58 protein-coding genes, 1 tRNA gene and 1 riboswitch (1 of these 60 only partly in view) are annotated in these 54,897 nt (G+C 64.1%); of the genes, 35 read left to right on the top strand and 24 right to left on the bottom strand.

Translation table 11 applies throughout. The features are described from left to right. Positions 1-1,183, bottom strand: the 5' portion of a protein-coding gene (locus BSY18_RS06725; protein ID WP_069051757.1) for a S10 family peptidase. It extends 341 nt beyond the left edge of the window; 1,183 of the gene's 1,524 nt are visible here — the first part of the coding sequence; the start codon lies at positions 1,181-1,183; the stop codon falls past the left edge of the window. Between the two features lie 96 nt (positions 1,184-1,279). Beyond that, positions 1,280-2,779 carry a hypothetical protein gene (locus BSY18_RS06720; RefSeq protein WP_150126225.1) on the bottom strand — a complete coding sequence of 500 codons (1,500 nt, stop codon included), beginning with the start codon at positions 2,777-2,779 and terminating at the stop codon, positions 1,280-1,282. Positions 2,780-2,922: 143 nt separating this feature from the next. Between BSY18_RS06720 and queF the strand changes: the two genes are divergently transcribed. Further along, positions 2,923-3,381, top strand: coding sequence for a preQ(1) synthase (gene queF / locus BSY18_RS06715; protein ID WP_069051756.1), 459 nt, complete (start codon positions 2,923-2,925; stop codon positions 3,379-3,381). Here queF and BSY18_RS06710 read toward each other — a convergent pair. After that, positions 3,378-4,457 (bottom strand): phytase, encoded by a 1,080-nt coding sequence (locus tag BSY18_RS06710; protein ID WP_069050071.1) that lies wholly within the window; start codon positions 4,455-4,457, stop codon positions 3,378-3,380. The genes queF and BSY18_RS06710 overlap by 4 nt on opposite strands. A 191-nt stretch (positions 4,458-4,648) precedes the next feature. Here BSY18_RS06710 and BSY18_RS06705 point away from each other — a divergent pair, with 191 nt between their 5' ends. Then, positions 4,649-7,012 carry a TonB-dependent receptor plug domain-containing protein gene (locus BSY18_RS06705; protein WP_083231346.1) on the top strand — a complete coding sequence of 788 codons (2,364 nt, stop codon included), beginning with the start codon at positions 4,649-4,651 and terminating at the stop codon, positions 7,010-7,012. Between the two features lie 100 nt (positions 7,013-7,112). Further along, positions 7,113-7,517: an acyl-CoA thioesterase gene (locus BSY18_RS06700; protein ID WP_033924864.1), complete on the top strand. Its 405-nt coding sequence runs from the start codon at positions 7,113-7,115 to the stop codon at positions 7,515-7,517. Between the two features lie 3 nt (positions 7,518-7,520). On the opposite strand, the gene BSY18_RS06695 is transcribed toward BSY18_RS06700, so the two are convergent. Then, positions 7,521-8,666, bottom strand: coding sequence for a DUF3667 domain-containing protein (locus BSY18_RS06695; protein ID WP_069050070.1), 1,146 nt, complete (start codon positions 8,664-8,666; stop codon positions 7,521-7,523). Positions 8,667-8,807: 141 nt separating this feature from the next. Here BSY18_RS06695 and BSY18_RS06690 point away from each other — a divergent pair, with 141 nt between their 5' ends. Continuing rightward, entirely contained in the window at positions 8,808-10,091 is a 1,284-nt protein-coding gene (locus tag BSY18_RS06690; RefSeq protein WP_236823465.1) for an enoyl-CoA hydratase-related protein, read from the top strand. Between the two features lie 532 nt (positions 10,092-10,623). Here BSY18_RS06690 and BSY18_RS06685 read toward each other — a convergent pair. After that, positions 10,624-11,814: a penicillin-binding protein activator gene (locus BSY18_RS06685; RefSeq protein WP_054135347.1), complete on the bottom strand. Its 1,191-nt coding sequence runs from the start codon at positions 11,812-11,814 to the stop codon at positions 10,624-10,626. A 27-nt stretch (positions 11,815-11,841) separates the two neighbouring features. Between BSY18_RS06685 and rsmI the strand changes: the two genes are divergently transcribed. From rsmI to BSY18_RS06665, 4 genes are read left to right on the top strand one after another with little or no spacing between them, the layout of a single operon-like run. Beyond that, positions 11,842-12,699: a 16S rRNA (cytidine(1402)-2'-O)-methyltransferase gene (gene rsmI, locus BSY18_RS06680; RefSeq protein ID WP_054135346.1), complete on the top strand. Its 858-nt coding sequence runs from the start codon at positions 11,842-11,844 to the stop codon at positions 12,697-12,699. Further along, positions 12,662-13,054, top strand: coding sequence for a YraN family protein (locus tag BSY18_RS06675; protein WP_236823464.1), 393 nt, complete (start codon positions 12,662-12,664; stop codon positions 13,052-13,054). The genes rsmI and BSY18_RS06675 overlap by 38 nt, the downstream gene beginning before the upstream one ends. Before the next feature lie 60 nt (positions 13,055-13,114). After that, entirely contained in the window at positions 13,115-14,059 is a 945-nt protein-coding gene (gene gshB / locus BSY18_RS06670; RefSeq protein WP_069050069.1) for a glutathione synthase, read from the top strand. A gap of 2 nt (positions 14,060-14,061) precedes the next feature. Continuing rightward, a complete protein-coding gene (locus BSY18_RS06665) occupies positions 14,062-14,679 on the top strand; it encodes a DedA family protein (protein ID WP_054135343.1) in 618 nt (205 codons plus the stop codon). A gap of 9 nt (positions 14,680-14,688) precedes the next feature. Here BSY18_RS06665 and BSY18_RS06660 read toward each other — a convergent pair whose 3' ends face one another. From BSY18_RS06660 to rph, 4 genes are read right to left on the bottom strand one after another with little or no spacing between them, the layout of a single operon-like run. Next, a complete protein-coding gene (locus BSY18_RS06660) occupies positions 14,689-15,597 on the bottom strand; it encodes a tyrosine recombinase XerC (protein ID WP_069050068.1) in 909 nt (302 codons plus the stop codon). Positions 15,598-15,610: 13 nt separating this feature from the next. After that, complete coding sequence (gene hemW / locus BSY18_RS06655) at positions 15,611-16,813, bottom strand: radical SAM family heme chaperone HemW (protein ID WP_054135341.1); 1,203 nt, start codon at positions 16,811-16,813, stop codon at positions 15,611-15,613. Beyond that, positions 16,810-17,436 carry an RdgB/HAM1 family non-canonical purine NTP pyrophosphatase gene (rdgB, locus tag BSY18_RS06650; RefSeq protein ID WP_054135340.1) on the bottom strand — a complete coding sequence of 209 codons (627 nt, stop codon included), beginning with the start codon at positions 17,434-17,436 and terminating at the stop codon, positions 16,810-16,812. Before rdgB ends, hemW begins: the two co-directional genes overlap by 4 nt. A 4-nt stretch (positions 17,437-17,440) precedes the next feature. Beyond that, on the bottom strand, positions 17,441-18,154 hold the full coding sequence (rph, locus tag BSY18_RS06645; RefSeq protein ID WP_054135339.1) for a ribonuclease PH: 714 nt from the start codon (positions 18,152-18,154) through the stop codon (positions 17,441-17,443). A 125-nt stretch (positions 18,155-18,279) separates the two neighbouring features. Here rph and BSY18_RS06640 point away from each other — a divergent pair. Then, a tRNA-Val gene (locus BSY18_RS06640) sits at positions 18,280-18,355 on the top strand. Positions 18,356-18,470: 115 nt separating this feature from the next. Continuing rightward, positions 18,471-18,668 carry a hypothetical protein gene (locus BSY18_RS06635; RefSeq protein WP_150126224.1) on the top strand — a complete coding sequence of 66 codons (198 nt, stop codon included), beginning with the start codon at positions 18,471-18,473 and terminating at the stop codon, positions 18,666-18,668. Positions 18,669-18,681: 13 nt separating this feature from the next. On the opposite strand, the gene BSY18_RS06630 is transcribed toward BSY18_RS06635, so the two are convergent. Next, entirely contained in the window at positions 18,682-19,287 is a 606-nt protein-coding gene (locus BSY18_RS06630; RefSeq protein WP_236823463.1) for a TlpA family protein disulfide reductase, read from the bottom strand. A gap of 19 nt (positions 19,288-19,306) precedes the next feature. On the opposite strand from BSY18_RS06630, the gene argH reads away from it, so the two are divergent. From argH to BSY18_RS06610, 4 genes are read left to right on the top strand one after another with little or no spacing between them, the layout of a single operon-like run. Continuing rightward, positions 19,307-20,680, top strand: a complete 1,374-nt coding sequence (gene argH, locus BSY18_RS06625; protein ID WP_069050065.1) for an argininosuccinate lyase — start codon at positions 19,307-19,309, stop codon at positions 20,678-20,680. A gap of 2 nt (positions 20,681-20,682) precedes the next feature. Further along, complete coding sequence (locus BSY18_RS06620; protein ID WP_069050064.1) at positions 20,683-20,931, top strand: hypothetical protein; 249 nt, start codon at positions 20,683-20,685, stop codon at positions 20,929-20,931. A 22-nt stretch (positions 20,932-20,953) separates the two neighbouring features. Beyond that, positions 20,954-22,210 carry a diaminopimelate decarboxylase gene (gene lysA / locus BSY18_RS06615; protein WP_069050063.1) on the top strand — a complete coding sequence of 419 codons (1,257 nt, stop codon included), beginning with the start codon at positions 20,954-20,956 and terminating at the stop codon, positions 22,208-22,210. Beyond that, positions 22,207-22,992, top strand: a complete 786-nt coding sequence (locus BSY18_RS06610) for a precorrin-2 dehydrogenase/sirohydrochlorin ferrochelatase family protein (protein ID WP_069050062.1) — start codon at positions 22,207-22,209, stop codon at positions 22,990-22,992. The genes lysA and BSY18_RS06610 overlap by 4 nt, the downstream gene beginning before the upstream one ends. Here the strand turns inward: BSY18_RS06610 and BSY18_RS06605 are convergent. Together BSY18_RS06605 and BSY18_RS06600 are read right to left on the bottom strand one after the other, a co-directional pair. Beyond that, positions 22,961-23,383: a PaaI family thioesterase gene (locus BSY18_RS06605; protein ID WP_083231344.1), complete on the bottom strand. Its 423-nt coding sequence runs from the start codon at positions 23,381-23,383 to the stop codon at positions 22,961-22,963. The genes BSY18_RS06610 and BSY18_RS06605 overlap by 32 nt on opposite strands. A 3-nt stretch (positions 23,384-23,386) precedes the next feature. After that, entirely contained in the window at positions 23,387-23,854 is a 468-nt protein-coding gene (locus BSY18_RS06600) for a PaaI family thioesterase (protein WP_069050061.1), read from the bottom strand. A 114-nt stretch (positions 23,855-23,968) separates the two neighbouring features. On the opposite strand from BSY18_RS06600, the gene BSY18_RS21240 reads away from it, so the two are divergent. The 4 genes from BSY18_RS21240 to BSY18_RS06585 are packed head-to-tail and all read left to right on the top strand — an operon-like array spanning position 23,969 to position 26,431. After that, on the top strand, positions 23,969-24,127 hold the full coding sequence (locus BSY18_RS21240; RefSeq protein ID WP_156318100.1) for a hypothetical protein: 159 nt from the start codon (positions 23,969-23,971) through the stop codon (positions 24,125-24,127). A 31-nt stretch (positions 24,128-24,158) separates the two neighbouring features. Beyond that, positions 24,159-25,010, top strand: coding sequence for a hypothetical protein (locus tag BSY18_RS06595; RefSeq protein WP_069050060.1), 852 nt, complete (start codon positions 24,159-24,161; stop codon positions 25,008-25,010). Positions 25,011-25,019: 9 nt separating this feature from the next. Then, positions 25,020-25,907 (top strand): hypothetical protein, encoded by an 888-nt coding sequence (locus tag BSY18_RS06590; RefSeq protein ID WP_069050059.1) that lies wholly within the window; start codon positions 25,020-25,022, stop codon positions 25,905-25,907. Positions 25,908-25,966: 59 nt separating this feature from the next. Continuing rightward, complete coding sequence (locus BSY18_RS06585) at positions 25,967-26,431, top strand: DUF2721 domain-containing protein (RefSeq protein ID WP_054135268.1); 465 nt, start codon at positions 25,967-25,969, stop codon at positions 26,429-26,431. 78 nt (positions 26,432-26,509) lie between these two features. Here the strand turns inward: BSY18_RS06585 and BSY18_RS06580 are convergent, their stop codons facing one another. Then, positions 26,510-27,160 (bottom strand): c-type cytochrome, encoded by a 651-nt coding sequence (locus BSY18_RS06580; RefSeq protein WP_069050058.1) that lies wholly within the window; start codon positions 27,158-27,160, stop codon positions 26,510-26,512. A gap of 236 nt (positions 27,161-27,396) precedes the next feature. Here BSY18_RS06580 and BSY18_RS06575 point away from each other — a divergent pair, with 236 nt between their 5' ends. Next, positions 27,397-28,287 (top strand): prephenate dehydratase, encoded by an 891-nt coding sequence (locus tag BSY18_RS06575; protein WP_069050057.1) that lies wholly within the window; start codon positions 27,397-27,399, stop codon positions 28,285-28,287. A gap of 22 nt (positions 28,288-28,309) precedes the next feature. On the opposite strand, the gene BSY18_RS06570 is transcribed toward BSY18_RS06575, so the two are convergent. Both BSY18_RS06570 and polA read right to left on the bottom strand, forming a co-directional pair. Continuing rightward, positions 28,310-29,638 carry a cation:proton antiporter gene (locus BSY18_RS06570; protein WP_082382331.1) on the bottom strand — a complete coding sequence of 443 codons (1,329 nt, stop codon included), beginning with the start codon at positions 29,636-29,638 and terminating at the stop codon, positions 28,310-28,312. Then, positions 29,638-32,442, bottom strand: coding sequence for a DNA polymerase I (gene polA, locus BSY18_RS06565; protein WP_069050056.1), 2,805 nt, complete (start codon positions 32,440-32,442; stop codon positions 29,638-29,640). The genes BSY18_RS06570 and polA overlap by 1 nt, the downstream gene beginning before the upstream one ends. A 124-nt stretch (positions 32,443-32,566) precedes the next feature. Here polA and BSY18_RS06560 point away from each other — a divergent pair, with 124 nt between their 5' ends. Then, a complete protein-coding gene (locus BSY18_RS06560; RefSeq protein WP_069050055.1) occupies positions 32,567-32,851 on the top strand; it encodes a hypothetical protein in 285 nt (94 codons plus the stop codon). Positions 32,852-32,859: 8 nt separating this feature from the next. On the opposite strand, the gene BSY18_RS06555 is transcribed toward BSY18_RS06560, so the two are convergent. After that, positions 32,860-33,930 (bottom strand): MBL fold metallo-hydrolase, encoded by a 1,071-nt coding sequence (locus BSY18_RS06555; protein ID WP_069050054.1) that lies wholly within the window; start codon positions 33,928-33,930, stop codon positions 32,860-32,862. Between the two features lie 197 nt (positions 33,931-34,127). Next, a riboswitch (ZMP/ZTP riboswitch) is annotated at positions 34,128-34,212 on the top strand. A 19-nt stretch (positions 34,213-34,231) separates the two neighbouring features. Between BSY18_RS06555 and BSY18_RS06550 the strand changes: the two genes are divergently transcribed. Then, positions 34,232-34,918: a DJ-1/PfpI family protein gene (locus tag BSY18_RS06550; RefSeq protein ID WP_069050053.1), complete on the top strand. Its 687-nt coding sequence runs from the start codon at positions 34,232-34,234 to the stop codon at positions 34,916-34,918. 75 nt (positions 34,919-34,993) lie between these two features. Here the strand turns inward: BSY18_RS06550 and groL are convergent, their stop codons facing one another. Both groL and groES read right to left on the bottom strand, forming a co-directional pair. Then, complete coding sequence (gene groL, locus BSY18_RS06545) at positions 34,994-36,646, bottom strand: chaperonin GroEL (protein ID WP_054135261.1); 1,653 nt, start codon at positions 36,644-36,646, stop codon at positions 34,994-34,996. 49 nt (positions 36,647-36,695) lie between these two features. Beyond that, positions 36,696-36,983, bottom strand: a complete 288-nt coding sequence (gene groES / locus BSY18_RS06540; protein WP_054135260.1) for a co-chaperone GroES — start codon at positions 36,981-36,983, stop codon at positions 36,696-36,698. Between the two features lie 303 nt (positions 36,984-37,286). Here groES and BSY18_RS06535 point away from each other — a divergent pair, with 303 nt between their 5' ends. The 14 genes from BSY18_RS06535 (at position 37,287) to BSY18_RS06470 (ending at position 47,701) form a co-directional block, all read left to right on the top strand. Next, entirely contained in the window at positions 37,287-37,574 is a 288-nt protein-coding gene (locus BSY18_RS06535) for a BufA1 family periplasmic bufferin-type metallophore (protein ID WP_054135259.1), read from the top strand. A gap of 9 nt (positions 37,575-37,583) precedes the next feature. Beyond that, positions 37,584-38,459 (top strand): MNIO family bufferin maturase, encoded by an 876-nt coding sequence (gene bufB / locus BSY18_RS06530; RefSeq protein ID WP_069050052.1) that lies wholly within the window; start codon positions 37,584-37,586, stop codon positions 38,457-38,459. 4 nt (positions 38,460-38,463) lie between these two features. Further along, the gene (locus BSY18_RS06525; RefSeq protein WP_162892626.1) at positions 38,464-39,198 is read left to right on the top strand and encodes an HvfC/BufC family peptide modification chaperone; all 735 of its coding nucleotides are present in this window, start codon (positions 38,464-38,466) and stop codon (positions 39,196-39,198) included. Between the two features lie 119 nt (positions 39,199-39,317). Then, positions 39,318-39,776, top strand: a complete 459-nt coding sequence (locus BSY18_RS06520) for a DoxX family protein (RefSeq protein WP_083231620.1) — start codon at positions 39,318-39,320, stop codon at positions 39,774-39,776. A 42-nt stretch (positions 39,777-39,818) separates the two neighbouring features. Continuing rightward, positions 39,819-40,343: a sigma-70 family RNA polymerase sigma factor gene (locus tag BSY18_RS06515; protein ID WP_069050050.1), complete on the top strand. Its 525-nt coding sequence runs from the start codon at positions 39,819-39,821 to the stop codon at positions 40,341-40,343. Between the two features lie 110 nt (positions 40,344-40,453). Continuing rightward, the gene (locus BSY18_RS06510) at positions 40,454-41,137 is read left to right on the top strand and encodes an NrsF family protein (RefSeq protein WP_171900185.1); all 684 of its coding nucleotides are present in this window, start codon (positions 40,454-40,456) and stop codon (positions 41,135-41,137) included. A gap of 125 nt (positions 41,138-41,262) precedes the next feature. Further along, positions 41,263-43,143, top strand: a complete 1,881-nt coding sequence (sppA, locus tag BSY18_RS06505) for a signal peptide peptidase SppA (RefSeq protein ID WP_069050048.1) — start codon at positions 41,263-41,265, stop codon at positions 43,141-43,143. 58 nt (positions 43,144-43,201) lie between these two features. Further along, positions 43,202-43,432, top strand: coding sequence for a hypothetical protein (locus BSY18_RS06500; RefSeq protein WP_069050047.1), 231 nt, complete (start codon positions 43,202-43,204; stop codon positions 43,430-43,432). Between the two features lie 97 nt (positions 43,433-43,529). Continuing rightward, a complete protein-coding gene (locus tag BSY18_RS06495; RefSeq protein ID WP_069050046.1) occupies positions 43,530-43,922 on the top strand; it encodes a fluoride efflux transporter FluC in 393 nt (130 codons plus the stop codon). 56 nt (positions 43,923-43,978) lie between these two features. Next, a complete protein-coding gene (locus BSY18_RS06490) occupies positions 43,979-45,226 on the top strand; it encodes an RluA family pseudouridine synthase (protein WP_069051751.1) in 1,248 nt (415 codons plus the stop codon). Continuing rightward, positions 45,223-45,891, top strand: coding sequence for an HAD-IA family hydrolase (locus tag BSY18_RS06485; RefSeq protein ID WP_069050045.1), 669 nt, complete (start codon positions 45,223-45,225; stop codon positions 45,889-45,891). The genes BSY18_RS06490 and BSY18_RS06485 overlap by 4 nt, the downstream gene beginning before the upstream one ends. Next, positions 45,888-46,109: a hypothetical protein gene (locus BSY18_RS06480; protein WP_069050044.1), complete on the top strand. Its 222-nt coding sequence runs from the start codon at positions 45,888-45,890 to the stop codon at positions 46,107-46,109. The genes BSY18_RS06485 and BSY18_RS06480 overlap by 4 nt, the downstream gene beginning before the upstream one ends. Before the next feature lie 10 nt (positions 46,110-46,119). Further along, positions 46,120-46,830, top strand: coding sequence for an ATP12 family chaperone protein (locus BSY18_RS06475; RefSeq protein ID WP_069050043.1), 711 nt, complete (start codon positions 46,120-46,122; stop codon positions 46,828-46,830). A gap of 124 nt (positions 46,831-46,954) precedes the next feature. Further along, positions 46,955-47,701 carry a hypothetical protein gene (locus BSY18_RS06470; RefSeq protein WP_150126223.1) on the top strand — a complete coding sequence of 249 codons (747 nt, stop codon included), beginning with the start codon at positions 46,955-46,957 and terminating at the stop codon, positions 47,699-47,701. 57 nt (positions 47,702-47,758) lie between these two features. Here the strand turns inward: BSY18_RS06470 and BSY18_RS06465 are convergent, their stop codons facing one another. Genes BSY18_RS06465 through BSY18_RS06440 form a run of 6 tightly spaced genes read right to left on the bottom strand, consistent with a single transcriptional unit; the run spans position 47,759 to position 54,836 of the window. Continuing rightward, positions 47,759-49,786: a 3-hydroxyacyl-CoA dehydrogenase NAD-binding domain-containing protein gene (locus BSY18_RS06465; protein ID WP_069050042.1), complete on the bottom strand. Its 2,028-nt coding sequence runs from the start codon at positions 49,784-49,786 to the stop codon at positions 47,759-47,761. An 18-nt stretch (positions 49,787-49,804) separates the two neighbouring features. Beyond that, a complete protein-coding gene (locus BSY18_RS06460; protein ID WP_069050041.1) occupies positions 49,805-51,025 on the bottom strand; it encodes a serine hydrolase domain-containing protein in 1,221 nt (406 codons plus the stop codon). A 35-nt stretch (positions 51,026-51,060) separates the two neighbouring features. Then, positions 51,061-51,852, bottom strand: coding sequence for an SDR family NAD(P)-dependent oxidoreductase (locus BSY18_RS06455; RefSeq protein ID WP_054135245.1), 792 nt, complete (start codon positions 51,850-51,852; stop codon positions 51,061-51,063). A gap of 26 nt (positions 51,853-51,878) precedes the next feature. Continuing rightward, complete coding sequence (locus BSY18_RS06450) at positions 51,879-52,655, bottom strand: SDR family NAD(P)-dependent oxidoreductase (RefSeq protein WP_069051749.1); 777 nt, start codon at positions 52,653-52,655, stop codon at positions 51,879-51,881. Positions 52,656-52,657: 2 nt separating this feature from the next. Further along, positions 52,658-53,731 (bottom strand): phosphotransferase family protein, encoded by a 1,074-nt coding sequence (locus BSY18_RS06445; RefSeq protein ID WP_054135244.1) that lies wholly within the window; start codon positions 53,729-53,731, stop codon positions 52,658-52,660. Between the two features lie 22 nt (positions 53,732-53,753). After that, a complete protein-coding gene (locus BSY18_RS06440; RefSeq protein WP_069050040.1) occupies positions 53,754-54,836 on the bottom strand; it encodes a Zn-dependent alcohol dehydrogenase in 1,083 nt (360 codons plus the stop codon). Positions 54,837-54,897: the final 61 nt, after the last annotated feature.

Raw genomic sequence — 54,897 nt, 5'->3', positions numbered from 1 at the left:
GCTCCTGCCGGACATAGGCGTTGAAGGCCGCGGTATAGCTGCCGTCGATGCCATAGAAGCTGGGATCGTTGTCGGGGGTTTCGCCGGCATTGTCGAAGTCCTTGCCGGTGTAGCGCGCATCGAGCCGCCCGACGACCAGTCCGCGATCGCGCAGCAGCTCCTTGTAAAACCGGCTGGGGGTGACGCGCAGGTCGGCGCTTTCAAGATACTGTTCGGTCAGCCCGGTATAGCGCGAAAGCTTCGCACGGATCGCGGCGCGTTCCTCGCCCACCAGCGCAGAGCCCTTCATCAAGGCGGGCAGATATTCGTTGGTCGCAAACACCTTGGCCTCGGCGGCGAGCGCGGCAGGGCCGGCACCCGAAGCCGCCGGCGTTGTCTTTCCGTGGTAGAGCGCGGTCACCGCCATGCTGGGGACCATCAGCACATAGGGCATTTCATTGCCCGGGACCTCGGCCTGCGCGCCGAAATCGAGGATGGTGGAGATCAGCAGCAGTCCGTTGAACGCGACGTCGTTGTACGTGCCTTCGAGCTCGTTCACCACCGCAGCGGTGCGGGTGGTGCCATAGCTTTCTCCGCCCAGATATTTGGGCGCGTTCCAGCGGTTGTTCTCCGAAAGCCAGGTACGGATGAACTGCGCAATCGACTTGGCGTCCTTGGTGACGCCCCAGAATTCCTTGGGATCGGTATCGCCCAGCGCGGTGGAAAAGGCCGTGCCGACCGGATCGATGAACACGATGTCGGTGACATCGAGCAGGCTGTCGGGGTTGTCGACGATGCGATAGGGCGGGGCACCGTCGTCGCGGCCATCGTTGGGAATGGCGACGCGCTTGGGCCCGAACGCGCCCATATGCAGCCACAGCGATCCCGATCCCGGGCCGCCGTTGAACAGGAACGTCACCGGGCGGTTGGTGTCGGCACCATCCTTGACATAGCTGACTGAAAAGATCCGCGCCCGCGGGTTGCCCTTGTCGTCCTTGAGGAAGGTGTCGCTGGCGGTGGCTGTATAGGCGATCCGCTGGCCGCCGAAGGTGCCCGAATGCCGGGTCACCGATACCATCGGCTCGGCCCGCGCGGGCGCTGCCTTTTCGCTGTCTTTGCTGCCGCCCTTAGCCGCATCCTGTGCCAGCAGCGGCGCCGATGCCAGGCAAAGCGCGATCGCCGCAGAACCAATCCAGCTGCGCATCATGTCATCCTTTTAGTGCAGAAAATCCGTATACAATCTGCAACTTGGCACGGCAGGCCGCTGCTTGGCAAGACGCCAGCGGCGGAGCGATGACGATCAGGCGGGCTGCAGCGGACGCTGGCCCAGCTCGGTGAACCGGCGCGGGCCAAGGTCAAGCCGCAACGGGCCGACGCGCGGGCCAGGGGGCGAGCTTTCCTCGCCGATCACGAACGACTGGGTCACGGCGTAGCGCGTGCCATCGGGGCCGGTATAGCCGATCCAGATGTGTACGACGGGGACGAACAGCAGCCGACCCTGCATCTCGATCGGCTCGATCTGCTCGAGCGGCAGCCGGATCTGCCCCTCGCAACGGCGGGTCGCATCGGCCGCGATATCGTCGAGCGTCTGCAGCTTCGGCAGCAGGACATCCCCGCGCAGCGGGTCAATCGTTGGCGGCATGCCGCGCCGCGCCTGCACCACAGCGCCGTGAAGCACGACCTCGCTGACGGTGATATCGGACATGTTGGTGATGCCCAGGTGATACCTGGCGATGGCGTTGACCAGCGTCACGTCGACACCCAGCGTGGTGAAATCGAGCAGCAGCCTGGGCGGCTGGGCTACCGACGCGGCAACGCTTGACGTCTCGGGGGCAGGTTCCGGCGAGGCGTGCGGCGCAGGCGCGGGTGGCTTGGAAGGTTCGGCTGCGACTGGTCGTGCAGGTGCGGGAGCAGGCGCAGGTGCCGGGCTGGCTCCGAAAGCAAAGCCGCCGCCTTGCAGCGTGCCGAAAGGCGCCGATGCCGGGAGCGCAGCGGGGCGCGGTGCAGGCTGCGGGACCGGCTGGCCAGAGGACTGTCCAGAAGGCTGAGGAGCGGGCCGGGAAAAGGCTTGTGCAGCAGGCTGGGCGCTCGGCTGCGGCACCGGCGGAGGGGTGCGCAGGGGCGGGGTCGGGACCGTCGCGGTGGGCACAGCCGGAGCTGGCGGAACCGCTGCCTCGGCGCGAGCAGACGACCGCTGGCGCAGCGCCATTGCGATCAGGCTGACCAGCGCGATCAGCCCTGTGCCCAGCCACCACCAGATCGATCCGTCGGCGGGGGCGTTGTCCGTATCCAGCTCAGGCACGGCACCAGGTTGCGTGTCATCGGGAATTGCCGGAGTCGGTAGCGGCAGCGTTGCAGGCGCATCCACAGGAATGTCGGTCGCACTGTCCTGGGACTGCTCACCAGAGTCTTGCGGTGTTGCGGGCTCGGCTTGAATAGGGGCAGGGGCAGTCTGGCGCTGATCGCGCTGGGTCCGCGGCGTGTCCGCCCGCTGACTGGCGGCGTCGCGCTGGCGCTGCTGCGGGGTGGGCACGGGCACCGGGGCGATGCTGGGCAGCGACGGGCTGGTGGTGCTTGGCGCGGGTTCGTCGGTACGGCGCGGCGGCGACGATTCGGCATCGACCGGGCCCTGCACGTCGCTTGGCGGCTGTTGCTGCGGCGGCGCACCTGCCGGAAGCGAGAACCCGCCCGAAGGTGTATCCTGCGCAGACACAGCTTCCGCACCCGCAAATGGCAGCGCCAGCGCGAGCGCCAGGACCACCGGCACGATCTTGCGATACCCTGTCTGCGTTGCGTCCATGCTCTTGATCTTCCCCATCGTACCCCGAACGGCCCTGTTTTCCTGCGACACAAGGTCTTTCTGCAACGCCGGTGGCGCGCTTAATCCGCGCTGAATGCATTGCAGGAGATGACATCGGCCGTGTGCCGCATTAGATGAGGCGCATGTCCGATCAACCCCAAACACGCTTTCTGGGCAAAGACAGCCCAATGCCGACATCGCCCGAGACCGCGGTGCTGGATTATGTCCCCAACCCGCGTCCCGGCAAACCGTATCTGGTGCGCTTTGCCGTGCCCGAGTTCACCTCTTTGTGCCCGGTGACCGGGCAGCCCGATTTCGCGCACCTCGTGATCGACTACGCACCCGACAAGGTGATGGTCGAATCCAAGTCGCTCAAGCTGTTCCTGGGCAGCTTCCGAAACCATCAGGCGTTTCACGAGGACTGCACCGTGGGAATCGGCGAGCGGTTGTTCGACGAGATGCAGCCGCACTGGCTGCGCATCGGCGGTTACTGGTATCCGCGCGGCGGCATCCCGATCGACGTGTTCTGGCAATCGGGCGAACCACCTGCGGGGCTTTGGCTGCCGCCGCAGGAGGTTCCGGGCTATCGCGGGCGGGGCTAGAGCCCCAGGGTTGCCAGGATCGCCGCCCAGCTCACCAGCTTGAAGTTCTGTGTGCCGCCGCCGTTGTCGCCATCCTGCGCGATGAACACGCCCTGCTCGAAGCCGGGGCCGAAATTGCCCGTTGCCAGCTCGATCCCGTCGGTTTCGGACGTGCCGTCAAGCATTCCGCCGTTGATGCGGAAGCGGCCCAGCAGTCTGCCCGTGGTGGTATCGAACACCGCATAGGCATTGTCGCCCTGGCTCGAGGCGACGAGCCAGCTGCTGGCGCCATCGCGCGCGGCAATCGCCATACCTTCGACGTCGGCGACCAGCGCCTTGCCATCGGCTGCGGCAAACAGCACGGGCGCAGCATCGGGACGCGCGACATCGATCTTCCAGATGCCGACATCTTCCTCGCCGACGAACAGCGATCCAGTCGCAGGGTCGATCACGCAGCCTTCGATCTGGGTCGCCAGCTTCCAGCTCGCGCCCATCTGGTGTTCGACTCGGCCCTGCTTGTGGTTGATGCGAATCTGGCGGACGCTGCCGTCCTTGATCGCGGCATAGACTGTCATCGCATCAGCCGCGCCCACCATGGCGGTGCGCGGGGCGGGGGCGACGCACACGCCATAGCCTTCGCCCGGGCCGCTGGGCACGCTGGCGAGCGGGGAGAGTGCTGCTGTGACCGGATCGAGCAGGAACAGCGCCAGCTTGGAATTGACCGGATCGGTGCGGTCGCTGGCGATCACCACGATACCGTGCTCGCCCGCCTGCAGCGCGACGTTGTTGTAGCGCCCCGTCAGCGACGATCCGCGCACCTTGCCATCCATGCCATAGACGTAAAGCCCCGCCTTCTTGTCGGTGCCGACGATCAGGCTGGCGGCTGGGTTGTCCGGGTTGCGCCAGATTGCCGGATCGTCCGCTGCATCGGCATTCGCCGTGCCCACCGGATCGGTTTCGCGCGCCGCGGCGACATCGGTTGCGGGCAGTGCGTTGGCGATGCGGGTTGCAAGCGGAACCTCCCTGGACGCGCATCCCGTCGCGACAAGGGCCAGCAAGCTGCAGCCCAGCAGGGCGATGCGAGGAAAAGCGATCATGAGCAGATGTTCCTTTGAACGAGCGGACGAAGTGACCCGGCGCCGCTGCCACGGGGATGCGACGCGTTCATGACAGTTTTGCGCACAAACTGACGCAAATCCGCAATCCTGGCGTCATCCATCCGTCGCCGAGCGCTGTTAGCGGCGCTGCGACAGCGGACTTGCCGCTGATTGATTCGGGGGTTTTCGATATGACGAAATTTCAGGGCTTCGGCCTGCGCGCGCGCCGCGTGATGCTTGCGGGTATTGCCGGACTTGCGATGGTTCCGAGCCTTGCCGCCGCACAAGAGACGGTAGCGGACGATCAGCAGCGCCCCGATGGCGATCAGGCGATCGTGACCTCGCAGGACATCGTGGTGCAGGGGCAGATCGGCTATCGAAACCGCATCGATGGCGCCGAGCCGGTGCTGGAATACGGAACCGAATATTTTCAGCGCTTCGAACCGCTGACCGCTGGCGACGCACTCAAGCGCGTTCCTTCGGTCACCTTCCTGTCCGATGTCATCGAAAGCGATGGCCCCCGGCTGCGCGGCCTGCCTCCCGGCTATACCCAGATCCTGATCAACGGCGAGCGCGTGCCCGGCGGCCAGGCCGACCGCTCGTTCTTCCTCGATCGCATTCCCGCCGAGCTGATTTCGCGGGTCGAGATCGTCCGTTCCAACTCCGCACGCCGCACCGGGGATGCCGTCGCAGGATCGCTCAACATCGTGCTGCGCGATGGCTATCAGCTTGATGGCGGCTATGTCCGCGGCGGAGCGCTCTATTATGACGATGAGGAGTTCGAGCCCAGCTTCGGCGCGGTGTTCGGCGGCAAGGTTGGCCCGGGTCGTCTGCTGATCGGCGGCAACTTCCAGGGTCGCCACAACCCCAAGCTCAAGTCGAGCCTGCGCTTCAGCGATTCGCCAGAGAACAACCCCAGCTTTGCCACGCAGGATTTCGACAATCGCGAGGATCAGACCGATACCCGTGACGGCAAGGATTACTCGGTCAACGCCACTTACGAAATCGACGGCGCGGACACCAATTTCCAGCTGCGCGGTTTCTATGTCCGCACCGACCGCACCGAAGATGAGCGCAGTTTCGAATACAACGATCCCACCGCAATTAACGGTCCAGTCCGCAATGGTGCCGCCAGCGGCAATTTGCTCACCGACAACGCCAATGTGAACGAGATCGATCAGGAGAACTTCACGATCGACGGCAAGCTGTCGCATCAGTGGTCTGCGGGCAAGACGACGCTTCGGATCGGCTATGCCAATTTTGACGACAAGCAGCGCGAGACCGAGTTCGAGGTCGATTTCGACCGCCTCACCCCGCGCTTTACCGGCGATTTCACGACGCTCGATGTGAGCGATAGCGAATTCACCGTGAAGCTCGAACATGCGGTGGACCTGACCGACGAGGTCAAGCTGGTGTTCGGCGGTTATTATCAGGACAAGGACCGCGACACCGCCATCCTGACCGTGCGGAACCGCTTTAATGTTGCGGCCGCCCGCAACTGGAACCAGTTCGAACGCAACCCGACTGAACTCAACACCGCTTTCGCCGCGCCCGCCTTCACGCCCGGGAGCATCAATTCCATCGAGGAACGCCGCATCGACGGCTTCGCCTTGGTCGAGGGTCGCAATGGCGGGTTTTCTTGGGAAGCGGGCGTTCGCTACGAGACGACCGACCTGACGATCATCGACGCCACCGGTGCGGCCGCCGGCGCGCTGGGCAATGACTATTCCAAGCTGCTGCCCTCGGCCTCGTTCAAGTACGACATCACCGATCAGGACCGCATCATCGGATCGGTGGCCCGCACCAACCGCAGGCCCGAATTCAATTTCCTGTCACCCGCGCTGCTCGAGGCCGAACTGGGCGACAACGATCTGTTGGGTAACCCGGCGCTCGATCCCGAAACTGCCTGGGGCTTTGATCTTGGCTATGAGCGGCGCATCGGGCGGGGCGGCATCGTCGGCATCAACTTCTTCTACCGCGACGTCCAGAACCTGATCGAACTGACCAACACCGGCGTTGTCGGTTCGGAAGGCGCCGGAACTTTCGTCTTCCAGCCGCTCAATATCGGCGACGGCAAGGTCTATGGTGTCGAGTTCGACCTTTCGACCGACCTTGGCTTCCTCGGCCTTCCGGACACCGGCATCTTCGGCAACGTTTCCTATCTGGACAGCGAAATCACCGATGTCTTCGGCAAGCGCCGGTTCAACGACCAGTCCAAATATGTTTACAACTTTGGCGCCATCCAGGACGTCAAGTCAATCGGCATGGCGTTTGGCGCGACCTATCGCAAACAGGGCAACGCCTTTGGCCGGGTGATCGGGGAGGAAGTGACGACCAGCTATGGCGCCGATCTCGAGATCTTCATCGAGAAGCGTTTTGGCAACAGCCTGACCATCCGTGCGGTGGGGTCCAACCTGCTGAACGGCAAGAAGCGCGAAGTGTTCAACAAGTTCACCACCGTCGAAGACCAGACCGATCGCAGCTTCGACGAGTATGAACTCGAAGCGGAGGAAGCCGGACCGGTGTTCCAGGTGATCGCCCGTTACGCGTTCTGAACCGCGGCTGACCTGCCGATCCTTGCAATGCCGCGAGCCTGTCCGGGCTCACGGCATTTCCGCTTCCGTAAACTGCTGACTCCAGCTACATTCGTGCCCGATGACAAACCCCACAGCCATAAGCCACGATCACCCGATTTCCGTCGATGCTTCCGAGATCGATTTCATGGGGCACGTCAACAATGCCCATTATCTCAAATGGGTGCAGGATGCGGTGGTTGCGCACTGGCAGAACATCGCCCCGCCCCAGGCGGTGGCCGAGCATCTGTGGGTCGCGCTCAAGCACGAGATCACCTATCGCAAGCCTGCTTTTCTTGACGATCAGGTGATCGCCACCGTGGTGCTCGAGAAGGTTCACGGCGCGCGCGCCTTCTACGAGACGATCATCCGCCGCGGCGAGGATGTGTTGGCCGAAGTCAAATCGAGCTGGTGCTGCCTCGATGCTGAAACGCTGCGCCCCGCGCGGCTGGCCGAGGATATCAAGCGCCGCTTTTTCGGCAGCTGATCCTCACCCCACCAGTCCCAGGTTGACCAGGATCGTCAGGAACAGCGTCACGACGATCGTCGTGCAGGTGAGCAGCAGCGCCAGCCGGAACATGCCTCCGATCCGCGACGTGCCATACGCATGGCGGAGTTGCCGGTACATGTGGAAGGGCGCGTAGAACAACGCTGCCGGGATCACGATGCCAGGTACGATGCTGAACTTCACCGACAGCGTGACGACGATGAACAACAGCGACATGAACGCGATCGAATAGGTCGTGAACACTGCGTGGTCGTAGAACCGGTGCCCGCGCTTGCCGAGCGTGGCCAGCCAAACGAACGGGATCGACAGCGGTATCAGCAGCCAGGCGAATTTATAGCCGTTGGACTGGATCTTGTAGAGCAGCAGCTCGGGGTTCTTCTTGGCCTTGCTTGCCAGCTTGTTGATCCAGGCATCGAACGCCTTGAAACCGGTATCGACTTCCGAGTTGAAGTTGAACATGTCGGCCATGTTCTCCCCGCCTGGCCCCAAGGCTTCGGGATAGCGCGCCTTGCCCTCGGTCGCATAGGTCAAACCGTTGACCTCGCGCTTCAAGTCGGTGATCTTTTCGGTCAGCGCGGCGCGGCCCGGATCGTCGGCGGAAAGCTTATCAAGCTCGCTGGTGCTGGCGGCGATCTTCGGCTCGATCTGCGCGATTTCCTTGCGCATCTCCTCGCGCCAGTCGCTCACCCCGATGACCCTGGTGCCCTCCTTGTTCCTGATGGTCGAATCCCCGGTGAAATTGGGCGAGCCGACATAGGAGAAGATCGCGAACATCATGAAGATGGAAAACAGGAACAGCGCCATCGGGCTGATGAACTTGGCGCGTTCGCCATGGATGTAGCGCCGCGTTAAATGCCCGGGCTGCCAGGCAAGCAGCGGCAGCGTATTCCAGAACTTGCCGTCGAAATGCAGCACCCCGTGCAGGATGTCGTGCCAGAAGGCCGAGATCGAGCGGTGGACGTGCGCCGCCTGGCCGCACTGGTGGCAATGCGGGCCGGTAAGCACGGTTCTGCAATTGAGGCACTTGCCGTGCCCGTCCGCAGTGCTCTCGCCGGCGTTCGGCTCGGCCGCGCGGGCCCACATGCCGCCATCGGCAATCGTGCCAACTGCTTCGAATTCGCCGCTCATGCCTGTTGCCGCCCCGCACCCGTTCCATCGCCCCCTCCTGTCTAGCTTTAGCCTTGCAGGTGGCCAAGCAATTTGTCGGCGCGTCCACGCCACCGGTATTAGCCATTGCCTTTGATCTGCGCGTGCGGTTAATCGCCGGGCATGGCCCATTTCGATCCCAAGACCTATCGCAACGCGCTCGGACAGTTCGCCACAGGCGTGACGATCGTCACCACCCGCGACAGCGAAGGCAATGCGATTGGCGTCACCGCCAACAGCTTCAATTCAGTCTCGCTCGATCCGCCGCTGGTGCTGTGGTCGCTGGCGCGTTCGGCGCGATCAATGGCAGCCTTCGAACAGGCTGGCGACTTTGCCGTGCACATCCTGGCCAGCGATCAGGACCATCTCGCCAATCTGTTCGCCTCGCGGGTCGACGACAAGTTTGCGGGCATGGACATTCTGGGCGACGGGCCGCCGCGAATCGACGGTTGCTCGGCGCGACTGGTGTGCACCACGCGTCATCTGTACGAGGGCGGCGACCATGTGATCATGGTCGGCGAGGTCATCGACTACGAGAGCGAAGGCAAGCCACCTTTGCTGTTCCACAGCGGCGGCTATGCCGATCGCATCGCCCGCGAGGCACGCTCGGGCCCGCCGCCGGTGCTCTACACTGTCGAGGACCGCATCGCGACGATCACGCTCAATCGCCCCGACACGCGCAACGCGCTGGCTGAAGAGGTCATCGGCGCGCTGGTATCGGCGCTCGAAGCGGCCGACGCGGATCCGGAAATCGACTGCGTGATCCTGACCGGCGAGGGGCCCAGCTTCTGTTCGGGTGGCAACATCAAGCAGATCAAGGCGCTGACATCGGAGCAGCATATGAGCCCGTTGGAGCTGGAAAACTGGTACAAGACCCAGATCCAGCGCATCCCGCTGACCATGGATCGCATGTCGGTGCCGGTCATCGCCGCGGTGCGGGGACATGCGATCGGCGCAGGGTGTGATCTGGCGTGCATGGCGGATATCCGCATTGCCGCCGAGGATGCGGTTTTTGCCGAGAGCTTCCTGCGGGTCGGCATCATCCCGGGCGATGGCGGAGCATGGCTGCTGCCTCGGATCATCGGCCTCGCCAAGGCCAGCCAGATGATGCTGACCGGCGAATTCATCGATGCCCACAAGGCCGAGCGTTATGGTCTGGTGTCGGAAGTGGTGCCGGTCTTTGCGCTCGCCGAGCGGGCGATGGCGCTGGCGCGGATGGTCGCGCAATTCCCGCCTTCGGCGATCCGCAAGACCAAGCGGCTGATCAAGGACGCGCGCGATGTATCGCTGGCGGAGCATCTCGATCAGGCGGCCATCTGGCAGGGCGTGCTGCAGCAGATGGACGATCACCGCGAGGCGATCGACGCCATTCTCGAGAAACGAGCCCCCCGGTTTCAGGGCAAGTAACGGCGCATTATGCTGCGCGACACGTGACTGAGCCGCGCGCAAGTATTAACCATTAGCGCGGCTATTCGTTAACCTTTTCGAATCAGTTCTATTCGGAATGCCCAGCTCGTCGGGTGCGACTGGCAAGGTCAAAGTCGCGCAGCGACGACGGTGAAAGCGCACAAAAAAATGACCCCGGCTTTTTGGCCGGGGTCAAATGCTTGAAAAGCCGAGCTATCAGCTCAGTTCCAGCCGCCGCCCAGGACCCAGTCCCAGAACCCGCGGACAGGCTTCTTGGTACGCTTTGCCATTTTTAGCACTCCTTATTTGGGCGCGAAATACGATCCACGCCCAATTTCGAAGGTTAACAGAATGTAAATTGGTCAACAAGACGTTAACGATATGCCACGGCAAGATTGCCGCGCAAGCCAGGCGCGCGAAAGGGTTATCGCCCGCGCGGCGCGGGAAACGGGGATTTCAGAAAGTTTTCGCGCAGCCCTATGCGCCCGGCGGCACGTCCGCCGCCAGGGCAAGCAGGTCGCTGCTGACAGTTTCAGTCGGCGAAGGACTTGGGCGCTGGCGATGCGATCGTCATTTGGCCTGCACCCACCTGCTGCACTTCCAGCAGACGCTCTGCAACGCCGCTGCGGCCAAACCGGAAGGCGCCGTCCAGACCGATAAAGCCGCCCGCGTCGCGCAACCGGTCCATCGGGAAGGGCGTTCCGGGTTTCCAGTCACGCGCAATGCGGGTGGTCAGCAGCACGCTGTCATAGCCGAGGGTCGAAAGGCGGAACGGATCTGTGCCGAACTGCGCGCGGTATTTGGTGGCGTACTGACGATACAGGCCATCGGACACGCTGGCGAACCAGGCACCGCGCACCGCGGGCGAGGTGGCGAGCGCGCGTTCGGTGTTCCACAATTCGGTGCCCAGGATGCGCGCGTCGGTGCCCCCATTGGCGCGGATCAGCGGTACGATGCGGATGGCGGCTGCACCGCTGTCGGCGATCAGGATCGCCTCATAAGCGCTCTCTTGCTGCATCTTCCTGAGCGCCGTGGTCACCGCCGCGTTGCCCGACCCATAGCTCTGCATCGATACCACGGTGCCGCCTGCGGCCTTGACCGACGCCAGTATCGCCGACGAGGCGCGCTGGCCGTAGGTCCCGGCGGGGACCAGAGCGGCAAAGCGGGTGATGCCCTGTGCGCGGGCGTGGCGGACGACACGGTCGATCGACTGGGCAGGGACATAGCCCATGATGAAGACGTTGTTGCCGGCAATGCCGACATCGTTGGAATAGCTGATGATCGGGACATTGGCGGCCTTGGCGGTGGCGGCCATGGCGACCACGTCATCGCCCAGCAGCGGCCCCAGGATCAGCCGGTTGCCATCGGCGATCGCGCGCTGCGCTGCGGGCAGCGCGCCACGGGCGGTATCATAGCTGGTGATGCGGATATTGCTGGCCTTAGTGTCCATCAGCGCCAGCGTGGTTGCATTGGCGATCGACTGGCCGACCGCGGCGTCCTTGCCGGAGAGCGGCAGCAGCAGCGCAATACGGTGCCGCGAAGCGTCGCTGGGCAGCGCACCGGTGATCGGGCCGTCGTCGGGACGGGCGGTGGGCTGGTCGGGCTGCTGGCTGGGGGTGGAAGGCGGCGCGGTCTTGGGAACCATGGTTTGGCACGCAGCCAGGAACATGGTGCCCAGCACCAGCATGAGGATGGCCTGCCATTTTCGATAGAGGTGTTTCACAGCTTGTCGCTCCCGCCCTGCCGGTCCATGAACATCCGCGTGACTCATGATCCCGAACCCGGCCTGTATATCGTTGCGACACCAATCGGCAACCTTGGTGATCTGTCCACGCGCGCCCGACAGGTGCTGGAACAGGCTGATCTGATCGCCTGCGAGGACAGCCGCGTCACAGGCGGCCTGCTGCACCATCTCGGCTTCAAGCGGCCTCTCGTCCGCTATGACGACCATGCCCGGCCCGCCGACCGCGAACGGCTGATTGCTGCGGCCTTGCTAGGTCCGGTGGCGCTGGTGAGCGATGCCGGGACGCCGCTGATCTCCGATCCCGGCTACCGGCTGGTGCGCGAGGCACGCGAGGCGGGTGTCGCGATCCATTCGGTCCCGGGGCCATCGGCGGTGATCGTGGCGCTGACCCTGGCGGGTCTGCCGACGGACAGATTTTACTTCCACGGCTTCCTGCCCAACAAGGCCGGCGCGCGTGACAGGGAGATCGCAGGCCTTGCCGCAATCCCCGCGACACTGGTCTTTTATGAAAGCGCCAAGCGGATCGCCGCCTGCCTCGCCGCTTTGCACGCCATCCTCGGCGATCGCGAGGCGGCGGTGGTGCGCGAGATCAGCAAGAAGTTCGAGGAAACCCGCACCGGCACCCTGTCGGAACTGTCCGGATACTATTCCGATGTCACGCCCAAGGGTGAAATCGTGCTGGTCGTCGGGCCGCCCCTGGCCGACACCGGCGAGGCAGACGAGGATGTGGTTGAGGCGGCGCTGACCGAGGCGCTTGCGAGCATGCCGCCGGGCAAGGCCGCAGGCGAGGTGGCACGGCGCTTCGGGCTCGACCGCAAGGCGCTATATGCGCGAATCATGGCCGAGCGCGAAAGCGATGGCTGAAGCGCGCCGTAAGCAGGCCGAGACCGCCGGACGCCGCGCCGAAACGCTAGCGGCATGGTGGCTGCGACTCAAGGGCTGGCGCATCCTCGCCAAGCGCGTGCGCACACCGCTGGGCGAGGTCGATCTGGTGGCGAGGCGCGGGCGGATGGTGGCGTTCGTCGAGGTCAAGCACCGGGCCACTGCGCAGGAACTCGACCAGGCCATCGATCATCACCGCCTGCGCCGCGTGGCCGCGGCTGCCGAAGCGCTGATGCCACGTTTCGTCCGGGCACACGATGATGCACGGATCGACGTGATCCTGCTTGCACCGGGCCGCTTGCCACGCCATCTGACGCACGTCTGGCAGGGCGACTGATCGCCCGGCACCAATCCCGATATCCGCCAATCCTGATACCCCAAAGCAAAAGGCCATTCCATGAAGATCGCGGTACAGATGGACCCGATGCCCGGCATCAACATCAAGGGCGACAGCAGCTTTGCGCTGATGCTGTCGGCGCAGGCGCGCGGCTATACGCTCTATCATTACGATGTCGAGACGCTGACTTATGAGGCGGGGCAGGTGACGTGCCATGCCCACCCGGTGACGGTGCGCGCCGTGCAGGGCGACCATTTCACTTTCGGCGATCCGGTACGGCTCGATCTGGGCGAGGATGTCGATGTCGTGCTGATGCGGCAGGACCCACCGTTCGACGTCGGCTACATCACCGCGACGCATATCCTCGAACGGCTCAAGGGGCGCACGCTGGTGGTCAACGACCCCGCATCGGTCCGCAACGCGCCCGAAAAGGTCTATGTGCTCGATTTCGAGCGCTTCATGCCGCCGACACTGGTCACCCGCTCGCTCGACGAGGTCAGGCGCTTCCAGACAAAGCACGGCGCGATCGTGGTCAAGCCGCTGCACGGCAATGGCGGCAAGGCGGTGTTTCTGGTTGGCGAGGATGGCGCCAATCTCTCTGCCCTGGTCGAGCTTTTCGGCCAGATCTGGCGCGAGCCGTTCATGGTGCAGCCGTTCCTTCCCGAGGTCGCGCAAGGCGACAAGCGAATCGTTCTGGTCGATGGCAAGGTGGCAGGCGCAATCAACCGCAAGCCGGGCGAGGGCGAGTTCCGCTCAAACCTCGCAGTGGGGGGCTACGCCGAATCCGCCACGCTGACCGAGCGCGAGCAGGAGATCTGCGACGCGATGGGCCCCGAGCTCAAGGAACGCGGACTGCTGTTCGTGGGTATTGATGTGATCGGAGGCAAATGGCTGACCGAGATCAACGTCACATCGCCCACCGGCATCGTCGCGATCAGCGCTTTTAACAACAGCGACGTCGCCGCGATGATCTGGGATGCGATCGAGGCCCGCTTGAAGACATAGTCATGAACGATTTTATCCTCAATCTGGTAGCCAGCGGCGGATATTGGGGCGTTGCCCTGCTGATGGCGCTGGAAAACGTGTTTCCGCCTATCCCGTCCGAGCTGATCATGGGGCTGGCGGGAATCGAGGCGGGCAAGGGCCACATCAACCTGTGGGCCGTGATCCTGGCAGGCACGGTCGGATCGGTCGCAGGCAACTATTTCTGGTACGCCATCGGTCGAACGTTCGGGCTCAAGCGTCTCGATCATTTCGTCGCCCGCTGGGGCCGCTGGTTCACGCTCGACCACCGCGAAATATCCCGCTTCAACAATCTGTTCCACCGCCACGGCGCCTCGACCATCTTCTTTGCGCGGATGATCCCCACGGTCCGGACACTGATCTCGCTTCCCGCGGGGATCTTCCAGATGAGCCGCACCAAGTTTCTCGTCTGGACCTTTGCAGGAGCAGGACTGTGGAATGTGGTGTTCGCCGGGATCGGCTTTCAGCTGGGCTCGCGGATCGAGGAGATCGATCGCTATACCGGACCGATATCGACCGGGGTGATCGTGCTGATCATCGGCGCCTATCTGGTGCGGGTGATCTTCTGGCGGCCCGAGGCAGGCAACAAGACCGAAAGCTGAGCTCGCGGCTCAGGCCCGTGGGTGCGCGTTTTCGTAAACGTCCAGCAGTTGTGCGGCGTCGACCTGGGTATAGATCTGGGTCGACGACAGGCTGGCATGGCCCAGCAGCTCCTGCAACGACCGCAGGTCCGCGCCGCCCGCCAGCAGGTGGGTCGCAAAGCTGTGGCGGAGCGCGTGTGGCGTGGCGTCCTCGGCCAGTCCGAGCAGCCGGCGCGCGTTCATCATCGAACGCCGCACCAGCGCAGGCGACAGCGGACCGCCACGCGTCCCCCTGAACAGGGGCGTATCGACGGAAAAATCAAACGGAGCGAGCGCGACGTACTGGCTGATCGCGTCGCGCAACTGGGGCAGCACGGGCACGACCCGCTGCTTGTTGCCCTTGCCGGTGATCCGCAGCGTCTCGCCCAGCGGCAGCACCGCGGCGGTCAAACCCATCGCCTCGCTGATGCGCAGCCCCGCGCCATAAAGCAGCAGCAGCACCGCCCAATCGCGGGCCTGCACCCATCCGGGCGCATCGCGCGAAGCCATGACGTCGCCCAGCGCCATGATGTCGTCGGGTGCGATCGGGCGCGGCAGGCTGCGCTTGATCCGCGGGCCCTTGATGCGCGGGGCGCTGCCGTCCGAGCCGCTGTGTTCGCCAGCAAACGCCAGGAACGCGCGGATCGCCGACAGTTCGCGTGCGGTGCTACGGTTGGCGAGCCCATCCCCGCGCCGCGCCGCAAGAAAGGCGCGCAGATCGGCCTGGGTCACGTCGCCCAGCCGCCTGGCATCGGGTCGCTCGCCCCAGTGATCGGCGAGGAACTCGGTCAGTCGTTCGGCGGTCGCGACATAGGCGCGCACGGTATGCTGCGATCGGCGGCGGTTGTCCGCCAGATGCGCGCGCCACAGGCTGATCAGGGGAGGGGCCGGGTCTGCCATGTGCGGCAGGGTATCAGGCGACGGCGGCGGGCTCAATCGCCACCACCTCGGCGAGGATGGCATCGAGCAGCGGCATGCCCTGTGGCGTGACAGTGATCTGCAGGCCTTCGCGCTGGACAAGGCCCAGCCCAATCAGACGATCGGTTGCCACGTCATTGATCAACGCCGATTGTGCGACGCCCGAGCGCGCCGCCACCCGCTCCAGATCGAGCCCCTCGGCAAGCCGCAAGCCCATCAGCAGCGCTTCCATCGCCTGCGTTTCAGGATCGAGCGGGCGTTCGACCGACAGGCCGTTGCCGTTGCGGATGATTGCGGAGAGATAATTCTCCGGCTTTCGGTGGCGCTCGGTCGCCATGTTCCCGCGCCTGCCATGCGCGCCCGGGCCAATCCCGGCATAATCGCCATAGCGCCAGTAAGTGAGGTTGTGGCGGCTCTGCTCGCCGATCCGGGCATGGTTGCTGATCTCGTACGCAGGCAGCCCCGCCGCGGCGGTGATCTGGCGGGTGAGGTCGAACAGGTCGGCGCAATGGTCGTCATCCGCCGGAACGAGATCGCCGCGCCGCACCAGTGTCTCGAACCGCGTCCCCGGCTCGATCGTAAGCTGATAGAGCGACAGATGCCCGGTGCCGAAGCCGAGCGCACGGGTGAGCTCGCGCTCCCAATCGGCGAGCGACTGGCCGGGGCGCGCATAAATGAGATCGAAAGAGACACGCGCGAAGCGGTTCTGCGCGATGTCGAGCGCTGCCAGCGCCTCGGTCACCGAATGCGCACGGCCCAGAAACGCCAGCACATCCTCTTCGAGCGCCTGCAGCCCCAGCGACACGCGGTTGACGCCGGCGAGCGCAAGATCGCCAAAGCGCGCGGATTCCACCGACGAAGGATTCGCCTCGAGCGTGATCTCGATATCGTCGGCAAAGCGCCAGTGCCTGCCTGCCTGATCGATCAGAGACTGCACGAGCGCAGGTGGCATCAGCGATGGCGTGCCGCCACCGAAAAAGATCGAGCCCAGCGTCCGGCCTGGGAGCAACGCCGCCTCATGCGCCATGTCGGCAAGCAGCGCGGCTTTCCATTGCGTGATATCGACGCCATCGCGGACGTGGCTGTTGAAATCGCAATAGGGGCATTTGGAGACGCAGAACGGCCAGTGGATGTAGAGCGCGAGCGGCTCATCTCCCCTACCGCTCGCGGTAGAGAAGAGGTGCGTACCGCTATTCAAAAGCACGCCTCGACCAGCTTTGCAAAGGCATCGGCGCGATGACTGATGCTATGCTTGTGTGCGGGATCGAGCTCGGCGAAGGTCTGGTCGAACCCCTTCGCCACGAACACCGGGTCATAGCCGAATCCCAGCGTGCCGCGCGGCGGCCAGGTCAGCGCGCCGGTCACCCGACCTTCGAATACTTCCGCATGACCATCGGGCCAGGCGAGCGCGAGCGTGCAGATGAAATAGGCGCTGCGATCAGCGTCCGGGCCAAGTTCGGCGAGCCGCCCTTCGACCTTGCCCATCGCCATGTACCAGTCGCGGCCCGGCTCGCCCTCGAACCATTGCCGTTCGGCCCAGTCGGCGGTGTAGACACCAGGTCTGCCGCCGAGCGCGGCAACGCACAGCCCGCTGTCATCGGCAAGCGCAACGCAGCCGGAAGCCTGCGCAGAGGCATGCGCCTTGAGCAGCGCGTTCTCGGCGAAGCTCGTGCCGGTCTCTTCGGGCTCGGGCAGGCCAAGCCCCCCCGCCGACACCGGTTCGATGCCGAACGGTTCGAGCAGCGCGCGGATTTCACGCACCTTGCCCTGGTTGTGGCTGGCGATCACCAGCCGGCCAGGCTCGAGTTTGCGCGCTGCCATCGGATCAGGAAACCGCGCGGTCCTGCGCCGCAAAGATCTCGTTGCAGCCCATGCGCGCCAGGCGAAGCAGCCGCAGCAGCGCCTCTTCGTCATAGGGCGCGCCTTCTGCGGTCGCCTGCGCTTCGGCAATGTTGCCGCCTTCGATCAGCACGAAGTTCGCATCGGCATCCGCGTTCGAGTCCTCGATGTAATCGAGGTCGAGCACCGGCGTTCCCTGATGGATGCCGCAGCTGATTGCCGCGACCTTGGCGGTGATCGGATCTTCCTTGATCAGCCCCTTGGACATCAGGCCGTTGACTGCGAGCCGCAGCGCAACCCACGCACCGGAGATCGACGCGGTGCGGGTACCGCCATCGGCCTGGATGACATCGCAATCGAGCGTGATCTGGCGTTCGCCAAGCTTCTTGAGATCGACCACCGCGCGCAGTGAGCGCCCGATCAGCCGCTGGATTTCCTGGGTGCGGCCCGATTGCTTGCCTTTGGCCGCCTCGCGCTGGCCGCGGGTGTGGGTGGCGCGCGGCAGCATCGAATATTCCGCCGTGACCCAGCCTTCGCCCTTGCCCTTGAGCCAGGGCGGAAGCCGTTCCTCGATGCTCGCGGTGACCAGCACCTTGGTATCGCCAAAGCCGATCAGGCAGCTTCCCTCGGCATGCTTGGTAAAGCCGGTTTCGATGCTGATGATGCGCATTTCGTCGGGGGCGCGGCCGGATGGGCGCATGGGATGATTCTCCAGGGTCTGTCAGTGTTGCTGCGCCGATAGCGGGCGGCCAGCGCAATGGAAAGCACCAAGCCACTTGCCATGCCGGATCAAAAATGGCAGTGGCGCGGCACTCCAGCGATCATGGGCGATTAGCTCAGTTGGTAGAGCATCTCGTTTACACCGAGAGGGTCGGCAGTTCGAGCCTGTCATCGCCCACCATGATCCGCGAAATCCACCCGAATTTGTTGCCCGTTTGCCCCGCCCGACAGGCGAATCGCCTGCGTTGGGTTTTGTTCAGCAACCGGTCAGGCAGGCGGTTTCAGACAATGCGCCCATGCCGGGTCATCTCCTTCTTGCCATAGCGCTGGGCGCTGCCACCATCGGCGGCGCGGCGATGCTGGCGACGGTGGATCGCGGGACGCCTGCGCAGGGCGAATGCCTCAGCAAGAAGCGCGTCATTTCCGGCACCGCGCGGATCAAGCGCACCGAAGCTCGCAAGCGCTGTCATGTGATCGTGCCGATCCTGATGTGATCGGCCTGCACCGTCAGCCCTTTGCGAGCGTCTCTTCCATCAGCGCGGATGCCCGGGTGCCGTTCCAGTCCATTCCGCCGATCATCCGCCACACTTCCTTGCCCTCGGCATCGTACAGCACGGTGGTGGGCATCACCCCTGTCATGTAGCTGAAGCCCAAATTGTTTTCCGGATCGACGAACGGCTGGATCGTCTTGTAGCCCTTTTCGGCGAAGAACGGCTTGATCGCGTCGAGGTTCTGCATGTCCTGCGACACGGTGAGCACCACCAGCCGGTCCTTCTCGCGCGCTGCCAGAGCGTCCAGAGTGGGCATCTCGACCACGCATGGTCCGCACCACGTCGCCCACAGGTTGACCAGCACCGGCTTGCCCTTGAAGGCGGCCAGGCTGGTGGTCTTGCCCTCGGGATCGTTGAAGGTCACGTCGGGCGCAGCCTTGCCACGCTGGGAGATATCGAGCGTGCCCGACAGCGGGACCGAAGGACCCGCCTTTTGAGCAGTTTTTTCGGACTGAGCGGGTTGCTCCGAGGCAGGGGATTGCCTATCGCACGCCCCAGTTGCCAGCGCGGCAAGAGCCACCACCGGCCAGATGCGCTTGCTGGAAAAATGGGCGGTACGCATGGGTAACAACTCCAACAGCATGTGGGGCGGACGGTTTGCCGCAGGGCCATCCGATGTGATGCGGGCCATAAACGCCTCCATCCCGTTCGACAAGGCGCTGTGGCGGCAGGATATCGATGGCTCGCTGGCGCATGTCGCGATGCTGGGCGCGCAAGGGATCATCCCTGCCGACGATGCCGCAGCGATCACGAACGGGCTCAAGCAGATCGCACAAGAATATGCCGCCAACGGCGTGGCCGAAGACTGGTCGCTCGAGGACATCCACATGCATGTCGAGGCACGGCTGGCCGAGCTGATCGGGCCTGCTGCCGGACGCCTGCACACCGCGCGCTCTCGCAACGACCAGGTCGCCACCGATTTTCGCCTCTGGGTGCGCGATGCCTGCGATGCCGCCGATGCCGCGCTCAAGGCGCTGCAGACCGCATTGGTCGACCGTGCCGCCGAACATGCCGATGCGATCATGCCGGGCTTCACCCACTTGCAGATCGCCCAGCCGGTGACGCTCGGCCATCACCTGCTCGCCTATTACGAGATGTTCGCGCGCGATCGCGACCGCTTTGCCGCTGCGCGTGCGCGGATGAACCAATGCCCGCTGGGCTCTGCAGCGCTCGCTGGAACCGGCTTTCCGATTGACCGCGATGCGACCGCCAGCGCGCTGGGCTTCGAGCGCCCTACAGCCAACTCGCTGGATGCCGTATCGGACCGCGATTTCGCGCTCGATTACCTCACCGCCGCCTCGCAGTGCGCGCTGCACCTGTCACGACTGGCCGAAGAGTTCATCATCTGGGCAAGCCAGCCCTATGGCTTCGTCAAGCTGCCCGACAGCTTTTCGACCGGATCGTCGATCATGCCGCAGAAGCGCAACCCCGATGCCGCAGAACTGGTGCGCGGCCATGCCGGGCGGATCATCGGCTGCCAGACCGCGCTGATGATCACGATGAAGGGCCTGCCGCTCGCCTATTCCAAGGACATGCAGGACGACAAGCCACCGGTGTTCGAATGCGAAGGCCTGCTGATGCTGAGCCTGGCCGCGATGACCGGGATGGTGGCCGAAACCACATTCGAGACCGCAGCGATGCGCAAGGCCACCGAGCGCGGCTTTGCCACCGCGACCGATCTGGCCGACTGGCTGGTGCGGCAGGCGGGAATCCCGTTCCGCGAGGCGCACCATATCACCGGCGCGGTGGTCAAGCTCGCCGAGCAGCGCGGCGTGGCGCTCGACACGCTGCCGATCGCCGATCTGCAGGCGATTGATGCGCGGATCAGCGAGGCGGTCTACCCCGCGCTGTCGGTCGACGCATCGGTCGCCAGCCGCAACAGCTATGGCGGCACCGCGCCCGATCAGGTACGGGTGCAGGTGGCGCGCGCTCAGGCTGCGCTCAACGGAGAATGACGATGGCGCGTGCCTCCAACCTGCTGCTGGCTGCGGCCGCAATCCTGGCGCTGTCTGCCTGTGGCAGCCGCCAGAAGCTGACCGCGGTCGAAGGCACCGCGCCTGCGCCCACGGCCTATGGCGCCTCGATGGTGGCTGCGCCCGATCAGTTGATGGAGCCCAGCACCCAGTCGCGTCCCGAACGCAATGTCGAGCTGCGGCGAAAATCCGAGGCGCGCGCCGACGACCCGTTCGACCTTCCTCCCGAGTAACAGTCAAAAGGCTCCGTTCCACATGGACCATTTCTCGCTGATTGGCGGCCAGCTGCACGCCGAGCAGGTGCCGCTGGCGCGCATTGCCGATGAAGTCGGCACGCCCGTCTATGTCTATTCGCGCGCGACGCTGGAGCGCCATGCCGATGTCTTCCGCGACGGGCTGGCGGGCGTTCCGCGCAAGCATCTGGCGTTCGCCGTCAAGTCGAACCCCAATCTGGCGGTGCTCAAGGTGCTGGCTCAGCGTGGTTATGGCGCGGATGTCGTTTCGGGTGGCGAGCTCGACCGCGCACTCGCCGCAGGAATTGCGCCTGCCGACATCGTGTTCTCGGGCGTGGGCAAGACCGCGGACGAAATCCGCCATGCGCTGGCAACCGGCATCGGGCAGTTCAACATCGAATCCGAAGAAGAAGGCGAGATGCTCGCTGCGGTCGCGGACTCGATGGGGCTGAGCGCCGCCGCGGTGCTGCGGATCAATCCTGACGTCGATGCAGGCACCCATGCCAAGATCTCGACCGGCAAGGCAGACAACAAGTTCGGCGTCGGGCTGCATGTCGGGCCGGGGATCTATGAGCGCCTGTCGCAGCTGCCCGGGATCGGGCTGCGCGGGGTCGCGGTGCATATCGGCAGCCAGCTGCTCAGCCTCGATCCGCTCGAGGCTGCATTCGGCAAGATAGGCCAGCTGGTCGCCGATCTGCGCGGCGCAGGGCATGCCATCACGCATGTCGATCTGGGCGGCGGGCTTGGCGTGCCGTATCAGGCCGGGAGCAACCCGCCATCGCCTGCCGATTATGGTGCGCTGGTCGCGCGGGTGACTCGCGACTGGGATGCCACCATCCAGTTCGAGCCCGGACGCGTGATCGCAGGCAATGCCGGCGTGCTGCTCACCCGGGTGATCCGGGTAAAGCCCGGGATCCAGCACCCCTTCGTGGTGGTCGATGCGGCGATGAACGATCTGGCGCGCCCGGCCCTGTACGATGCCTGGCATGACTTCGAAGCGGTGGTGCCCGATGGCACCCGGATGATGGCCAATATCGTCGGCCCGGTGTGCGAGAGCGGCGATACGTTCGCGATGGGCCGCGATATCGACACCGTTGCCGCAGGCGATCTCGCCGTGTTCCGCACCGCAGGCGCCTATGGCGCTACGATGGCGAGCAGCTACAACAGCCGCGGCATCGTCGCCGAGGTGCTGGTCGATGGCGACCGCTTTGCCGTGGTCGCCAACCGCATCACCCCTGCCGAGATCATGGCCGCAGAGCAGGTGCCGGACTGGCTGTGAACCAGCTGCCGATCTTCCTCAACCTGCGCGATCGCCCGGTGATCCTGCTGGGCGATGGCGAGGCGGCAGATGCCAAGCGGCGGTTGATCGAGCGTTCGGGCGGGATCTGCGTCGGGGAGGAAAATCACGACGCCCGGCTGGCGATCGTCGCGCTGGAGGATGAGGACGAAGCGATCGCAGCGGTCGCCCGGCTCAAGGCGCGCGGACTGATCGTCAACGCGGTCGACCGGCCTGCTTTGTGCGATTTCACTACGCCTGCGATCATCGACCGCGATCCGGTGCTGATCGCGATCGGCACCGGCGGCGCATCGGCGGGGCTCGCCAAGGCGCTGCGCCAGCGGCTCGAGGGCCTGCTCCCCGCGACGCTGGGCGATCTGGCGCGCAGGCTCGATGCCGCGCGGGACGCCATCAGGCAGCGCTGGCCGGGTGGTGCCGAGCGCAGGCGCGCGATTGATGCCGCGCTGGCACCCGGCGGTACGCTCGATCCGCTGAGCGATCATGCCGCGGATGCGGTGGCCGTCTGGATCGCTGGCGGCGGGGCAGGGGTGTCGCCGGGACGCTACGAGATCGCGATTGCATCACCCGATCCGGATGAGCTGACCTTGCGTCAGGTGCGGCTGCTGGGCAGCGCCGATCTGGTGCTGCACCCTTCGGACATTCCGCCTGCAATCCTTGCCCGTGCCAGAGCCGATGCCGCCATGCGGATCGACGATGAAGAAGACGGTGCGCCCGAGGGTGTGGTCGTGCGGCTTATCTGGGCGCCGACAGCAGGAAGTTCATGAACACGGTGGCGATCGGCTTGGCCGGGTCGTCCTGCCAGGCCTTGGCTTCGACATTGGCCACCCGCCGTCCGATCCTGGTCACTTCGCCCAGCGCATAGGTGCGCAGTTCGCGTCCGCCGCGCATGAAGTTGATGGTGATGTTGACCGGCTTGATCTTCAGGTCGCTCTCGTCCTTGCCCAGTGTCACCCGCAGCGCCGCGATCGCGGCGACTTCCATCAGCCCGCTGAGCGCGCCACCGTGCAGGAAGCCGGGGCGCCCCATCACGGAAGGGCCGTAATCATAGGCGATGACCGGAAGCCCGGCGTGCATATGGTCGACGGTCATCCCCATGGTGGTCGCGAACGGCGGCATGAAACCCAGGACGGTTGCGATGGTGTCTTTCTCGCTCATCGGTCAGGCCAGGAAGTTTTCGACGCGGATGAAGGTCCCTGCGACGTGCGCGACCGGGTCATCGGGATCTCCGTCATGGGCGATGCCGCGGACAAAGGCCATCGAGCGCGTGGTCTTGTAGCATTCGCCGCGTCCGATCACGGTCTTGCCGGGGGTCGCGGGGCGCATGTAATCCACCCTGAGGTCGAGCGTCACCTGGGGCCGGAACTTGCCGATCGCCGTCCAGACCGACAGGCTGGTGGCGTTGTCCATCAGGCTGATGATCGGACCCGATGCGATCACCCCGCTGTCGACATCGCCGACGAGCCCGGGAGCATATGGCAGCGCGAGCTCCACCCAGTTGTCGCCGTGTGCGCTGTAGATGATACCCAGATGGCCGCTATGGCCGTGGGTTGACATCATGGTCTGGAACATGCCGGGGTCGAAACCGTCGTTCAGGTCGGCAGCTTCGGGGGTCGGGTCGTCATTCATCACAAGGGGTTCGATTCGCAGCCGTTCGGATTAATGGACTATAACTGGCAAAGCCGCGGCAAGCTCTGCACTCTCCCGCCTGTTCGTCAACCCCAAGGACAGGAGAAGACAGCCATGCCATCCGGAAATCCCGCACCCAGGATCGACGTGAACGATCTGCCGGACCTCGATTCCCCTGTTGCGCTGCACGGGGCACGGCTCGATGTCAGCCCCTGCACGGGGGTCAGCGACGATCTGTGGATCATCGCGGTGATCCTGGTTTACGAAAATTGACGCAGCGCAGCAGGGCGGACGGCGCGTGACGGTGGAGCGCAGACTGCGCGCGTGTGTCGATCGGTTTGCAGGCACGAGCGGATACGCGCTGTCCCAGGCGCTGGGGCCGATGCTCACCGATGCAGAGCTCGCGAGCATGTGGCTGCAAGAGCGGCTCATCGGCCTCCAGCAGCCGCGGCCGCAACTACCCGCGGGCTTTGCCGACCCGGTGTGCCAGTCGCTGGTGATGCTCGATCATCAGCGGGTGCATCTGTCGCTGGCGATCGTTTCGGCCGAGGGATGGAAAGCGGAGAGCGTGACACAGGTTGGCGCACCGCAGATCGTCGGATTTGCCGATGGCTGGACCACGATCCGCTTTCTCTCGGCACCATTGGCCAAGGTGCAGCGCCATTATCTCGACCAGACACTGCAAGACCGCCGCGCCTTTGCCGAAAGTCCCAGGCAGGTGACCACCGGCGAGGTGATCTGCCTCGACAATGCGCGAGAGGCGCTGCGGTTCGTCGGGCTTGGGGCGGATGTGGTCATGCTGCGGTTGCTGGTTCGCGACCCCGATGCGCAACAGGCCGTCGAATGCGATGCCCGCACGGGCGCAGTGCTGCGCATTCGCGAGGCGCAATCGGGGGATGGCCGCACCCGCATGATGCTCTCGCTGCTGCGATCCCTTGGCCGCAGCGATGCCGTACCCGCCATTGCCGAAGCGCTCGCCTCCTGGCCCGCGCATCTGCGCTGGCACGGTGTCCGCGAGGCGCTGGCGACCGACAGCATTGCGGGGTTCGCTCTGCTGCAGGCCATGGCCGAGACCGATCCCGATGCGGATCTGCGCGCGCTCGCCCGCCGGACGCGCGATGATCTGCTCACCCGCTATCCGCAGCTTGCGGCCTAGCGCCCGGTCATGGCGCTGACGCTTCACACCGACCCCGCGCAGCCCTGCACGCTGGAGGAATGCTTGGCCGCGCTCGATCATACAGGGTTCGAGCCCGATGACCCGCACTCGGTGGCGCACGCCGCGCACTGGCTCGCACGGCTTGCTGCCAATCGCGCCTTTCTGGGCGATCTGGCGCTCTCCCGGTTGCAGGCAGCCCATGTCAGACAGGCGGGGCAGGGCTATACCGCGCAGGTGATGATGCTGGGAGCGCCGCGCCCCGGATGGTTCATGCGCGCGGCGATCTGGCCGTCTGCGCAGGACGCGGTAATGCGCGACAGCGGTGCTGCCGCCTTCGTTTATGGCCTGCCGCACGATCACAATTTCCACTTCCTGACGGTGGGCTATCACGGCCCCGGTTACCGCAGCGACCATTACGAGGTCGATCCCGAGCGCATGACCGGAGTGGTCGGCGAGGCAGTCGATCTGCGTTTCATCGAGACCAGCCTGCTCCATCCGGGACGCGTGATGCACTACCGCGCCCGGCGCGACGTGCATTGCCAATATGCGCCCGATACGCTCTCGGTCTCGATCAACCTGATGCACAGCGCGCCCGGGCAGCGGTGGACCGACCAGTTCGAATATGATCTGCGCCGGGGCACGATCAGCAGTGTGCTCACCGGGTGCACCGCCGATACGCTTTGCAAGCTGGCGACGGCGTTGAGCCGTGCTGCCGCGCTGGATGTGATCGAGACCATCGCCCGGAGCCATCCTGTCGAACGCCTGCGCTGGTCGGCGATCCGGGCCCTTGCAGCTGAACAGCCCGGCACCCAGGCGCGCGCCGAGTTTCTTGACCGGCAGGCGGCCAGGGCAAGCGGCTGGCTCGCGCGTCGCTGCCGGGCCGAGATTGGCGATTGATGGGGCCGGGTCGCAGGCTATAGTCGCTCCCGAAACCATGTTGGGGGCACGTCATACCTATGTTCATTGCGGAACTGGAAATCGGACAGATCGGGCGATTGATCCAGTTTGCCATGGCCCCCGCCTTTCTTCTGGTGGCGACGGGCAACATCCTGCAGCTGTTTGCCGGGCGACTGGCCCGGGTGATCGACCGCGAGCGGGTGCAGCTTGCCGAGTTCAGCCGGACCACGGGCGAGGACCATGTCCGCGTGGTGCGTGAGCTGCAGATTCTCGACCGCCGCGCTTCGATCGTCAACAAGGCGATCCTGATGGCGACGCTGAGCGCCTCGACCGTCAGCCTGTTGATCGCGGCAATGTTCGTGCTGTCGCTCACAGGCTACAAGTTCGGCCAGATCGTCGCAGGGGGGTTCATCCTGGCGATGGCGTTCCTGATTGCCGGGCTCGGCCTGTTCATCGCCGAGATTCGGCTTGCGACCCGCAACATCCGCATCGAGGAGCGTTTGCTCATTCTCGAAGACGAGTGATCGCAGCCAAGCCCAAAGAAAAAGGGCTCCGCGCTGGTGCGCGAAGCCCTTTTCGATCTCAGAATGCTTGAGGCGCTATCAGCCGGCAGCAGGCGCCGCAGCAGCATCGGCTGCGGGGGTTGCTGCACCGTCGGCAGCGGCAGGTGCTGCTCCACCTTCAGCGGCCGGGGCTGCGTCTGCTGCAGCGTCCGGTGCGGGCGCAGCGGGGAGAGGCAGCGGGCTGCCGGTCTGGGTGTTCATCCATGCCATCAGATTGGCGCGATCTTCAGCCTTGCCGAGGCCAGCAAAGCTCATTTTGGTGCCATCGGCATAGGCCTTGGGCGAGGTGAGCCACTTGTTCATTTCCTCGAAGGTCCACGGACCCGACTTGCTCTTGAGCGCGTCGGAATAGGCGAAACCTGCGACCGATGCGTGGGGCTTGCCCATCACGCCATAAAGATTGGGGCCGATGCCGTTGGCGCCGCCGCTGTTGATCGAGTGGCATGACGAGCACTTGGCGAAAACCTTCTCGCCCTTGGCAACATCGGCGCTGGCAAGCAGCGTGGCGATCGGCACTTCGGCGGCGGCTTCACCTTCGGACGAGACGACGCCTTCGATCACATAGCCCAGCTTCTCGGGGCGTTCGGGCTTGTCGGCGTGGAACACCTTGCCGCTGATGATCGACAGGCCAAGGGCAGCGATGCCGCCTGCAAGAGCCCAGCCTGCAATCGTGTTCTTGTTGTCCTGCATTGCCCTGTTGCCTCGTCTTTTGCTGCAGGCGCCATGACAACACGGCGCTCTGAAAGGTCGGTGTCCGATCAACCCTGCATCAAAGCCGGGCGTATCAGCGTTTCGAAAGGCCTGATGCCGCGTCGCAACAAGGCCGGTTCGCCGCTCCCTCTAATCATGGTCAAGGCGCACTGCAAGCCCCGACGCGCCCGTTTTCGCCTTGTCGTCGCGGCATTGGGTGCCTATTCGGCGTGCCCATGCAAAGCTACCCCCAGATCGCCCGCCTGATGGTTGACACCATGGCCCGCACCGCTGCCGATGCGCCGGAGTGCACCATCGCCTTTCAGGGCGCTCCGGGAGCCTATTCCCACATCGCCGCGCGCGAGTTCGCCCCCGACTGGCATCCCTTGCCCTGCTATTCTTTCGAGGATGCGATGGATGCGGTGAAAGACGGCCGCGCGGCCAAGGCGATCATCCCGATCGAGAACTCGCAGCATGGCCGGGTGGCGGACATCCACTTCCTGCTGCCGGAAAGCGGCCTGACCATCGTCGCCGAGCATTTCCTGCCGGTGCATCACTGCTTGCTGGCCAAAGGCGAAGGGCCGTTCCGCTCGGCGGTCAGCCATCCGCAGGCGCTGGGGCAGACCCGCCATTATCTGCGCGCGCATGGCATCCAGCCTACCACTTATGCCGACACCGCAGGGGCCGCCGCCTTTGTCGCCGAATCGGATGATCCGTCGCTGTGCGCGGTGGCCTCGCGGCTGGCAGGCGAAGTGTTCGGGCTCAAGGTCATCGCCGAAGGCATCGAGGATGCCGCGCACAACATGACGCGGTTTGTGGTGCTGGCCGCACACCGCGACGATCCGCTTCCCGGCGCCGATACGGTGATGACCAGCATGCTGTTCGAGGTGAAGAACATCCCTGCGGCGCTGTTCATGGCGCTGTCGGGCTTCGCCACCAACGGCATCAACATGACCAAGCTGGAAAGCTACATCCGCGGCGGCAGCTTTGCGGCTGCGGAATTCTATGCCGATATCGAGGGCATGCCGGGAGACCCGGCGGTCGACCGGGCGCTCGAGGTACTGGGCCATCACAGCAAATGGGTGCGGATCCTGGGCAGCTACCCCCAGGCGCTCCCTAGGGTCTAGCCGCGCGGTAAAACTGGCTGGCTCAGGCGCCGCGGTTGAGGCGCTGCATGATCGGCGTGACCGAGATGCCGTGCAGCAGGATCGATCCCAGAATTATCAGCCCCACGGTTTCCCACAGAGCGTGCTGGTCCTCGAAAGCTCCATGGTTGAGCGCGAACGCCAGGTAATAGACCGAGCCAAGCCCGCGAATGCCGAAAAAGGCGATGACAAAACGTTCGAGCGCGGGGCGCCTGAGATCGATCAGCGCCAGCCAGCCTATCATCGGGCGGATCACCAGCAGCACCAAGGCGGCGACGAGAACATTGTCCCAGCCGATGTCCGCCAGCAGTTCGCCTCCGGTAAGAATGCCGCCGAACAGGACCAGCAGCACCATCATCACCAGCCGCTCGGTCTCGTCGGCGAAATCGTGCAGTTCCGAGTTGAAATTGTCCCCCGCCGCCGAGCGGTTGAGCATGAGACCCGCCACAAAAACCGCCAGAAATCCGTAGCCGAATGCAAACTCGGTCGTCGCATAGATGACCAACGTTGCACCCAGCGCGATGAAGCCGTCGCCGGTTCTCGAGAGCCTGGTATTCTGTGGCAGTCGGTAAATGATCTGCCCCAGCAGCCAGCCGCCTGCTGCGCCGATCAGCGCACCGACGCTCAACCGCCAGATGACGTCTTGCCATAGCCAGGTGCCCATTGTCGCGAAGCCCAGCGTGCCGGCGCTTGCCGCCAGCGCCAGATAGACGAAGGGAAAGGCCAGCGCGTCATTCAGGCCCGCCTCGGACGTCAGCGCAAACCGCGCCTCGTCGCCATCGTCGCTGTTGGGGCGCTCGATCTGGACATCGGAGGCCAGCACCGGATCGGTGGGCGCAAGACAGGCGCCCAGCAGCAACGCCGATGCGAGCGGAAGGCCGAGAATCCAGTGACCCGACAGGGCGATCGCGCCGATGGTCAGCGGCATGACGATCGCCAGCAACCGGATGGTGATTCCCCAATTCGCCAAAGTGAACGGCCGCCCGATCTTGAGGCCAGCGCCCATCAGCGAGATGATGACGATGAACTCGGTAGCCTTTTCGATCATCACCGGCGATTCCACCGGGTGCGGCGAAAAGACCGATAGGGGCGTGAAAGAGAACACCGCCATCCCAAGGCCGACAAAGATGATCGGCAAGGACAGCGGCAATTTCTTGAGCAACAGCGGCAGCCACGCGACCAGCAGCACCACGAGCCCGATGACGAGCAGCCAGATCTTGTAATGCTCGAGCAGGAACGCGCCGATCAGGCTGGTGAACAAGGGATCGGCAAAGGCGGTGACATCAAGCTTAGGTGAGTCCGGGATGACCGAATGCCAGCGAACCCCGGTCATCAGTGCGCCGCACCCCAGCTTGGCCCGGTACCGATTTCAACTCCCAGCGGCACGCTCAGCGTCACCGCAGGTTCGGCCGCGCCCTCCATTACTGCGCGAATGACCTGCGACGCCGCGTCGACATCGGCTTCGGGCAATTCAAACACCAGTTCATCGTGCACCTGCAGCAGCATGCGGACATGACCCAACCCGGCGGCCTGAAGCGCAGGCACCATCCGCGCCATCGCACGCTTGATGATGTCCGCGCTGGTGCCCTGGATCGGCGCGTTGATCGCGGCGCGCTCGCTGCCCTGGCGTTCGGCCTGGTTCTTGGAGTTGATCCGCGGAAAATGGGTCTTGCGACCGAACAGGGTCTCGGTGAAGCCGCATTCGCGCGCCTTCTCCATCGTCTCGGCGATATAGCGGTTGATGCCGGGGAAACGCTGGAAATAGGTGTCGATCATCGCCTGAGCCTCGTCGGCGGTGACCTCCAGACGCCCGGCCAGCCCCCAGCGCGAGATGCCATAGAGGATCGCGAAGTTGATCGTCTTGGCCCGTCCACGCGTGTCGCGGTTGACCTCGCCGAACAGCTCCAATGCAGTGCGGTTGTGGATGTCCTCGCCCTTGGCAAACGCATCGCGCAGCGTCTCGACATCGGCCATGTGCGCCGCCAGTCGCAACTCGATCTGGCTGTAGTCGGCCGCGAGGATGACATTGCCCGGCTCGGCGACGAAGGCATGACGGATCTGGCGGCCGATCTCGGTGCGGATCGGGATGTTCTGCAGATTGGGCTCGGTCGATGACAACCGCCCGGTCTGCGCGCCGACCAGGCTGTAGCTGGTGTGGACGCGGCCCGTGTCCGGGTTGATCTGCTCTTGCAGCGCATCGGTATAGGTGGACTTCAACTTGGCGAGCTGGCGCCAGTCGAGCACCTTGCGCGAGATCTCCGATCCTTCGCCCGCCAGCTTTTCCAGCACGGTGACATCGGTCGAATAGGCGCCGGTCTTGCCCTTCTTGCCGCCCTTTAATCCCATCTTCTCGAACAGGATCTCGCCCAGCTGTTTGGGGCTGCCGATCGAAAAGCTCTGCCCGGCCAGCGCATGGATTTCGGTTTCCAGAGCGGCCATCCGCGTGGCGAAATCATGGCTCAGCGCGGCCAGCTGTTCGCGATCGACCTTGATGCCGTTGCGCTCCATGGCCGCTACAACCGGAATAAGCGGGCGATCGACCATCTGGTAGATGCGGGTCGCCCCCTCGATCGGCAGTCGCGGCTGCAGTACATGCCACAGCCTGAGCGTGACATCGGCGTCCTCGGCGGCATAGCGCGTCGCATCGCTGAGCGGCACCTCGTTGAAGCCGATCTGCTTCTTTCCGGTGCCGGTCAGCGATTTGAAGCTGATGCACTCATGCCCCAGATGCCGCTGGGCCAGCGCATCCATGCCATGTCCGCCGCTGCCGAATTCATGGCCGGCATCGAGCGTGAAGCTCATCACCATCGTGTCCTCGATCGGCGACACCGCGACGCCATGACGCGCGAGCACGTTGAGGTCGTATTTGAGGTTCTGGCCGATCTTGAGCACGCTGTCGTCCTCGAGCAGCGGCTTGAGCCTGGCTATCGCAACGTCCATTGCGATCTGATTGGGCTTTTCGGCAAACATGTCGCTGCCGCCATGGCCCAGCGGGACATAGCATGCCTCACCCGGAGCCAGCGCAAGACTGATGCCTACAAGCCGGGCCTGCATCGAATCGAGCGAATCGGTTTCGGTATCCACCGCGATGGTGCCGACGGCAAAAGCCCTGGCGATCCAGTCGTCGAGCGTCTCGACATCCTGCACACAGACATAGCTGTCGGTGTCGATCGGGGGCATCGCGAGCGCCAGCGGTGCAATCGCGTTGCTGCTGCTCTGCGCGCCGGTGGCGGGTGACGACGACGCGGGCGACGCTTCGGCAGGACCGCTGGCGCCAAGCTTGCGCAGCAGGCTGGTAAAGCCATGCAGTTTGAGGAATTCGGCCAATGGCTCGGGCGGGATATCCTTCAGCAGGAAATCCTCAAGCTCGTTGGGCAGCGGGCAATCGTCCTTCAGCGTGACCAGCACCTTGCTCAGCCGCGCCATCTCGGCCTGCTCGATCAGGCTGTCGCGCAGCTTCGACGGCTTCATCGCAGGCGCGGCCGCCAGTACGCTTTCCAGATCGCCATGCTCGACAATCAGCTTGGATGCGGTCTTGGGGCCGACGCCGCGGATGCCGGGGACGTTGTCCACCGCATCGCCCATCAGCGCGAGCACATCACCCAGCTGCTCGGGGGTGACTCCGAACTTCTCCATCACCGCCTCGGGGCCCATGCGCACGTTCTTCATCGTGTCGAGCATGTCGAGCCCGGGCTGGATCAGCTGCATCAGGTCCTTGTCGGAACTGACGATGGTGACCTTCCACCCCTTGGCCAGCGCATCGAGCGCGTAGCTTGCGATGATGTCGTCCGCCTCGACATTGTCCTCCTCGATGCACGGCATGGAGAACGCGCGCGTCGCATCTCGGATCAGCGGAAACTGGGGCACCAGGTCCTCTGGCGGGGCGGGGCGGTGCGCCTTGTACTGGTCGTACAGATCGTTGCGAAAGCTCTGCGAGCTCTTGTCGAGGATCACCGCCATATGCGTCGGACCATCGGCCTTGTGCAGGTCATCCGCCAGCTTCCACAGCATCGTGGTATAGCCATAGACCGCGCCCACCGGGGTGCCTTCCGGGTTGGTCAGCGGCGGCAAGCGGTGATAGGCGCGAAAGATGTAGGACGATCCGTCGACGAGATAGAGATGGTTCTGCTGGGACATGGGCAAACCGATAGCAGCGGCTTTCGGCACGGTCATGCAGTTTCGGAACTCGGGCCATCGCATGCGCGTAGCGTCGGGACGCACAAGGCGTATACCAACGCGCCACATTGAAGGAGCAATTCTCATGCGTACTTTTGCAATCGTCAGCCTTGCAGCACTGGCCCTGGGCGTTTCGGCCTGTTCGGCCGAGACCGGAAACAAGACCGATGCCGCTGCCGAGGCTGCAGGCGATGATATCGAGGCCAATGTCGATGCCGCTGGCGAAGCGATCGACGACACCATGGATGATGTCGAAGCCAGCGTCGATCAGGCTGCCAAGGATTTGGATGCCGAAGCCGACAAGGCCGGCGACAAGATCGAAAAGGAATGGGACGACGCCAAGGCTGAGGTCCGCAAAGAAACCGACTGAGGTTCGCCTTACAACAGACTAGCCTGCTCGATCGCCTGTGATCGGGCAGGCAGGCTGAAGCGCATCCCGTCCTCGCCCATCACCACATCGCCCGAATAGGCATCTGCCACCCCGCGCAGATAATAGGGATGCAGCAGCCGTGTCGGCATGCGCGGCACGATATGGGTGAACACCAGCATGCGTGCGTTGCCGCGCCGGGCCACGCCTGCCACCGCCACAGGCGAACTGTGATAATTGGTGGTGTCCGCCATGATCTTGGCGATCCGGGTATCGCCGCGGGACTTGGCCGTAGCCGAAATCCTGTTGACCATGTCGATGTTAAGCACCTCGTGCACCAGGACATCGCAGCCATCGCACATCGCCGAAACCATCTTCGTCGGCTTGGTATCGCCGCTGATCACCACCGATCGTCCCTTGTAGTCGAACCTGTAGCCTAGAGCCGGCTCTATCGGGTCGTGATCAACTCGGAAGGCGGTAACGCGGACGCCCTCGCGCTGGTACACCACCGCCTTGTCCGCCGGGCCATCGACCGTGATGATGTTGGCGCGCGCACCTGCACCGCTGCGCGGCATGATGTCGGCGCCATGGTGCGCGATGCGATAGCCGTAATCGGCGGTGTAGGCGGTATCGAAACCGGCCACGACGCGCTCGACGCCCTGCGGCCCATAGACCGGCAGCGCAGCCTTGCGCCCACTGCTTGCCCAGCGCAGCATCAGCACCTCGCCGAGCCCGTCGATATGGTCCGAATGGAAATGGGTAAGGAACGCCGCGTCGATCTTGCCCAGCGACACCCCGATCTGGCCGATCCTGCGGCCAGCGCCCGAGCCTGAATCCACGAGGAAAACCTGCTTGCCCGCGATCACCAGGGTGCAGGGGCCGGAGCGCGCAGGATCGGGCAGGGGCGAACCCGTGCCGCACAGGATGACGTGCAGCCCGTCCTCAAGATCGTCGGTCGCATCCTTGCCATAGCTGGCTTCCAGAGCCCGGGAAAAAGCGATCTCGCCAAGGCGTTCGCGCGTGGCCCACAGCGTCGCGGCAATCGCTGCCACCACCAACAAAAGCACGACCAGACGGCGCATCGGCAATCCCCTCGATATTATGTCACTATCTATGCCATAACATTGGGGGGATTGCCAGTGGCGATTAGCGGGCGAAGATTTCCGATTGGAACAACGTAAGCCCCAGGTGAGGGAGGGGGGTTTTCATCGTAGCAAGGTATAACCTTCGCCACCGCCGTAAAAGGTGGCTTGGCAGAGCCATCGGTGCACCATAGACTGCCTCTGCCCGCAACTGGCGCATCGAGATGGACCACCATCAGGGAGCGGGCGGTATCGTTTCTGTCGCGCGCCTGGGCAATCTGCTGATCGAAAGGCATGGCCCATGACCCAAGCAAAATCACCCTTCAATGTCGTGTTCGTCCTGTTCGACAATGTCACCCAGCTCGATTTCACCGGCCCCGCGCAGTTCCTGTGCCGGATGCCGGAGGCCAAGGTGCATGTCGCGGCGGCGAGCCTCGATCCGGTGATGACGGATGTCGGGTTCGGCATCATGCCCACAGTGACGTTTGAAGATTGTCCTCAGGCCGATTTGCTGTGCTTGCCGGGAGGTCTGGGCGTTGCGCCTGCGCTCAGCGATGTTGCGCTGATCGCGTTCGTGCGGGCACAGGCATCGGCCGCGCAATGGGTGACCAGCGTATGCACCGGCGCATTTATCCTTGGCCGGGCAGGTTTGCTGCAGGGAAGGCGTGCAACAACCCACTGGGGCTACACCAGCCTGCTGCCGATGGTGGGGGCCTTGCATGAAGACGCGCGCACCGTGTTCGACGGCAACGTGGTGACAGCAGGCGGGGTGACTTCGGGGATCGACTTTGCGCTGACGATCATCGCGCACCTGCACGGCGAGGATGTCGCGCGTTCGCTGCAGCTCAACTTCGAATACGACCCCGCGCCGCCCTTTGCCGGGGGCACGCCTGCCAACAGCCCGCCGCACATCGTGCAGACCATGCAGACCCGGTTCTACGACGCCCGTTCGGCCGAGATGGAGGCCGCGCTCGTCGCCACCGCGTAACACGAAAAAGGGCCGGAAGGTTTCCCCTCCGGCCCCGTTTTCTTGTGCGTTGGCTTGGTAGCCGAGCAGCGTGGATCAGAAATCCATGCCGCCCATGCCGCCCATTCCACCCATGCCGCCGGGCATGCCGCCGCCCGAAGACTTGTCTTCAGGTGCGTCACAGATGGCAGCTTCGGTGGTGATCAGCAGACCGGCAACCGAGGCAGCGTCCTGCAGGGCAGCGCGCACGACCTTGGTCGGATCGATCACGCCAGCGGCCACCAGGTTTTCGTACACATCGGTCGATGCGTTGAAGCCCAGCGTTTCGTCGTTGCCGTCGAGCAGCTTGCCCGAAACGACAGCGCCATCATGGCCTGCATTCTGTGCGATCTGGCGAACCGGAGCGTACAGTGCCTTGCGGATGATATCGATGCCGCGGGTCTGGTCGTCGTTGAGGCCGGTCATGCCTTCGAGCGCACGGGTTGCATAGAGCAGCGCCGTACCGCCGCCGGGGACGATGCCTTCTTCGACGGCTGCGCGGGTTGCGTGCAGTGCGTCGTCGACGCGGTCCTTCTTTTCCTTCACTTCGACTTCCGAAGCGCCACCGATCTTGATCACGGCAACACCGCCGGCGAGCTTCGCCAGACGTTCCTGCAGCTTTTCACGATCGTAATCGCTGGTGGTGTTCTCGATCTGCGAGCGGATGGCTTCCACGCGGGCCTTGATCGCGTCGGCTTCACCGGCGCCATCAACGATGGTGGTGTTGTCCTTGTCGATCGAAACGCGCTTGGCCTGGCCGAGCATGCCCAGGGTCACGCTTTCCAGCTTGATGCCCAGGTCTTCGCTGACCATTTCACCCTTGCTGAGGATCGCGATATCTTCCAGCATCGCCTTGCGACGATCGCCGAAGCCAGGCGCCTTGACCGCAGCAACCTTCAAGCCGCCACGCAGCTTGTTGACCACCAGGGTCGCCAGCGCTTCGCCTTCGATGTCTTCTGCGATGATCAGCAGCGGACGACCGGTCTGGACGACAGCTTCCAGGATCGGCAGCATCGCCTGCAGGTTCGACAGCTTCTTTTCGTGGATCAGGATGTAGGGGTTGTCGAGTTCAACCGTCATCTTGTCCGGGTTGGTGATGAAGTAGGGCGACAGATAGCCGCGATCGAACTGCATGCCTTCAACGACATCCAGTTCCGATTCCATGCCCTTGGCTTCTTCGACGGTGATGACGCCTTCCTTGCCGACCTTTTCCATGGCCTGCGCGATCATCTCGCCGATTTCCTTCTCGCCATTGGCCGAGATAGTGCCGACCTGGGCGATCTCGTTGGTGCCAGCGACGGGCTTCGAGCGCGCCTTGAGCGATTCGACGACCTTGGTCACCGCCAGATCGATACCGCGCTTGAGGTCCATGGGGTTCATGCCGGCAGCAACCGACTTCATGCCTTCGCGCACGATGGCCTGGGCCAGAACGGTGGCGGTGGTGGTGCCGTCGCCTGCGATGTCATTGGTCTTGGAAGCAACTTCCTTGACCATCTGCGCGCCCATGTTCTCGAACTTGTCCTTGAGTTCGATTTCCTTGGCGACGGTGACGCCGTCCTTGGTGATGCGCGGTGCGCCGAAGCTCTTGTCGATGACGACGTTGCGGCCCTTGGGGCCCAAAGTCACCTTGACGGCGTCAGCGAGGATATCAACGCCGCGCAGAATGCGTTCGCGGGCGTCGCGGCCAAACTTTACGTCTTTAGCAGCCATGAGTGTGTTCCTTTATGTCGATTGAGGTCAGTCGGGTTGATCGGATCGATCAGCCCAGAATGCCCAGAATGTCGCTTTCCTTCATGATGATCAGGTCTTCACCATTGATCTTCACTTCGGTGCCCGACCACTTGCCGAACAGGATCTTGTCGCCAACCTTGACGTCGAGGGCGATGCGATCGCCGTCCTCGTCGCGGGTGCCTTCACCGATGGCGATCACTTCGCCTTCGGAGGGCTTTTCCTTGGCTGCGTCGGGGATGATGATCCCGCCAGCGGTCTTTTCTTCGGCTTCGATGCGGCGCACCAGAACCCGGTCGTGCAACGGACGAAATGTCATGCGTTAAGCCTTTCCTTGCGTCACTGAAATTAGTGAAACCCCCTGCGCGGCAGGCGCATCGGATGATGACCGCGTCCGCGATTAGCACTCTATCGGGGTGAGTGCTAACGAAGCGCTAGATAGCGGTCGCCGCGCTGTGGTCAACCCATGCGCAGCGGAAATTTTTGCGTGAGCGCAGCAAACGGGGTAACCTCGCATCATAACGGGACGAACGGAAAGATGGGCAGGCGGGGCAAGCCATCCTCGCTGCTCGCACGTGACCACTCAAGCACCATGATCCACCGAACCGAGAGGACCTTGAAGATGTCGAATTCCATGCTCACCCTGGGCGCTGCCGCTGCCGCCGTTCTGGCCGCTGCCACCGTCGCCGCGACCCCCGCCGCTGCTGCCGGCGAAAAGGAAAAGTGCTACGGCGTATCGCTGAAGGGCAAGAACGACTGCGCCGCCGGTCCCGGCACCTCGTGCGCCGGCACCTCGACGGTCGACTACCAAGGCAGCGCCTGGAAGTATGTCGCCAAGGGCGAGTGCTCCAAGATGGGCGGCTCGCTCACCCCGCTCAAGGGCAACACCAAGCCCGCGCCCAAGGGCTGATTGCATCCGATGGTCGAAGGCCCGATGTTCCTGCCCCCCGAAACAGGCATCGGGCTGAAGCCGGCCCACTATCGCGAAGTTCTGGAGTCCCCCAACGGCTGCCCCGGTCCTGCATGGGTCGAGGTGCATCCCCAGAACTATTTCGTCGATGGTGGGCCGCCCCATCGTTGGCTGACCGCGGTTGCAGAGCGCCTTCCGCTGAGCTTTCACAGCGTCGGGCTGTCGATAGGTACGGCCGAGGGGCTGGATGAGGACGAGCTGGAACAACTCGCCCAGCTGTGCGACCGGTACAACCCCGCCAGCGTCTCCGACCACCTCAGCTGGTCGGGCAACAGCACCGACCGCTACGCCGATCTGTTGCCCATCGCCTACACCCGCGCCACGCTCGATCATGTCGCAGCGCAGATCGGACGGGTTCAGGATCGCCTCAGACGCCCGCTCCTGATCGAGAACCCGTCGCGTTATCTGGCCTTTGCGCGCGACGAAATGGATGAGGTCGATTTCATCCACGCGCTTTGTGCGCGCAGCGGCTGCGGTTTGCTGTTCGACATCAACAACGTCGAGGTCAGCTGCACCAATCTGGAGCTCGATCCTTTCGCCTGTGTGGATGCGATCGATCCCCAGATCGTGGGCGAGATCCATCTCGCGGGCCATGCCACCGAGTGGCACGACAATCGCCCGTTGCTGATCGACGATCACGGCAGCCCGGTCAGCGCATTGACCTGGCAGCTGTTCGACCGGTTTATCGGCAGGGCAGGGGCAAGGCCCGTGCTGATCGAATGGGACACCGATGTGCCCGAATACGGCGTGCTGATGGCCGAGGCGGCGCGAGCCAGCGGCCACATGGCACGCGCTGCTGCTGCCCGCGCAGTACTGAGTGCGTGACACCATGACCGACCTCAAGGCCGATCAGGCACGTTTCATCGCAGTGCTGCAGGAGGGACCCGCCGCCTTTCCCGATGGGCTGTTCGCAGGCGAGCCATCGCGTGCGCTGCTCGGTCTCAAGGCGCACGCCAACACCATCAGCCACGCCCGGCTGGTCGCGCTGGAACAGACCTATCCGCGCACGCTCGAGCATCTGGGGCACGCCTCATTCAATGCACTGTCGCGCGAATTCATCGAGCTGCCCGATGTGCGCCAGCGCAAGCTCATGCAGATAGGCGAGGGCTTTTCTGCGTTTCTGGCACTCCGCCACCCCGACCGGCAGGTGGCCGATCTCGCTGCGGTGGAATGGGCCTGGCTGCAAAGCTATCATGCAGCAGATGCGCCAGCGCTGGCGCTCGGCGATCTGGCGGCTTACGACGAGCCGGGGCTGCTCGCGCTGGAGGTGGTACTGCATCCCTCGAGCCGGATCGTCGCCACCGGCAGCGCGGTGACGGAGCTTTTCCCCGAAGTGGAGGCCAGCTGCGCGTCCTGTGCGGCGATCCTGGTCACACGCCCGCTGGACACCGTCCGGCTGCTGCCTCTCAACAGATTACAGGCCCAGATTGCGCATGGCGCACAAAATTGCGCGACCATGGGTAACCTTCTGCAGACGGCCATCGAAACATTGGGCGAGGCAGAGGCCTTGTCGACCGTGTTCGCCTTGATCGAGGCGGGCATGCTGGCAAGACCGGGGGGCTGAGACCTGGCAGGCGCGTTCCGGCAGCAACGGACATCCGTTGAGGCGCGCGGTGACGGGCAGATGGCCTTCCCGAACTTCCAATGCCTCTGATGTTTCAGGCCCATATGGAAGCCTTGCCCATGATGTCTCTGCTCCAGCGCCCCCTTGCGCTGCTTGATACACGGTTGTTCGAGGGGGTTGCCCTTCTGGTTGTGCGGCTGGCGCTTGCGGCGCAGTTCTGGCGTTCGGCGCGCACCAAGATCGTCGACGGAAGCTGGCTGGAGATCGATCCCATCACCTTCGATCTGTTTCGCGACGAATACCACATGCCCGTGCCCGAGATCACCGGCGTCATTGCGACCTATGCCGAGCATGCCCTGGCTGCGCTGGTGATGCTGGGGCTGGCGACGCGGTTCGGCGCGGCGGGGTTGCTCGTCATGACGGCAGTGATCCAGCTGTTCGTCTATCCCGAAGCGTTCTGGAATCCGCATGTGCTGTGGTTCGGCCTCGTGCTGGTGCTGCTGGCACGCGGCGGAGGACTGTTTGCGCTCGACCGGGCCTTTGACCGGTCGAGCAATGCCAGGGTGGCGCTGCGCTGATGCTTGCCGCTTCTCCGCTGGCCGCGTAGATTTCGAACCCACATGGCCAGTGAGGATGACACGCTGCGGCAATTGATGCTGGCTGCCCAGGCAGGCGACCGGCAAGCCTATGCGCGCCTGCTGCGCGCGTGCCAGATGTGGCTGACACGTTATTTCGCCCGGCGGATTCCCCCATCGCAGATCGACGATCTGGTGCAGGAGACGCTGATCTCGGTGCACCGCAAGCGCGCGAGCTATGACGGCGAGCGGGCCTTCCTGCCCTGGCTGGCCGCGATCGGCCGCTACCGATGGATCGATCACCTGCGCAAGGTCTATCGCGCCAGCGAAACCGGACTCGATGAAGCCCTGCACGCCGCACCGCAGGACGAGTCTGTAGTCGACATGCTCAGCGTCGATGCGCTGCTGCTGCAGTTGCCCGACCGGCAAGCCGAAGTGATCCGGCTGGTCAAGATCGCAGGCTACAGCATCAGCGAAGCCGCTGCGCGCACCGGCCAATCGGAATCGCTGGTCAAGGTCAACATCCATCGCGGTATCCGCCGGATGAGCGCGATGATCGAGAAAGTGTAACCCCATGGCTCACCGCCACGAACTCGTCTGGAACCTGTTGGATGCCTGCAAGGCGTCACCGTCTGCGCTCCGGTATGTCCCGTACAGCGCAACACGAATTGGATCTGATCATGCAGCATGATGCCTCCACTCCGGGCAAACCCGGGGTGGACCTCTTGGATATCGACAGGCTGGCAGGCGAACTTGTGCCCGTGCGCCGGTTGCGGGTGCGCGAGGGCCTGGCGATTGCGCTCGCGATGATGGCGATTTGCGGTCTGGCGATCGGCTTTGGCCTTGGCGTGCGGGGCGATGTCGCCAATGGCGTGCCGCACTGGATGTTCATCGCGCGCTCGGCGACGCTGCTGGGCCTGGGGACCGCTGCAGCGGCAGCAGCGCTGTCATCGGCCAGCCCGTCGATCGGCGGCGCCCGCCGCACGTTCTGGACATGGACTCTTGCCATCGCCTCGGTCTTCCCGCTGGGCGCGATAGGGGTGTGGATCGGCGATGTCCGCTCGCTGGACGACGCCCGCAGGTTTCTCGATCCGCAATACGGCATGCAGTGCCTTCGGATGAGCGCGCTGTGCGCGGCATTCATCGGCACCGCGATGACGGTTTGGATGAAGCGCGGTGCCCCCGTCTCGCCCAACCGCTCGGGATGGCTGGTCGGGCTCGCATCCGGCAGTCTGGGCGCTGCTGCCTACTCGATCAGCTGCAGCGAGAATGTCGTGATGTACATCGGCACGTGGTACACACTGGCGATTGCCGGCTGCGCCATCGCCGGGCGGCTCATCGTACCCCGGGTTCTGCGCTGGTGAACCGTTCGCCACGTCGGTTATCGAACGCTGTTCGCCGTCTGTCGCGCGAAGCGGTGGCATTTGGCATCAACGCCCCCTAGATACAGGTATGGGGCACATCCGCCCGCAGCGGAGCTTTTTGGATCATGGGTTTTGTCAAAGGCGCCTGGAAGGTGCTGGTGGCCATCAAGGACGGGCTCGTCCTGCTGGCCATGCTGTTGTTCTTCGGGATCATCCTTGCCGCGCTGTCGTCGCGGCCCAATCCCGCCGCGGTGACCGAAGGCGCTTTGCTGGTCAAGCTGGACGGTGTGATCGTTGAGGAGCCCGAGAATATCGACCCCATCGCCACGCTGCTCGGCGGCCAGGCGCCGCTCAAGCAGTTCCGCGAGCGCGACGTTATCCGCGCCATCGACACCGCAGCTGAAGATGACCGCATCAAGGTCATCGCGCTCGATCTCGACCGGTTCATGGGCGGCGGGCAGGTTTCGCTCGAGCAGATCGGCGAGGCGATTGGCCGCGCCAAGGCCAAGGGCAAGCCGGTTTACACTTTTGCGACCTTCTACAGCGATTCCGCCTATCTGCTGGCAGCGCATGCCAGCGAGATCTGGATCGATCCGATGGGCGGCGCAGCCTTCACCGGACCGGGGGGATCGCGCCTGTATTACAAGGACTTCCTCGACCGCTTCAAGGTGACGGCGCATGTCTATCGGGTCGGCACGTTCAAGAGCGCTGTCGAACCCTATCTGCGGTCCGACCAGTCACCCGAAGCCAAGCAGGCGCTGCTTGCGGTGTATCAGCCGATCTGGGCCAACTGGCAGGCCAATGTGAAGAAGGCGCGGCCCAAGGCGGATCTGGCGAGCTATATCGCCGATCCCGCCGCCGCGGTCACCGCAGCGAACGGCGATCTGGTCAAGCTTGCGACCGACCGCAAGATCATCGACAAGGTCGGCGACCGCACGGCGTTCGGCAAGCGCGTCGCAGCGCTCGCCGGGGCAGACGAGGACGAGGGGCCAGGCGCTTTCAAGCACACCAGCCTGGGCGACTGGGTCGCGGCCAATCCTGCCAAGACCGGCGGCGATGAGGTCGGGGTTATCACCATCGCGGGCACGATCGTCGATGGCGAGGCCGGACCCGGAACCGCAGGCGGCGACCGTATCGAAAAGCTGCTGCACGAAGGGCTGCAGCGCGACAACCTGAAGGCGCTGGTGGTTCGCGTCGATTCGCCGGGTGGTTCGGCGTTCGCGTCGGAACAGATCCGCCGAGCTATCGAGACATATCGCGGCAGGAAGATCCCCGTGGTCATTTCGATGGGCAACGTCGCAGCCAGCGGCGGCTATTGGGTCGCGACGGCAGGCGATACCATCTTTGCCGAGCCTTCGACGATCACCGGATCGATCGGCATCTTTGCCGTGCTGCCGAGCTTCGAGCGCGCGCTTGCCGACTATGGCGTGAAGGCAGATGGCGTTGCCACCACCGATCTGTCGGGCCAGCCCGATGTGTTCGGCGGCTTCAACAGCACCGTCGACACCTTCATCCAGGGCACGATCGAGCATGACTATCGCCGGTTTCTGGGACTGGTCGGCAAGGCGCGAGGGATGACCCCTGCACAGGTCGACCAGATCGCGCAGGGCCGGGTCTGGGATGGCGGCACCGCCCGCCAGATCAAGCTGGTCGACCGCTTCGGGTCGATCGACGATGCGATTGCCGAGGCGGCGAAGCGCGCCAAGCTCAAGGATGACGGCTATTCGGTGCGCTATCTGCAAACCGAGCCCGATGCCTTCGAACAGTTCGTCTCCGGCATGTTCGGTCCGACCGAGGACAGCCAGCAGGCCCATGGACTTGTCGCGCAGCTCGCCTGGCAACAGCAGGCGGCGCTGGGGCAGGTGATCGGCGATCTCAACGTGCTCGGCGGGACCCAGGGCGTGCAGGCATGGTGCCTGGAATGCTCGGGCGCTCTCCCACCGCGGACGTCCGCGCGGGCAGAGCTCGGCTGGCTCGCGCAGATGTTGAGCCTCAAGGGAACCTGAGCCCGATCGACTGCGTAGCGATGGGTACAGCTTTTCACCGTTACGCAGGAGATCATCCATGGCCAACCCGTCCGACCAGCAGAACGACCAGCACCCCAATGACGGCAAGGAATTCGGCGAAGGCAACTACAAGGCCGCGCAGAATTATCGCGAAGCGCAGGAAGAATTCGCCGCCGACAAGGACCGGGTCGCCGACAAGGCCCGCGAAGCCGCCGACGCGCTCGATGGCGCCGAAGCTGAGGACCTCGCCAAGGCCGAAGCTGCTGCGCGCGACGGCCATTCGGCCTGATTTCCCAAGATGGACCGTGCTGCAAAGTGCGGTCGATCCGGGCAGGGGATCGAATAGACCTAGCCAATAAGCGTCCAATCCCGCTAAGGCAGGCCGGATGGACGTTCATCTTACTTACAAGGCCACCGGACTGGTGATGGCAGGCGGCGCTTTGGGCGCCGCGCTGCGATTCCACGGCACACAGCTAGCGGTGCGGCTGGGCCACACCGGCTATCCCTTCGCCACGCTTGGCGTCAACGTCATCGGCGGGTTCGCCATGGGCGTGGTCGCGGCGCTTGTTCTGCGCGGACATGTGGGCGAGCCGATACGCCATTTCGCTGCTGTCGGCGTGCTTGGCGGCTTCACGACATTTTCGGCCTTCAGCCTCGAGATGTTCCAGATGATCGAACGTGGACAGATGGCTCTGGCGCTGGGCTATGCGCTGCTGTCGGTCAGCCTGTCGCTTGCCGCGCTCGCTGCCGGATACGCCATCACACGGGGCCTGACATGAAGCCTCCTGTTGGCAAGACACCCGCAAGGCGTGCTGCTGCGCCCGCGCGCAAGCGCATGCCGGCGGCGCCCGCCGCGGCCATTCACGGCGCGAGCGAGGCACGCCAGTTCACCATCGATACCGATGACGACGGCATCCGGCTCGACCGCTGGTTCCACCGCCATCTGCCCGACGTGAACTTCAACCTGGTCTCGCGCTGGGCGCGCACCGGACAGATCCGTCTTGATGGCAAGCGCGTTGGCCCCGGCGACCGCATCGCCGCCGGCCAGACGATCCGCATCCCTCCTTCAGAGGTCGAACCCGAGCGGTCGGTGGCACGCGAAATGCCCAAGACGCTCTCCGACGATCAGATCGCTTATGCGCAATCGATGGTGATCCACCGCGATCGCGCCGCTTTGGTTATCAACAAGCCGCCGGGTCTGGCGACGCAGGGCGGTACGCGCACCCATGCGCATGTCGATGGCCTGGGCGAGGCTTTGATGTTCGACAGCGCGGTTCGGCCGCGGCTGGTCCACCGGCTCGACAAGGACACCTCGGGCGTGCTGCTGCTCGCCCGCACCCCGGGCAGCGCGGCCTATTTCGCCAAGCGCTTTGCCGGGCGCAACGCCAAGAAGATCTACTGGGCGCTGGTCGTCGGCGTGCCCGATATCTATTCGGGCCTGATCGAGCTGCCGCTCGCCAAGCAGCCTGGGACCGGCGGCGAAAAGATGCATGTCGACGAGGAAAACGGCCAGCCATCGCGTACCGCCTATCAGGTGATAGAGCGCGCGGGATCGCGTGCCGCCTGGGTCGCGCTCCAGCCCTTTACCGGACGCACCCATCAGCTGCGCGTCCACATGGCGGCGATTGGCCATCCCATCGTCGGCGATGGCAAATATGGCGGACAGAACGCGTTCCTGACCGGCACGATTAGCCGCAAGATGCACCTGCACGCGCGCCGCCTGCGGATCGCGCATCCCGATGGCCCCGCGCTCGATGTCACCGCCGAATTGCCCGAGCATTTCGCCGAATCGATGGAGAGCCTAGGCTTCGACCTGGCGCTCGGCGAAACCGCCTTTGCCGACGACACGCCCGAGCCCGCCACCCGCGAAGTCAAGAAGCAGCAGGCACGCGCACACGCCAAGACGATCCGCAAGGAACGGCGCGGAGAGCGCCGCAGCCGCTCGACCGCCGCTGCACCTGTCGGCAAGGGCAAGCCTGCGGGCAAGGCCAAGCCCGTTACCGGCGGCCCTGCCAAGCCGGGCGGCCGCACCAAGCCGGTCACTCCGCGCGCCGCGCCCAAGCGGACACCCCGGCGCCCATGACGACGCGGCTTGCGATCTTCGACTGCGACGGGACGCTGGTCGACAGCCAGGCCAATATCTGCCGGGCGATGGAGATGGCTTTCGCCGCCGAAGGGCTGGGGCATCCGGACCATCACCGCGTCCGCCGCATCGTCGGGCTGTCGCTCGTTGAAGCGATGCGCGTGATGCTGCCCGAGGCCGAGCCGCAGTTTCACGTCGTGCTTGCCGATCACTACAAGAACGCCTTTCACGAACTGCGCGGCAACGGCACGCTGCAGCAGGAACCGCTGTATGACGGCTTGACCGAACTGCTCGACCGGCTCGACCGGCAGGGCTGGATGCTCGCGGTGGCCACCGGCAAATCGGATCGCGGGCTCGACCTGTGCCTGACGCATCATGGTATCAAGCACCGCTTCGTGTCACTGCAGACCGCGGACCGCCACCCCTCCAAGCCGCACCCGTCGATGATCTATCAGGCGCTCGCCGATGCTGGCGCAGAACCGCATGCTGCGGTGATGATCGGCGACACCAGCTATGACATGGCGATGGGCGTTGCAGCCAACGTCCGCGCGATCGGGGTCGACTGGGGCTATCACGACGCTGCCGAACTGACCCAGGCGGGAGCGGACAGCATCGCCTATTCGATGGACGAGCTGTTCGATCATATCGCGCAGGGCGCGGCATGACCGCCGAAGATAGCCAGGCCCGCACGCGCTTCTTCGTTATCGGCGCGGTCCGGCTGGCCGGTGCCATCACCATCGCTCTCGCGGTCGCGATCACCTATGGCCGTATCAGCGGCGTCCCGCGCGAATTCGGGTATGGATTGCTGCTCTTCGGCATACTCGAAATGCTGATCGTCCCGCAGATCCTGGTCAAGCGCTGGAAAAGTCCATCATCCGAATGATCGCCATACCATGAAGCGCTTCTACAAGACCGTTGCCACCCAGGCGGTGGCCGATGGCCATGCCCTGTTGCTGGATGGCCGCCCAGTAAAGACCCCGATGCGCCAGCCTCTGGTGGTGCCCACGCGCGCGATGGCACAAGCGGTGGCGGCCGAGTGGGAGGGGCAGGGCGAGGAGATCGTGATCGCCTCGATGCCGCACACCGGTTTTGCCAATGCCGCGATCGACAGGATCATACCCGAGCCCGACCGGTTCGTGAGCGATATCGTGGCCTATGGCGAGACCGATACGCTGTGCTATCGGGCCGATCCGGGGGAGCCGCTGGCCGAACGTCAGCAGCGCGATTGGGAGCCCATCCTTCAATGGGCCGAAAATCGCTATGATATCAGGCTGGTGCGGGTCGCAGGTATCATCCATCAACCGCAAGCACAGCACAGCCTGTCCCGCCTGCAATCAGTTGTTGCTGCGCATGACGGTTTCGTCCTGGCGGGGCTGACGACAATTGCTAGCATCGGCGGATCGCTTCTCGCAGCACTCGCATTGCTCCAAGAAGCCTTTGATTCCGAAACAATTTGGCGTGCGGTTTGCTTGGAAGAGCTTTGGCAGGAAGAGCTATGGGGCGCGGACTTCGAAGCGCTGGAGACCCGCCGCCTGCGTCGGGCCGCGTTTGACGACGCCAAGCGCTTTTGCTCTCTTGCGCAGGACACCGGCGGGGAACGTTAGGGGGCTCCCAGCGTTCCTTCTTTGTTGCTGTCAAATCCATCGGTGCCGCAACCGATCTGTGTCACTGGCTTGCAAAGGCCTCGGGACCGGTTGCGTGCACGCCATCTCAAGGAGAAAATCCCCCATGATGAAGTCTGCGATTTCCGTACTTTTCGTTTCGAGCGCCATGGCGCTGGCTGGAGCGCCCGCGCTCGCACAGGACGCCGCTGCCGCTGACGGCGCCGCAACCGCACAGACAACGCAGGCTCCTGCCACGACGCTGACCCCCGAACAGGCCGAAGCGCAGAACAAGGCGATTGCCGATTTCACCGCCGCGCAGCAGGCGCAGGCCGCTGGCAACCACGCCGAAACAATCGCGAAGCTGGAACCAGCCCTGCCGGTGATCAAGGAAATCGCCGGACGGGACCCCGCGAACATCCAGAATGCCGGCTTTTATGCCAGCGCGCTGACGATCGTGGCAAACTCGCAGGGAGCGCTTGGCAACATCGACGCCATCGCGCCGCTGTATACCGAAGCTGCTCCCCAGTGGACGAAGGTCTATCAGGCCGACAAGGCCAATGCGGGAGTGCGTGGCACGCTGGTGTCGATCCTCGTCAACCTGGGCAACTTCAGCCTGAACAAGCAGGACAAGGCTGCGGCCAAGCCCAATTTCGAGCAGGCGCTCGCAATCGCCAAGGAAGGCCGTGCGGCCGACCCGACTTCGGCTGATCTCGCCAATGCAGAATTCTCGAGCCTGATCGGTCTCAACCAGTCGACTGGCGAGGCGAGCTATCTCGAAGCCGCCAAGCCGCTGGGCGCTGAATTGCGCGAAAAGGGTACCGTCAGCGCGGCAAACAAGCCCGCTGTGGATGCGATCCTCGGCGCAGCCTGATCGCTACACCTGACAAAGGAAAACCCCGCCGGATCATCTCCGGCGGGGTTTTTCATGTCAGAAGCCTTCGTTCTTTTCGGCCTTTTCCGCCAGCAGCGGCGAGATCGTGAAACCGTGCTTCTTGAGGCCCTCGACGATCTTGGGGGTACCTTCCAGCCCCGCCCAGAACATCGGGCCGCCGCGATAGACCGGCCAGCCATAGCCGTAGATCCACACGACATCGACGTCGGAAGCGCGCTGCGCCATGCCTTCCTCGAGGATCATCGCGCCTTCATTGACCATGGTGTACAGCGTCCGCTCGATGATCTCCTGATCACTAATCTCGCGCTTGGGCATGTTCGAGCGCGAGCGGAAGTCCTCGATGATCTCGGCGACGCGAGGGCTCGGCGTAGGATTGCGCTTCTCATCATAGTCATAGAAGCCCGCGCCCTTTTTCTGGCCCCAGCGGTCCTCGGCGCACAGCGCGTCGCGGATCGACTCGATGCGGGTGGGGTCACGGTGCCAGCCGATATCGACGCCCGCCAGATCGCTCATCTGGAACGGCCCCATCGGCATGCCGAACTCGACATGCACGCGGTCAATCTGCTCAGGCGTCGCGCCTTCCATCAACAGCTTGTTGGCCTCGACCTGACGCGGCATCAGCATGCGGTTGCCGATGAAGCCATGGCAAACGCCAGCCACGACCGCGACCTTCTTGATCTTCTTCGCCAGCGCCATGACGGTCGCGAGCACGTCGTCGGCGGTGTTGGCGCCGCGCACGACTTCGAGCAGTTTCATCACATTGGCAGGCGAGAAGAAGTGCATGCCCAGCACATCCTGCGGGCGACTGGTCGAAGCGGCGATCTCGTCGACGTTGAGATAGCTGGTGTTGCTTGCCAGGATCGCGCCGGGCTTGGCGATCGCGTCAAGCTTGCCGAACACCTCCTTCTTGACGTCCATGTTCTCGAAGATCGCCTCGATGATCAGGTCGCAATCGGACAGGTCATCCAGCGAGAGGGAAGGGGTGAGAAGCCCCATCGCCTTTTCGACCTGTTCGGTGGTCAGGCGACCCTTGGCAGCGCTCGCCTCGTAATTCTTGCGGATAACACCAACACCGCGGTTCAGAGCTTCCTCGGCCTGCTCGACGATGGTTACCGCGATGCCTGCCGACAGGAAGTTCATCGTGATCCCGCCGCCCATGGTGCCCGCGCCGATGACGCCGACCTTGGCGATCGGGCGCAGCGCGATATCGCTGGCGATGCCGTCAATCTTGCTCGCCTTGCGCTCGGCAAAGAAGATGTGACGCTGCGCCGCAGACTGCGATCCAAACATCAGCTTCATGAACTCGGTGCGTTCAAAGTCGATTCCTTCGGCAAACGGCAGCCGGGTGGCAGCCTCGACACAGGCTATGTTGGCCGCAGGTGCGTCAAAACCGCGGAACTTGCGGGCGTTCTCCTTGCGGAAGGCCTCAATCGCGGCATCGTCGGGCGAAATCGTTCGCTCGCTGACGCGCGGGATCGGACGAATGGCCTTGACCTTTTCGGCCAACGCCAGCGCGGTGTCGAGCAGGGCGCCTTCCTCGGCCAGTTCATCGACCAGGCCCCATTTGTGCGCCTGGGTTGCGGAGATGGGATCACCCTTGGCGGTCATCTCGAGTGCAGCCTTGACCCCGACCACGCGTGGCAGACGCTGTGTGCCGCCTGCGCCGGGCAGCAGGCCCAGCTTCACTTCGGGAACGCCAAGCTTGGCCGAGGGCACGGCGACGCGGTAATGCGCACCCAGCGCTGTCTCCAGACCTCCGCCCAACGCGGTGCCGTGGATCGCGGCGATCACCGGCTTGTCGAACGCTTCGATCTTCGGGATCAGGTCAGTGAGGATAGGCTCAACCGGAGGCTTGCCGAACTCGGTGATGTCGGCACCTGCAAAGAAGGTCTGACCGGCGCAGATCAGCACCACGGCCTTGATGCCATCATCGGCGGAAGCTTGCGTCAGCGCGGCATCCAGACCGACACGCACACCTGCGCCCAGCGCGTTGACCGGGGGATTGTTGGAGGTGACGATCAGGATATCGCCGCGTTTTTCGGTGGAAATCGGGGAGTCGGACATGACGTGTGTTCCTTGTGCTTATTCGACTGCGGCGTAGAGCATCGTCTTGATCTCTCGCCGGATGGGATAGGTGCTGGATGGCATCAGCTGGGTCATGAAAATCATCACGATGTCTTCGATCGGATCGACGAAAAATGCCGTCGAGAACATGCCGCCCCAATAGAAATCGCCCACCGATCCCGGGACGCCCGTAGCGGCGGAATCGATCGTGGTGGCAAAGCCCAGTCCGAAGCCCGCACCCGCATTCTCCGCCTCGCTGAAAAGCGCCTTGCTGTGCTGGGTCAGGTCGCCGCCACCGGGGAGGTGGTTGGAGATCATCAGGTCGAGCGTCTTGCGACCGAGGATCCGCACCCCGTCCAGATTTCCGCCATTAAGCAGCATCCGGCAGAAGCGATGATAATCCGCGAGCGTCGACGCCATGCCGCCGCCGCCCGAAAGCTGGCTGGGCGCGCGACCCCAGGCGGTGGTCGCGCCGGGATCGTACATCTTCATCTTTTCGGTGGGATGGAAGACGAAGCAATCGGGCATGCGGTCGAGCTTGCTCTCGGGAACCTGGAAGTGCGTGTCGACCATGCCCAGCGGCCCGGTGACCCGATCGGCGATGATCTGATCGAGCGGCTTGTTGTCGACCCGCTGCAGGATCGCCCCCAGAATGTCGGTCGAGATCGAGTAGTTCCACGACGTGCCCGGATCGAACTGCAGCGGGATACCGGCGAGAATGCGGACAAGCTCTTCCAGATCGGGGCCGGCAAAGGCTTCCAGCTTGTGCTTGCGATAGGCCGCGTCGATCGGCGTGCGTTCCTGGAACCCGTAAGTGAGCCCCGAGGTGTGGCGCAGCAGATCGATCATCCGCATCGGCTGGCTGGTCGGCCGGGTGACGAACGGCTGGTTGCCGCCGCCCGAGACGAACACGCCCAGGTTCCTCCATTCGGGCAGGATGCGATGCACCGGGTCGGACAGTGCAATCCGGCCTTCCTCCACCAGCTGCATGAACGCGACCGACGTGATCGGCTTGGTCATGCTGGCGATGCGGAAGATCGCGTCTTCCTGCAACGGCTGGCCCGGTCGCGCTTCCCCCTGCAGCGACAGATGCGCAATCTCGTGCCCGCGCCCGATCAGCAGCGCAGCATGGGGCAGGCATTGGCTTTCCAGATATTTGCTGTTGATATGGGCGGGTATGCGCTCAAGCAAATGCTGGTTGAAGCCTAAGTCGGCCGGGTCAGACACAAAAATGCTCATCTGGAAAAATCCGTTGCTCCATGGGGGTTGTGAACTCAGGTGGCCGTCTGGCCGAAGCGTTGCCGGGCGTAAGGGTGCGAACTGGTGAGCCCGCCATCGACGACAAGCGCATGACCGTTGACATAGCTGGACCGGTCCGACGCCAGGAACAGCGCGGCTTCGGCGATCTCGTTGGGGACGCCGCCACGCTGCATAGGGTTGAGCTGGCCGATCTTGTCCTCAAAGCCTTTTTCGCGCGCCTTGGTGTAGATGAACTCGGTCATGCCTGTCTCGATGAGGCCGGGGCAGATCGCATTGCAACGCACGTCGCTTCCGGTCAATTGCTGCGCGGCGATGCGGACCAGATTGATGACCCCGGCCTTGCTGGCCGTGTAGGCCGGGCCGCCGGCGCCCGAGCGCAGGCCCGCCACCGACGCCGTGCAGATGATCGAACCGCCATTGCCTGCATCGGCCATGACCTTGCCGGCATGCTTGATCGCAAGAAACGGGCCGATGAGGTTGATCGCCAGGATGCGCTCCCACTCTTCCACCGTCTGGTCGAAGATGCCGTCGAACCCGCCCGAGATCCCCGCATTGGCAAAAAACACATCAAGCTTGCCATGCTGCTCGACCGCCTTGGCGACCAGCATCTCGACATCGGCTTCCTTGCTGACATCGGCCTGGATCGCGGTGATCGCATCGGGGTTCTGCGCTGCGGTCTCGTCCTGCTTGCCGGTGATGTCGCTGGCGATCACCTTGGCGCCGTGCTGAGCGAACAGCAGCGAACTGGCCCTGCCGATACCGCTGCCAGCACCGGTGACGATGGCAACCTTGCCCTGAAGATCCATGAAACTACCCCTCCCGATGCGGCTTGTCAGAGCGCCGCTGCGATTGTCGTGCCGCCATCGATGACGATGGACTGGCCGGTGATATAGGTCGATGCGTCCGATGCGAGAAACACCGCCGCGCCCGCGATCTCGTCGGGCTGGCCGATCCGGCGCATCGGCGTAACACTGCGGATATGGCCCATCACCTGTTCATTCTCCCACAGCGCGCGCGCCATGTCGGTCTGGATCAATCCAGGCGCGATGCAGTTGACGCGGATGTTGTCCGGCCCGAGCTCGACCGCCAGATTGCGCGCCAGCTGGAAATCGGCGGCCTTGGAGATGTTGTAGACGCCGATGCTGCCAGTGCCCTGCAACCCGCCGATCGACGAAATGATGACCACCGATCCGCGCCCGGCAGTGCGCATGTCGGGGATCACCATCTGGATCAGCCAGTGGTTGGACAGAATGTTGTTGTCGAGAATCTTGCGAAACTGGTCGTCGCTGATCCCGCTCATTGGCCCGTAATAGGGGTTGCTCGCGGCGTTGCAGACCAGAATGTCGACCGGCCCCAGCTGCGCGCGAGTCTGGTCGACGAGGTTCTGCAGGTCTTCCTTGCGCGAGATGCTCGCCGATACCGCAATCGCGGTGCCATCGCCATGTTCCGCGTTGATCTCGGCTGCGACCGCATCGCACGCATCCTGCTTGCGGCTCGAGATCACCACCTTGGCGCCCTGAGCCGCAAGCTTGCGCGCGGTTGCCGCGCCGATCCCGCGCGACGAGCCGGTGATGATGGCGACGCGGCCAGTCAGGTCGAAGCTGGAGATGGTCACTGCGCGCCGGCCTTCTTGGCGTATTCCCAGGCGGCCTGAGCGAGCGGGATCACGCGCTGCGCCATCTGTTCGGCCTGCGCGCTCGACGCAGTACCGTCGATCACCCGCTTCTTGATCCCCTGCAGGATCGCGGCGATGCGGAACTGGTTGTAGGCGAGGTACCAGTCCATGTCAGGGACATGGTCGAGACCGGCCTTCTCGACATAACGCGCGGTCGCCTCCTCGATGGTCGGGATGCCCAACGCCTTGACGTCCACCCCCAGCAGGCCGTTGCGCCCCTCGGCGGGCTGCACCCAGCTCATCAGAAAATAGGACAGGTCGGCGATCGGATCGCCCAGCGTCGAAAGCTCCCAGTCGAGCAGCGCGAGCACGCGGGGCTCGTCCTTGTCGAAGATCATGTTGTCGATGCGGAAATCGCCATGCGCGATGCCGAAGCCGCGCTGTTCGGGAACGGTCTTTTCCAGCCATTCGATCAGCTGGTCCATCTCGGGAATGGTCTCGGTTTCGGACAGGCGATACTGTTTGGTCCAGCGCGAAATCTGCCGCGCGCAGTAATTGCCCGGCTTGCCATAGCTTTCCAGTCCGATGGCGACGGGATCGAAGCTGTGCAGATGCGCCAGCGTATCGATCATCGCATTGTAGATCGCGGTGCGCTGCTCTGGCGTCTTGCCGGGCAGGGTGCCATCCCAATAGCTCGCGCCGTCAGTGAAGCCCATGACGTAGAACATCGATCCGATGACGCTGTCGTCCTCGCACAGGCCGTACTGGCGCGAGACCGGGAAGCCCTGATCGAACAAAGCCGCCTGGACGCGGTATTCGCGGTCGACTGCATGCGCCGATGGGAGCAGCGGTCCGAAGGGCTTGCGCCGCAGCACATAGGCAGCGTTGGGTGTCGTAACCTTGTAGGTGGGGTTGGACTGGCCACCCTTGAACTTGGAAAGCGACAGCGGGCCTGCGAAGCCTTCGACGTTCGCCTCGAACCAGGCGGTCAGGCGCGTCTCGTCGAGGCGGTCCTGTTCGGGCACTTCCATGGTGCCAGTCATCGTCGCCTGTGCGTCGATCTGATCCATAATCGCTGAAATCCTCACCCAATCAATTATATGTAATCACCGACCGCGCGGAATCGCCGATCCGCAGCGCATCGAACGCCTCGTTGATCCGCTCGAGCGGCATGCGTTCGGCAATGATGGTGTCGAGGTCAAGCATCCCGCGCATGTAGAACTCCACAAGCCGTGGAATTTCAACAGGAAAACGGTTGTTGCCCATCAATGCACCCTGCAGCTTCTTGCCCTGCAGCAGTTCCATCGCGCTCAACGACACCTTCTCGGCGAGCGGCATCATGCCGAGGATTGTCGCGGTGCCGCCGCGCCGCAGCACCTTGACCGCCATCGCCCCCGAGGCCGGACGCCCCACCGCCTCGATCGCGTGGTGGACTCCCCCTTTGGTCATCTCGATCACCTCTTCGGCAGCGCCCTCGGAGCTCGAATCGATCATGTCGGTGGCACCCAGTTTGTGCGCCAGTGCGCGTTTGTCCGCCACCGGATCGATCGCGATGATCCGCCCGGCGCCTGCAATCTTCGCGGCGTTCACCGCCGCCAGCCCGACCCCGCCGCAGCCGACGATGGCAACCGTCTCGCCCGGCACCAGGTCGGCCGCGTTGAAGATCGCGCCCGCACCGGTGGTGACCGCACAGCCGATGACGCAGGCCCTGTCGAGCGGCATTTCGGGATTGATCGCGACGCACGCATGCTCGTGGATCAGCATCATCTCGGCATAGGCCGACAGGTTGAGCATCTGGTTGACCGGACCGTCCTCCAACCGAAGCCGGGCCGGTTCGCCAGGCTTGCGGCGGGTGTCTCCCCCCAGACACAGCGCCATGTGCCCGGTGACGCAATATTCGCAATGGCCGCAATAGGCGCTCAGGCAGGTGACCACCGCATCGCCGACCTTCACCGTCGATACGCCATCGCCCACTGCCTCGACAATCCCGGCGGCTTCATGGCCGGGGATGAAGGGCAGGGGATGCGGATAGGAGCCGTCGACGAAGTGCAGATCGGATCGGCAAACCCCGGTCGCTGCGGTGCGGATCAATACCTCACGCGGGCCGGGCTTGTCGATGATGACATCGCGCACTTCCAGCGGCTTGCCGGGCTCAAAACAGATGGCGGCTTTCATCGTTGCTCTCCCAAGCCCTGTCACAAACTTGCCCCGTCTGACGCAGGGCTTTCCCTCTCCC

Origin of the sequence: Blastomonas sp. RAC04 (assembly GCF_001713435.1) — a bacterium.
Classification (GTDB): Bacteria; Pseudomonadota; Alphaproteobacteria; order Sphingomonadales; family Sphingomonadaceae; genus Blastomonas; species Blastomonas fulva.
Note: the sequence above shows the minus strand (reverse complement) of the source record. Positions and strands in the feature narration are given on the sequence as shown.

Coding starts and splice junctions, on each gene's coding strand:
- BSY18_RS06480 (WP_069050044.1), top strand. CDS start 45,888: ATGACCGCCGAAGATAGCCAGGCCCGCACGCGCTTCTTCGTTATCGGC.
- rsmI (WP_054135346.1), top strand. CDS start 11,842: ATGAACATCCGCGTGACTCATGATCCCGAACCCGGCCTGTATATCGTT.
- rdgB (WP_054135340.1), bottom strand. CDS start 17,436: ATGGCAGCGCGCAAACTCGAGCCTGGCCGGCTGGTGATCGCCAGCCAC.
- BSY18_RS06560 (WP_069050055.1), top strand. CDS start 32,567: ATGCGTACTTTTGCAATCGTCAGCCTTGCAGCACTGGCCCTGGGCGTT.
- BSY18_RS06665 (WP_054135343.1), top strand. CDS start 14,062: ATGAACGATTTTATCCTCAATCTGGTAGCCAGCGGCGGATATTGGGGC.
- BSY18_RS06510 (WP_171900185.1), top strand. CDS start 40,454: ATGCAGCATGATGCCTCCACTCCGGGCAAACCCGGGGTGGACCTCTTG.
- BSY18_RS06710 (WP_069050071.1), bottom strand. CDS start 4,457: ATGATCGCTTTTCCTCGCATCGCCCTGCTGGGCTGCAGCTTGCTGGCC.
- bufB (WP_069050052.1), top strand. CDS start 37,584: ATGGTCGAAGGCCCGATGTTCCTGCCCCCCGAAACAGGCATCGGGCTG.
- BSY18_RS06585 (WP_054135268.1), top strand. CDS start 25,967: ATGTTCATTGCGGAACTGGAAATCGGACAGATCGGGCGATTGATCCAG.
- BSY18_RS06470 (WP_150126223.1), top strand. CDS start 46,955: ATGATGAAGTCTGCGATTTCCGTACTTTTCGTTTCGAGCGCCATGGCG.
- BSY18_RS06575 (WP_069050057.1), top strand. CDS start 27,397: ATGCAAAGCTACCCCCAGATCGCCCGCCTGATGGTTGACACCATGGCC.
- BSY18_RS06490 (WP_069051751.1), top strand. CDS start 43,979: ATGCCGGCGGCGCCCGCCGCGGCCATTCACGGCGCGAGCGAGGCACGC.
- groES (WP_054135260.1), bottom strand. CDS start 36,983: ATGACATTTCGTCCGTTGCACGACCGGGTTCTGGTGCGCCGCATCGAA.
- BSY18_RS06485 (WP_069050045.1), top strand. CDS start 45,223: ATGACGACGCGGCTTGCGATCTTCGACTGCGACGGGACGCTGGTCGAC.
- BSY18_RS06455 (WP_054135245.1), bottom strand. CDS start 51,852: ATGGATCTTCAGGGCAAGGTTGCCATCGTCACCGGTGCTGGCAGCGGT.
- BSY18_RS06535 (WP_054135259.1), top strand. CDS start 37,287: ATGTCGAATTCCATGCTCACCCTGGGCGCTGCCGCTGCCGCCGTTCTG.
- lysA (WP_069050063.1), top strand. CDS start 20,954: ATGGACCATTTCTCGCTGATTGGCGGCCAGCTGCACGCCGAGCAGGTG.
- BSY18_RS06600 (WP_069050061.1), bottom strand. CDS start 23,854: ATGAATGACGACCCGACCCCCGAAGCTGCCGACCTGAACGACGGTTTC.
- BSY18_RS06690 (WP_236823465.1), top strand. CDS start 8,808: ATGGCCCATTTCGATCCCAAGACCTATCGCAACGCGCTCGGACAGTTC.
- BSY18_RS06635 (WP_150126224.1), top strand. CDS start 18,471: ATGCCGGGTCATCTCCTTCTTGCCATAGCGCTGGGCGCTGCCACCATC.
- groL (WP_054135261.1), bottom strand. CDS start 36,646: ATGGCTGCTAAAGACGTAAAGTTTGGCCGCGACGCCCGCGAACGCATT.
- BSY18_RS06570 (WP_082382331.1), bottom strand. CDS start 29,638: ATGACCGGGGTTCGCTGGCATTCGGTCATCCCGGACTCACCTAAGCTT.
- BSY18_RS06495 (WP_069050046.1), top strand. CDS start 43,530: ATGGACGTTCATCTTACTTACAAGGCCACCGGACTGGTGATGGCAGGC.
- BSY18_RS06695 (WP_069050070.1), bottom strand. CDS start 8,666: ATGAGCGGCGAATTCGAAGCAGTTGGCACGATTGCCGATGGCGGCATG.
- BSY18_RS06620 (WP_069050064.1), top strand. CDS start 20,683: ATGGCGCGTGCCTCCAACCTGCTGCTGGCTGCGGCCGCAATCCTGGCG.
- BSY18_RS06675 (WP_236823464.1), top strand. CDS start 12,662: ATGCGCGAATCATGGCCGAGCGCGAAAGCGATGGCTGAAGCGCGCCGT.
- BSY18_RS06500 (WP_069050047.1), top strand. CDS start 43,202: ATGGCCAACCCGTCCGACCAGCAGAACGACCAGCACCCCAATGACGGC.
- BSY18_RS06475 (WP_069050043.1), top strand. CDS start 46,120: ATGAAGCGCTTCTACAAGACCGTTGCCACCCAGGCGGTGGCCGATGGC.
- BSY18_RS06525 (WP_162892626.1), top strand. CDS start 38,464: ATGACCGACCTCAAGGCCGATCAGGCACGTTTCATCGCAGTGCTGCAG.
- BSY18_RS06440 (WP_069050040.1), bottom strand. CDS start 54,836: ATGAAAGCCGCCATCTGTTTTGAGCCCGGCAAGCCGCTGGAAGTGCGC.
- BSY18_RS06465 (WP_069050042.1), bottom strand. CDS start 49,786: ATGTCCGACTCCCCGATTTCCACCGAAAAACGCGGCGATATCCTGATC.
- BSY18_RS06705 (WP_083231346.1), top strand. CDS start 4,649: ATGACGAAATTTCAGGGCTTCGGCCTGCGCGCGCGCCGCGTGATGCTT.
- BSY18_RS21240 (WP_156318100.1), top strand. CDS start 23,969: ATGCCATCCGGAAATCCCGCACCCAGGATCGACGTGAACGATCTGCCG.
- BSY18_RS06630 (WP_236823463.1), bottom strand. CDS start 19,287: ATGCGTACCGCCCATTTTTCCAGCAAGCGCATCTGGCCGGTGGTGGCT.
- BSY18_RS06550 (WP_069050053.1), top strand. CDS start 34,232: ATGACCCAAGCAAAATCACCCTTCAATGTCGTGTTCGTCCTGTTCGAC.
- sppA (WP_069050048.1), top strand. CDS start 41,263: ATGGGTTTTGTCAAAGGCGCCTGGAAGGTGCTGGTGGCCATCAAGGAC.
- BSY18_RS06460 (WP_069050041.1), bottom strand. CDS start 51,025: ATGAGCATTTTTGTGTCTGACCCGGCCGACTTAGGCTTCAACCAGCAT.
- gshB (WP_069050069.1), top strand. CDS start 13,115: ATGAAGATCGCGGTACAGATGGACCCGATGCCCGGCATCAACATCAAG.
- BSY18_RS06660 (WP_069050068.1), bottom strand. CDS start 15,597: ATGGCAGACCCGGCCCCTCCCCTGATCAGCCTGTGGCGCGCGCATCTG.
- BSY18_RS06445 (WP_054135244.1), bottom strand. CDS start 53,731: ATGGATCAGATCGACGCACAGGCGACGATGACTGGCACCATGGAAGTG.
- BSY18_RS06515 (WP_069050050.1), top strand. CDS start 39,819: ATGGCCAGTGAGGATGACACGCTGCGGCAATTGATGCTGGCTGCCCAG.
- BSY18_RS06520 (WP_083231620.1), top strand. CDS start 39,318: ATGATGTCTCTGCTCCAGCGCCCCCTTGCGCTGCTTGATACACGGTTG.
- BSY18_RS06580 (WP_069050058.1), bottom strand. CDS start 27,160: ATGCAGGACAACAAGAACACGATTGCAGGCTGGGCTCTTGCAGGCGGC.
- BSY18_RS06605 (WP_083231344.1), bottom strand. CDS start 23,383: ATGAGCGAGAAAGACACCATCGCAACCGTCCTGGGTTTCATGCCGCCG.
- BSY18_RS06555 (WP_069050054.1), bottom strand. CDS start 33,930: ATGCGCCGTCTGGTCGTGCTTTTGTTGGTGGTGGCAGCGATTGCCGCG.
- BSY18_RS06590 (WP_069050059.1), top strand. CDS start 25,020: ATGGCGCTGACGCTTCACACCGACCCCGCGCAGCCCTGCACGCTGGAG.
- polA (WP_069050056.1), bottom strand. CDS start 32,442: ATGTCCCAGCAGAACCATCTCTATCTCGTCGACGGATCGTCCTACATC.
- BSY18_RS06700 (WP_033924864.1), top strand. CDS start 7,113: ATGACAAACCCCACAGCCATAAGCCACGATCACCCGATTTCCGTCGAT.
- argH (WP_069050065.1), top strand. CDS start 19,307: ATGTGGGGCGGACGGTTTGCCGCAGGGCCATCCGATGTGATGCGGGCC.
- rph (WP_054135339.1), bottom strand. CDS start 18,154: ATGCGCCCATCCGGCCGCGCCCCCGACGAAATGCGCATCATCAGCATC.
- queF (WP_069051756.1), top strand. CDS start 2,923: ATGTCCGATCAACCCCAAACACGCTTTCTGGGCAAAGACAGCCCAATG.
- BSY18_RS06720 (WP_150126225.1), bottom strand. CDS start 2,779: ATGGACGCAACGCAGACAGGGTATCGCAAGATCGTGCCGGTGGTCCTG.